Here is a 56,798-nt window from a genome sequence, read left to right on the forward strand (position 1 = left end):
TCTGCGCGCCCACCGACCGCCTCCGCACGCCCACCGCCCGCCCCGACGCACACCCACGAACCCCGCGCTGCCGCCCCCGCCCGACTGAATCCGCCGGGCGCGGATATCAGCTAGGTACAGGGCACGGGGCAGGCCGCCCCGCGCCCCGGACCTTCGGAGGAGAAGAGATGGCACTGGTGAATGCGGGCGTCGTGGTGCTCGACTGTGCCGAGCCCGAGATGCTCGCGGAGTTCTACAAGGAGCTGCTCGGCGCGCGGGAGACCGACGTGGCCGCCAACCGGATCGAGATCAGGGGAGCCGACGGCTTCCGCATGGCGTTCCGCCGGGACGTCAACGCCACCCCGCCGAGCTGGCCCCGCCCCGAGAACTCCCTCCAGGTCCATCTGGACTTCGTGGTGGACGACCTCGACGAGGCCGAGCGCGGCATCGTGGGGCTCGGTGGGCGCCCGGTGGAGGCGAAGGACACGCCCGGCCCCTACGAGGAGCGCGGCTTCTCCGACCCGGCCGGCCACTCCTTCACCCTGCGCCGCCATCCCTCGACCGCGCCCAAACAGGGCTGAGCCCCGCGGCGGACGGTCCGCTCGCGGGGCGTCGGCGGCGTGCCGGGGCGGTGGTCAGTCCCGGCCGCCCGAGCCCGCGGCCGGCCACACCCCGGTGGAACGCTCGATGACCTTGGCGCCCGAGCGGTCCACGGCACTGCGCACCACGGCGAAGATGGCACCCTGGATCGCGGCGGCCAGCAGGATCTCGCCCCAGCCGCGGTCCGGGTCCAGGGCGTCGGGCGCGTCGTCCTCGTGCCGGATCAGCTTCCACGTCTTCTGGAACGCCATCCCGGCCAGCGCGCCGCCCGCCCAGCCCAGCACGAAGCCGACCGGCTTGTAGGCCATCGGAAGCTTCTGCTTCTTCTTCTTTCCCACGAAACTCCTCCTTGGTGCGCCGAACGAATCGGTACGCCGAATGAATTGGTACGCCGAACGAGTCGGTAAGTCGATTGAGTCGGTACGTCGAACGAAGAGGAGCGGATCAGGGCCTGCCCCGCGCCGGTACCTCCTCGTCGGCGGGGACCGGCCCGGGCGGGGTGCCGTCACCGAACGGCCGGCCGCCCAGCTCCTCGCGGTGGTGCGGCGTGAGCCAGCCGGACAGGTCGGGGCCCAGCGGCACGATGCGGGTCGGATTCACGCCCGTATGCGCCTGGTAGTAGTGACGCTTGATGTGGTCGAAGTCCACGGTGTCACCGAAACCCGGCGTCTGGAACAGATCGCGGACGTAACCCCACAGCACCGGACTCTCCGTCAGCTTCCAGCGGTTGCACTTGAAGTGGCCGTGGTAGACGGCGTCGAACCGGACCAGCGTGGTGAACAGCCGGATGTCCGCCTCCGTGATGGTGTCGCCGACCAGATAGCGCTGCCGCTCCAGCCGGGGCGTCAGCAGCTCCAGCCGCCGGAACACGCCCGCGCACGCCTCCTCGTACTCCTCCTGGCCGGTGGCGAAGCCCGCCCGGTACACCCCGTTGTTGACGTCGTGGTAGACGCCCGCCATCACCTCGTCGATCTCGTCACGCAGCTTCTCGGGATACAGGTCGGGCGCCCCCGGCCGGTGCAGGGCCGTCCACTCGGTCGCCAGGTCCAGGGTGATCTGCTGGAAGTCGTTGGTGACCAGGGCGCCGCTCGGCACGTCCACGATCGCCGGCACGCTCACCCCGCCCGGATACCCGGTCTCCCGCCGGTCGTACGCCTCGCTGAGGTAGCGGATGCCGAGCACCGGGTCGCGGCCGTCCGGATCGAGGGTGAACCGCCAGCTGCGGTCGTCCTGGATCGGGTCGGCGATCGCCAGGGAAAGGGCCTGCTCCAGGCCGAGCAGCCGCCGGGAGACCAGCGCCCGGCTCGCCCACGGGCAGGCCCGGCTGACCACCAGCCGGTACCGCCCGGCCGCCACCGGCCAGCCGTCCCGGCCGTCGGCGGTGACGCGGTCCGCGAAATGGCTCCGGGACCGTTTGAACGCCTTCCTGCCGTACGCGCTGTTGCCGGCCTCTCCGGCGCCCTCGCTCATGGCCCTCTCCTCCCTGCCGCACGGATGCCCTGGTTGACGCGTTCCCAGTTTTCGGCCCCCGGCACGGGCCGGCCACCCACAAGTGGGTGTGATCCGGGCAGGCCGGGGGCATCCGGCGAAAGGTGAGCGGAACGACTACGCGGCAGACGACGCCCGGGACGGGCGAGGACAGCGGACCCAAGACACCGGACAGCGGACCCAAGACACCGGAGAACGGGGCGACCGACCGGCGTACCCGCGTCACCGTGCTGGTGGCGCTGGCCGCCAACCTGGTGATCGCCGTCGCCAAGGCGGCCGGCGGCTTCGTCGCCGGATCACCCGCGCTGTTGTCGGAGGCGGCGCACTCCGTGGCCGACAGCCTCAACGAGGTCTTCCTCCTCGCCGCGCTGCGCCGCAGCCGCCGCCCGGCCGACCGCCGGCACCCCTTCGGCTACGGCAAGGAGCGGTACTTCTGGTCGTTGCTCGCGGCCGTCGGCATCTTCGTCATGGGTGGCTGCTTCTCCTTCTACCAGGGCGTCGAGGCCCTCCGCACGGGCGCCGAGGAAGAACTGAGCGGCTACGTCGCCGGTCTGGTCGTGCTCGGTGTCGCCTTCCTCGCCGAGGGCGCCTCGCTGCTGCGGGCCCTGCACCAGGTGCGCCGGCAGGGCGGCGGCCTGAGCGACCCGGCCCTGCGCACGGTCGTCGCCGAGGACGGCACCGCGGTGCTCGGCGTGACCCTCGCCATGATCGGCATGGCGCTGCACATGGTCACCGGACAGGTGGTCTGGGAGGCGTCCGCCTCGCTCGCCATCGGCGCGCTGCTCGTCTACGTCGCCTACCGGCTCGGCCGCGAGGCCCGCGAACAGCTGATCGGCGAGGCCGCCGACCCGGAGGCCACCGGCCGGATCCGGGCCCTGCTGGAGGCCCAGCCCGAGATCGACAGCGTCGAGGCCCTGTTCACGATGAAGACCGGCCTCGACTCCACCCTGGTGGCCGCCCGCATCGACCTGGTGCCCGGCCTGGACAGCGAACGGGTCGAGGAGGTCGCCGTACGCATCAAGCGGTCCCTCGCCAACACCGTGCCCGAGGCGGGGCAGATCTTCCTGGACGTGACGGACCGGCGCGCGCGGGAGGCAGGCGAAAGCCCCGCCGCGACGGGGGAACGCGGCGGGACCTGACCTTCGGGTGCCCGGCGGCGGCCGGTTCATGCACGGCCGGAGAGAAAAATTCTCAGCGGACTCCCGGCCCGCTCTCAGGAACCGTCGGCCGGCTCCAGCACGAAGACCGGGATCTCCCGGTCCGTCTTCTTCTGGTAGTCGGCGTAGTCCGGGAACGCCGCGACGGCGCGCTCCCACCACTCGGCCTTCTCCGCGCCCGTGACCTCACGGGCCGTGAAGTCCCGCTTCACCGCCCCGTCCTGGAGTTCCACCCGCGGGTCGGCCTTGACGTTGAAGTACCACACCGGATGCTTCGGCGCTCCGCCCAGCGAGGCGACCACCGCGTAGCGGCCGTCGTGCTCGACGCGCATCAGCGGTGTCTTGCGCAGCTTCCCGCTCTTCGCGCCCCTGGTCGTCAGCAGGATCACCGGCAGACCGGTGTCCCGCAGGGTCGTGCCCTCGGTGCCGCCGGACCTTTCGTACAGCTCCACCTGCTCCCGCACCCACTGCGTCGGGCTGGGTTCGTACTCGCCCTCAAGAGGCATCTGCATCCGTCCCATCGTCGGTCGTACGGCTCACTGGCACCGAGGTCAACGCCACCCGGTACGTAATCCATTTCTATCGCCTCCCGACCGCGATCCCCGGCTGCTGCCCCGGTGCGCCGATCTGGCCGAACTTCGCGTCGCCGCCCGGCGGCGCGCGGCATCTAATGGACTGTCATGCCGGACACGACCGAACCCGTCGCCTTCCCTCAGGACCGGACCTGCCCCTACCAGCCGCCCGCCGGCTACGACCGGCTGCGCGCCACCCGGCCGCTGGCCCGCGTCACCCTCTACGACGGCCGCCCGGCCTGGCTGGTCACCGGGCACGCCACCGCCCGCCGGCTCCTGGCCGACCAGCGGCTGTCCACCGACCGCACCCGCCCCGGATTCCCCGCCACCTCACCACGGCTGGCCGCAACGGCCGGCCGCAAGGCCGCGCTGCTGGGCGTCGACGACCCCGAACACCGGGCCCAACGCCACCTGGTGCTCCCCGAGTTCACCCTGCGGCGGGCGACGGCCCTGCGCCCGCGCATCCAGGAGATCGTCGACGAGCACCTCGACGCGCTGACCGCCCAGGGCCCGCCCGCCGACCTGGTGACCACCTTCGCGCTCCCCGTGCCGTCGCGGGTGATCTGCGCGCTGCTCGGCGTCCCCTACGCCGACCACGCCTTCTTCCAGGAACAGTCCCGCCGGCTGCTGCGCGGCCCCACCGCCGCCGACGCCCTGGACGCCCGCGACCGCCTGGCGGCGTACCTCGGTGACCTGGTCGACCGCAAGCGCGCGGACCTCGGCACCGGCCTGCTGGACGACCTGGTCCACCGCCCCGGCCCGGACACCCCCGGCCGCGAGGAACTCGTCGCCCTGGCCGTCATCCTGCTGGTCGCGGGCCACGAGACGACCGCCAACATGATCTCCCTGGGCACCTACACCCTGCTGCGCCACCCCGAGCGCCTCTCCGAACTGCGGGCCGACCCCGCCCTGCTGCCCGCCGCCGTCGAGGAACTGACGCGGACCCTGGCGATCACCGACGGTCTGCTGCGGCTGGCCGTCGAGGACATCGAGACGGACGGGGAGACCATCCGGGCCGGCGACGGCGTCGTCTTCGCCCTCTCCGTCATCAACCGGGACCCGGCCCTGTGCCCGGAGCCGGACGCCCTCGACTGGCACCGCCCGACCCGCCTCCACCTCTCCTTCGGCTCCGGCATCCACCAGTGCCTCGGCCAGCACCTGGCCCGCGCCGAGATGGAGATCGCCCTCGGCACCCTCCTGCGCCGGCTGCCCGGCCTGCGCCTGGCCGTTCCGGCCGAGCGGATCCCCCACAAACCCGGCGACACGATCCAGGGAGTACTGGAACTCCCCGTGACCTGGTAGGAAGCTGACGGACCATGCGCATCGACATCGACAAAGACGTCTGCATCGGCGCCGGCCAGTGCGCCCTGACCGCCCCCGACGTGTTCACCCAGGACGACGACGGCTACGGCGCCGTCCTGCCCGGCCGCGAGGACGGCGGCGGCAGCCCTCTGGTCCGGGAGGCGGCCCGGGCCTGCCCGGTGGGCGCCGTCCTCGTGACGGATCATCCGGCGGGCTGACGCCCGGCGTGGCATCCGGCCGCCTCGCCCCGGGCGCCCCCGGACCGACCCGCGCGGCCGTGCCCCGGCCCCAGCCGCCCCGGAGGACCGGGCGGCACGCGAGGCGGCCGGAGACGGTCACCTCACCGGCCGCCCGCTGAGTAGGCTTCCCGGGTGACCGAACAGGACCGGAAACCCTTCCTCTACGTGGTCGTCTGCGCCGCCGGCGTCGCCGCGGACGTCGGCGAACTGATCGAAGCGGCGCAGGGGCGCGGCTGGGCGGTCGGGGTGATCGCCACCCCGACCGCCGCGACCGACGGCTTCTTCGATGTCGCGGCCGTCGAGACGCTGACCGGCCGCCCGGTACGGGCCCGCTCACGCCGCCCCGGCGAACCGCGCCCGTTCCCCGCGCCGGACGCCGTGATCGTCGCGCCCGCCACCTTCAACACCCTCAACAAATGGGCCGCCGGCATCGCCGACACCCTCGCCCTGGGCACCCTGTGCGAGGCGTACGGCCTCGGCGTGCCCATCGGCGTACTGCCCTGCGTGGGCGACGCGCTGGCCGCCCACCCGGCCTACCGGGAGAGTCTCGCCCGGCTGCGCGCGATGGGCGTCCGCTTCGGCACCCCGGACGCGGCCGGGTACCCCTGGGAGCGGGCGCTGGACCTCGTCGGGCGTCCGGGTCAGGACCGGTCGCAGCCCACCGTCGGCCCCACCAGCATGCCGCCGGTGAACACGTCCTGACCGCGCGGCATCCAGTACCCCAGCTTCGACACCACCGTCGAGCAGGCCGCCTTCAGGGCGACGCGGACCCGCACGGTGGCCGGCCGGCCCGGCTGGAGGTCGGTGAACGCGCAGTCCAGGGAGTGCATGAGCCGGTCGGTCGACGGGTGACGGCCCACCAGCGGATTGACGCAGCGGGCGTCGTCCGTGGCCAGCTCCACCCCCGACCCCTCCTCGCCGATGAGCCCGAAGCGGGCGCTGCCGTCCCCCGCGTCGCTGTCCCGGTGGACGGTGTAGGTGAGGGTGGTGACGGTGTCCGGCCGCAGCACGCGACGGTCGACCTCGACGCGGTGGGTGGGCGCGGGTTTGGGCGCGCTCAGCCGGAGCTTCGCGCGCACCGTGCCGCGCAGGTCCACGCCCCCGGGCTCCGAACGCGCGTGCACGGACGCGGTGATCTCGTACGTCCCCGGGCCCGGGTAGGTGGCGTCCGCGCCGGGCAGCGTCCCGGAGGCGACGGTCGCGCCGTCGCGCCGCGCGGTCCAGGTCCCGGAGGTCGCACAGGCGTACCGGACGGCCGCCCGGGAGCCGGTCGTACAGGTGGCGGGCGCCGAGACGGACAGGCCGCGGGCGCCGCCGCTCGCGCACAGGCTGACCGCGGCCCGCTGACCGCCCGCGCCGCGCAGGGTGCCGGCCGGGGCGCACAGCGTCGACGCCGTCCCCTCCGCCGGCTTCGGCACGGGACCCGGACGGCCCCAGGCGGACGGGACGAGGGCCAGGCACAGCACGGCGGCACCGGCCAGGACCGGGACACTTCTCGGACGGATCGGCACATCTTCCTCCGGAAACAGTGAGGGAAACGCTGACGGAAACGCTGACGGGAACGCTGACGGAAACAGCGGCGGACCGGAGGGCCGGGCAGCCGCCGTCTGCGCCGAGGATGCGCGAGCCCGCCCGTTCCCGGGCCGCTCCCACGCCGGACGGTCACCTCAAGGCCGTAGGCTCTTCCTGGAAGATCACTCGACCTGAAGATCACTCGTCCTGAAGGCGGGAGCGGCAACGGTGCAGTACGTGAAGCTCGGTTCGACGGGCCTGGACGTCTCGCGGATCTGTCTGGGCTGCATGACCTACGGCGTGCCCGAGCGGGGCCCGCACGAGTGGACCCTCGACGAGGACGCCGCGCGTCCCCTGATCCGGCAGGCGGTGGAGGCCGGGATCACCTTCTTCGACACGGCCAACGTCTACTCCGACGGCACCAGCGAGGAGATCGTCGGACGGGCCCTGGCCGACTTCGCCCGCCGGGACGAGATCGTGCTCGCCACGAAGGTGCACGGCCGGATGCGGCCCGGCCCCAACGGCGGCGGCCTGTCCCGCAAGGTGATCATGACCGAGATCGACCACAGCCTCCGGCGGCTGGGCACCGACTACGTGGACCTGTACCAGATCCACCGCTGGGACCCGCACACGCCCGTCGAGGAGACGATGGAGGCCCTGCACGACCTGGTCAAGGCGGGCAAGGTGCGGTACATCGGGGCCAGTTCGATGTACGCCTGGCAGTTCTCCAAGGCCCAGTACACCGCCGAGCGCAACGGCTGGACCAAGTTCGTCAGCATGCAGAACCACTACAACCTGATCTACCGCGAGGAGGAGCGGGAGATGCTGCCGCTCTGCGCTGACCAGGGCGTGGGCGTGCTGCCGTGGAGCCCGCTGGCCCGCGGGCGCCTCACCCGTGACTGGGGGACCGCCACCCGGCGCAGCGAGACCGACCGCTTCGGCGGCACCCTCTACCAGGAGGGCGACCGCGCCATCGTCGAGGCCGTCACCCGCATCGCCGGCGAGCGCGGCGTCCCGCGCGCCCAGGTGGCACTGGCCTGGCTGCTGCGCCAGGCCACGGTGACCGCGCCGATCGTCGGAGCGGCCAGGTCCGGCCACCTGGAGGACGCGGTGGCGGCGGTCGGACTGGAGCTGAGCGACAAGGAAGCCGAGGAACTGGAGCGGCCCTACGCGCCGCATCCGGTCGCCGGTCACTGAGCCGGGCGGCTCAGGGGCCCGTGCCGGGGGTCAGGGCGGTGAGCGAGACCTCGGACTCGTTGCCGCCCACCGGCACCTCGCCCGCCTTCCAGGTCACCTCCAGGGCGTCCCGCTCGTCCGGCGGGGTGACGAGCAGGGTCGCCGGGGCGGCGGTGCGCGCCCCGCTGATGTCCGGGCTGGCGAACGACAGCGCCGACCAGGCGCTCTTGCCCGGGGTGAGGGTGAGGGTCCGGGGCGAGGCGGGGTCGCGCACCGGGTCCGGCCCCAGCTGCTTGCCGGACGCGTCGACGAACGCGGCGCCCGGATAGCCGTACAGGGTGCAGGTGCGGGACGAGGTGTTGGTCAGGACCACGGGGAAGTTGCGCTGGCCTGCGCCCGGGTCGACGCGGCCGACGGAGGCCCGCAGCTCGGTGGTGCGGCAGCGGCCGTCGGTGCGGGCGGAGGCCGACGCGGACCCGGCCGTGTCGGTCGGGGCGGTGCTCGGTACGGCGCTGGACGCCGGGGCGCTGGGGGAGTCCGTGCCGGGTGCGGCCGTGGGTCCGGCCGTGTTCCCGTCCGTGGCCGTCCCCGCGGTCGTCGGGGAACGGTCCGGTGCCGTCGCGGTACCGCCGCTGTCGCCGCCGCAGGCGGTCAGGGCGCCGAGCAGCGCGACCGCGCCCGCGAGCAGCGCCGTCCGGCGCACCGGCCGGTATGTGTTCACCATCGCTGCCTCACCCTCCTGGGGATTCGTCACGACCGGACCGGGGTTCGTTCCCTACGTCCTGTCTGTCCGGATGTCCCGTCGCGAGGCCGCGGAAACCGGCGTTCATCCCTGGTCCAGCAGCGCCAGCTCCGCCCAGATCGTCTTGCCCTCGGCCGTGTGCCGGCTGCCCCAGCGCTGGGTGAGCTGGGCGACCAGCAGCAGACCGCGCCCGCCCTCGTCCCAGGTCTTGGCGCGGCGCAGGTGCGGGGCGGTGTGGCTGGTGTCGGACACCTCGCAGATCAGTGTGGTCGCGTCGTGGATCAGCCGCAGCCGGATCGGCGGGGCGCCGTAGCGGATGGCGTTGGTGACCAGTTCGCTCACCACCAGCTCGGTGGTGAAGGACGCCTCCGTCAGCGACCAGGTGGCCAGCTGGTCCAGGACCTGCTTGCGGACGGGCGCGACCAGCGCCGGGTCGGCGGGGATGTCCCAGGTCGCCACCCGGGACGGGGGCAGGCCCCGGGCGCGGGCCAGCAGCAGGGCCACGTCGTCGGCGGCGCCGCCCGGCGGCAGCAGGGTGCGCAGCACCCGGTCGCAGGTCTGGTCCAGGGCCGCGGACGAGGTGCCGGGCGGGGCTGCCGCCAGGGTCTCGCACAGCAGGGCGATACCGGTGTCGCCGTCCCGCTCCCGGCTCTCGATCAGCCCGTCGGTGTAGAACGCCAGTACCGAGCCCTCGCTGAGGTCCAGTTCGGCCGACTCGAACGGCAGCCCGCCCACGCCCAGCGGCGGCCCCGAGGGCAGTTCGACGTGGTGGGGCGGTCCGTCCGGCGGGACCAGGACGGGCGGCGGATGACCGGCCCGGGCCAGGGTGCAGCGCCGGGAGACCGGATCGTACACCGCGTACAGACAGGTGGCGCCGACCTCGCCGGTGCCGTCGCCGCCGGACTCGTCGGAGAGCCGGACGACCAGGTCGTCGAGGTGGGTGAGGAGTTCGTCGGGGGCCAGGTCGATGTCGGCGAGGGTGCGCACGGCGGTACGCAGCCGGCCCATGGTGGCCGACGCCTGGATGCCGTGGCCCACCACGTCCCCCACGACCATCGCGACCCGCATCCCGGACAGCGGGATGACGTCGAACCAGTCGCCGCCCACTCCGGCGCGGGCCGCCGGGAGGTAGCGGGAGGCGGCCTGCACCGCCGCCGTGGGCGGCAGCTGGCGGGGGAGCAGGCTGCGCTGGAGGGTCAGTGTGGTCTCCCGCTCCCGGGAGTAGCGGCGGGCGTTGTCGATGCAGACGGCGGCCCGCGCGGTGACCTCCTCGGCCAGCAGCACGTCCTCGTGGGTGAACGGCACCGGGCTCCGGAAGCGGGCGAAGACCGCGACCCCGAGGGTGGCGCCCCGGGCCTGGAGCGGGACGCACAGCATGGAGTGGACGCCGTCCTCCCGCACTCCCCGGAACGGGACCTCGTCCAGGCTGCGCCACCCCTCGCCGTCCCCGGAGGGCACCGTGGTCACGATCGCGCGTCCGGTGACCAGGCACTCGGCCTGCGGGGAACCGGCCGGGTAGTCGTCGAGCCGGCCCGGTTCGGCCACCGCCTCGGGACAGCCCGGGGTGATCGACGTGTGGGCGGCCCGGCGCAGGGCCACCGGCGGCAGGGGCCGGTCCGGGTGCTCGCCGCCGTGCTCCCCCGGGTCGAGCAGGTCGACGCTGACGAAGTCGGCGAGGACCGGGACGCAGACCTGGGCCAGTTCCTGGGCGGTACTGGTGACGTCGAGCGTGGTGCCGATGCGCACACTGGCCTCGTTGACCAGCTGGAGCCGCTCCCGGGCCCGGTGCTGCTCGGTGAAGTCGTGGACGCTCGCGCAGACGCCGCGGATCCGGCCGTCGGGGCCGGTCAGCCGCGCGACGCGGGCCAGCCACGCCTGGGGGTGCGTCTCGCCGGGGACCGGCTGGAACGTCTCCACCTCGTGCGGCTTCCCGGTGACGAGCACCCGCCGGAGGTTCTCCTCGTACTTGGCGTACTCCGGGTGGCTGTCGATGTCGGTGAGCCGCAGACCGAGCAGGTGCTCGGGCGGCACCATCGTCAGACGGGCCATGGCGTCGTTGACGCCGCACAGACGCAGCTGTTCGTCGAAGATCAGCATGGCGCAGGGCGACTGGGTCAGCGCCAGGTTGACCAGGGGGTCGTCCGCCGGGTCGGGGACGCTGTCCAGCGCCGCGACCGCCAGCCAGCCGGCCGGGCGGCCGTCGTCCGGGCCCCGGCGGCGGGCGAGCACCCGGGCGGACACCACGTGTCCGTCGCGGTGCCGCAGCTTCAGCACGCCGTGCCAGCGCGCGTCGCCGGGTTTCGGGAACTCGTCCTGGCTGCCGTCGGCCAGGAGGTCGGCGGCGGGCCGGCCCACGACCCCTTCCGGCGGGTGGCCGAGCAGTCTGCTCGCCCCCTCGTTCCAGTGCAGTACCACGCCGGTGTCGTCGATGACGGCCCGGGCCGTGGCGGCATCGTCGTACGGGTTGACCGGGCTCATCGTCGCCACTCCATCGCGCACACTCACAGTGAACGGTGTGTCACTTGGGGCACAGCGTAGTGGGTCACAGGGGTCGCGCGGACCCGAACGCGGTCTGTACGGCACTTGGTGGGCGCACGGGGTCTTCAACAGGCGCGACGGGGGTGGCGCGTGCGGTAGAAGTGCGCCTCCGCCCCCTTGACGGACTGCCGTGACGCATCGACAGAATCTGTTTGTTCGCGATCACTTGTGAGTACTTCTGGGCCCTGACGAGGGAGAGCCATGACAGTCACGCGCAGATCGGTCCTGATCGCCTCCGCGGCCACCCCGGCGGTCGGGGTGCTGCCGGTCGCCCCGGGGGCGTGGGCGGCGGATGAGAAGGAAGGTTTCCCCGGCCGTCGTACCGTCGCCCTGCGGGACGGCTGGCGCTTCACCCTCGCCGACCCCGTGGGCGCCGACGAACCCGATGCGGACGCCGCGGACCCCGGGTACGACGACTCCGCCTGGCGCGAGGTCGCCGTCCCGCACGACTGGAGCATCGAACAGGCGCCCACCACCGAGCACGGCACCACCAGCGGCACCGGCTTCCTGCCGGGCGGCCTCGGCTGGTACCGCCTGTCCTTCACGCTGCCGGCCGCGCTCGCGGGCAAGCGGATCGCGGTGGAGTTCGACGGCGTCTACATGGACGCCTACGTCTGGTGCAACGGCACCGAGGCGGGCCGCCACCCCTACGGCTACACGGGTTTCGCCCTCGACATCACCGACCTGGTGCACACCGACGGCCGGACCGAGAACGTGCTCGCGGTCCGGGTCCGCAACCGGCTGCCGAGCAGCCGCTGGTACTCCGGCAGCGGCATCTACCGTGAAGCCCGCCTGGTCGTCACCGAACCCGTGCACGTGGGGCGCTGGGGCACGTACGTCACGACCCCGGAGGTGACCGACGAGCGGGCCGTCGTCCGGGTGGCGACCACGGTGGTGAACGCCTCCGGCGCCTCGCGCGAGGTCGAGATCCGCTCGGCGGTCCGGGACCCCGACGGCCGCACCGTGGCCCGTGCCTCCTCCACGGTCACCGTCGGCGCCGACGACCGGAGCGAGACCCACGAACTGGCCGTCGCCCGGCCCCGCCGCTGGGACTTCGCCGCCCCCGACCGGTACACCCTGCGCACCGAACTGCGCGTCGGCGGCCGGACGGTGGACACCTACGACACCGTGTTCGGGATACGAACCTTCCGGATCGACCCCGAGGAGGGCTTCCACCTCAACGGCGTCCACGCCAAGCTCAAGGGCGTCGACCTCCACCACGACCTGGGCGCGCTCGGCGCCGCCGTCAGCGCCGACGCGGTCCGCAGGCAACTGGAGATCATGAAGTCGATGGGCGTCAACGCCCTGCGCACCTCGCACAACCCGCCCGACCCGGCGGTGATCCGGGTCTGCGAGGAACTCGGGATCGTCATGCTGGTCGAGGCGTTCGACTGCTGGCGCACCGGCAAGAACCGCTGGGACTACGGCCGGTTCTTCGACCAGTGGTGCGAGACGGACGCCGGCGAGATGGTCCTGGCGGCCCGCAACTCGCCCGCCGTCGTGATGTGGTCGATCGGCAACGAGGTCCCCGACTCCACCTCCACCGCCGGTCTCGCCATGGCCGACCGGATCATCGGCGCGATCAAGGCCGCCGACGACACCCGCCCCCTGGTCATCGGCTCCGACAAGTACCGCAGTATGCCCGCCAAGGGCTCGGCGGCCGACCTCATGCTGGCCAAGCTCGACGGACTCGGTCTCAACTACAACACCGCCAAGTCGGTCGACGCCCTGCACGCCGCCTATCCCCACCTGTTCCTGTTCGAGTCGGAGTCGTCCTCGGAGACCTCCACGCGCGGCACGTACCAGGAGCCCCAGCACCTCAACACCGGGGAGAACCACACCCCCGGCAGGCGGGCGACCTCCTCCTACGACAACAACCTCGCCTCCTGGACCATGAGCGGCGAGTACGGCCACAAGAAGGACCGGGACCGCAGGTGGTTCACCGGGCAGTTCCTGTGGTCGGGCATCGACTACATCGGGGAGCCGACGCCGTACGACGTCTTCCCGGTGAAGGCGTCCTTCTTCGGCGCCGTGGACACCGCGGGCTTCCCCAAGGACATGTACCACCTCTTCCGCAGCCAGTGGACCGAGGAGCCGATGGTCCACCTGCTGCCGATGACCTGGAACCACGCGGCGGGCGACACGGTCGAGGTGTGGGCCTACTCCAACGTGGACACCGTCGAGCTGTTCCTCGACGGGGCGTCGCTGGGCGTGCGGAAGTTCGACACCAAGAAGACCGTGGACGGGCGGAGCTACCTGGAGACCACCGAGGCCACCGGCGACGACAAGACCTTCACCGACGGCCCCTGGCCGGGCAGTTACACCAGCCCCAACGGCAGCGCGGGCAAGCTCCACCTGACCTGGAAGGTGCCCTACGCGCCGGGCGAGCTGAAGGCCGTCGCCCGGCGGGACGGGAAGACGGTCGCCACCGATGTGCTGCGCACGGCCGGTGAGCCGTACGCGATCCGGCTGACGCCCGACCGGAAGTCCCTCGCGGCGGACGGCCGTTCCCTGGTCTTCGTCACCGCCGACGTCGTCGACCGGCACGGCACGGTGGTGCCCGGCGCCGAGCACCTGATCACCTTCGACGTGACCGGCGGCTGTCTCGCCGGGCTGGACAACGGCCGCCAGGAGAGCGCCGAGCCCTACCAGGCGAGCACCCGCACCGCCTTCCACGGCAAGGCCCTCGCCATCGTCCGCTCCGGCACCCGGGCCGGGACGCTGAAGGTGACCGCCCGAGCGGAGGGGCTGCGCACGGGCACGGCCAGCGTGCGCGCCGAGCGGGCGGCGGACCGCGCCACCACGCCCGCGCCCGGGTTCCGGGCGGCGTATCCGGCGCCCGTGGAGACCCCGCACGCGGACGCGAGCTACTCCGGCCGTCCCGACACCCTTCCGGCCGCCATGCTCGACGGCGACCCGGCGACCGGCTGGTCCAACGGCTTCGTCAAGGCGGCCACCGCCCTGCTGCCCGCCTTCGACGGCGCCCGCGCCGAGGACTGGGTGAGCGTCGACTACGGACGCGCCCGCCGCTTCGACCGGATCGAGGTCTCCTTCACCACCGACGCCACGCACAGCCTGCCCGCCGCGATCGGGGCCGAGGTGTGGAACGGCCGGGCGTGGCGGGCCGTCGAGGGTGCCCGTACCGACTGGGCCACCGCCTCCGACCGGCCCACGGTCGTCACCTTCGACCCGGTCCGCGGCTCCCGGATCCGCCTCACTCTGACCAGCGGCCACCCCGGTGAGCCCCGGGGCGCGGTACGGATCAGCCGGCTGGCGGCGCCGGCCGCCTGACCGGTGCCGGGGAGGGCGCACGCCCAGGAGCGGCTCGCGCCCTGCCCGGCCCACGCGGACCGTCGATCTCGCCGGGGGGTTGTACGGCGTTCTGCGGATTGCCGCGGTGCCGGTGGTGAGCCTTGACTGACGGTGTGCCCGGTGGGGGCCGGGGGAGGCGCGCGGGGTGCACGAGGGGGTATGGCCGCCCTCTCGTACGGCTCCCGGCCCGGGCCCACGGCCGTCACCGGCCCGGGACACCGACTTCCGAGGGGGAACCGACTCATGCGCAGCAGATGGGGAACGGCCGTCGCGGCCCTGACCGTCGCCGCCGCCGCGTCCGTCGCGGTACTGCCGGCACCCGCGACGGCGCACACCGCGCCGTCGCACGGCAGGCACGGCCACCACCCGAAGACCCACAACGTCAGACTCACCCAGGGCGCGGACGCCGAGTCCGAAGCCCCGTCCCTGAGTGCCGACGGACGGTACGCCGTCTTCGTGTCGGAGGCGTCCAGCCTGGTCCGCGGGGACACCAACGGCGTCGCCGACGTCTTCCTGCGGGACCTGAGGACCGGCCGCACCCAGCGCGTCAGCACGGACGCCGAGGGCAGGCAGTCCGCGCACGGCGCCACCTACGGGGCCATCAGCGCCGGTGGCCGGCACGTCGTCTTCATCTCGGCCGCGCCCGACCTGATCCCGGGAGAGACGCACGACAAGCGGTCGGTCTACTGGCGTGACCTGCGCACCGGGAAGCTCAGGTACGCCGGCAACGAGATCACGGGCAACACGGCGCACGCGAGGGACGCCTCCGTCAGCGCGGACGGCCGGTACGTCGCCTACGAGTCGAGCGACGCGGTGCCCAAACCGGGCCGGGGCGTCGCCGTCCGCGACATGCGCACCGGAGAGCTGACGATCCATCCGTACCTCGGAGTCCTGTCGTACGGGCCCTCCCTCAGCGACGACGGACGGGTGCTGGTGTACACGAACGGCCAGTACTACCGCCCGTTCAACGACGTCAAGGTGGCCGACGCCCGCACCGGGGAGTACCGGTCGGCGTACCTCACACCCGAGGGCGTCCGCGGCAACGGGGACGTGCACGACGGCCGGATCAGCGGCGACGGCCGCTACGTCTCCTTCAGTTCGGCGGCCACCGACCTCGGCCCCGAGGACGCCAACGGCGCCGGGTACAACGTCTTCGTCCGCGACCTCCGCACCGGTTCGCTGCGGATCGTCGAGGCACCCGACCCGTCCCTGTGGACCCTGGACGGGAGGCTCAGCCGCGACGGCCGGTACCTGCTCTTCCGGGCCGCGACCAACTGGTCGGACGGCTCCTGGTACCTGCGGGACCTGCGCACCGGCCGCACCACGCCCGCCGTCACCGACGCCTCGGGCCGGCCGGCCGAGGCGCTCGTCGGCGACCAGCCGCTGGACTCCCGCGCGGGCACGGTCGCCTTCTCCTCGGAGGCCGGGCACATGGCCCGGGGCCCGCGGAGCGCGGGCGCGGACGCGTACGTACGCCGCATCCGCTGAGGGACCCGCTGAGCCGGTCCCGTCGAGACCACTGCGGCCGGGGATGTGACGGTCCGGACGGAACGCGTTCCGTCCGGACCGTTGACGCGGTGTCATGGCTCCAACAAACATGGTCGGCGTCCGTCTCTGGGAGCGCTCCCACGCCGTCGTGCGGGGAGTGTCGCCCGCACCTCCCCCCGAGGAGCCCAGACGTGAGAAGACGCAGCACCGTCCTCGTGCCCCTGGCCGCCCTGCTGGCGGCGGCCCTCACCGCGCTGCCCGCCGGCCCGGCGGGTGCCGAGGAGACCGAGCAGGTCAGGAACGGCACGTTCGACGACGGTACCGAGCCCTGGTGGACGACCGGCAACCTCACCGCCGCCGTGGACGACGGGCGGCTCTGCGCCGACGTCCCCGGCGGCACCGCCAACCGCTGGGACGCGATCATCGGCCAGAACGACATCCCGCTCGTGGCGGGGGAGACGTATCGTTTCTCCTTCCGTGCGAGCGGCACGCCCGGCGGGCACACGGTCCGGGCCCTGGTCGGCCTCGCGGTCGAGCCGTACGACGCCTACCACGAGGTCAGCCCGCAACCGAGCGTCTCCGGCGACAGCTACTCCTACACCTTCACCGCGCCCGCCGGCACCGCCCAGGGCCAGGTCGCCTTCCAGGTCGGCGGGAGCGCCGAGCCGTGGCGGTTCTGCGTGGACGACGTGTCCCTGCTCGGCGGGGTGCCCCCGGAGCCGTACGAACCCGACACCGGGCCGCGGGTCCGGGTCAACCAGGTCGCCTACCTGCCGGACGGGCCGAAGAACGCCACCCTCGTCACCGACGCGACCGGCGCGCTGCCCTGGCGGCTCAAGGACGCCGACGGTGCGGTGGTCGCCCGCGGCCGGACCGTGCCGCGCGGCACCGACGCCTCCTCCGGGCAGAACGTCCACTCCATCGACTTCGGCCGCTACGGCAAGCGCGGCACCGGCCTCACCCTGGTCGCCGACGGCGAGGCCAGCCGCCCCTTCGACATCGGCACGGCCGCCTACGAGCGGCTGCGCACCGACGCCGCGAAGTTCTACTACACCCAGCGCAGCGGCCTCGCGATACGCGACGACCTGCGCCCCGGCTACGCCCGCCCCGCCGGGCACATGGGCGTCGCGCCCAACCAGGGCGACACCGACGTGCCCTGTCAGCCGGGTGTCTGCGACTACCGGCTCGACGTCTCCGGCGGCTGGTACGACGCCGGCGACCACGGCAAGTACGTCGTCAACGGCGGCATCTCGGTGTGGGAACTGCTGAGCACCTACGAGCGGACGCTGCACACGCGGGGAGCCGAACGCTTCCGTGACGGCACCCTCGCCATTCCCGAGAGCGGCAACAAGGTGCCCGACCTCCTCGACGAGGTCCGCTGGGAGCTGGACTTCCTGCTGAAGATGCAGGTCCCCGAGGGGCAGCCGCTGGCGGGCATGGCCCACCACAAGGTCCACGACGAGCAGTGGACGGGCCTGCCCCTGCTGCCCAGCGACGACCCGCAGCAGCGCGAACTCCACCCGCCGACCACCGCGGCCACCCTCAACCTCGCCGCCACCGCCGCCCAGGCGGCCCGCCTGTACCAGCCGTACGACCGTGAGTTCGCCGCGCGGGCGCTGAAGGCCGCGCGCACGGCGTGGGCGGCGGCGCTCGCCCACCCCGAGGTGTACGCCGACGAGAACGACGGCGTAGGCGGCGGCGCCTACCCCGACCGGGACGTGCGGGACGAGTTCTACTGGGCGGCGGCCGAGCTGTACCTCACCACCGGCGAGAAGGACTTCCGGGACCACGTGCTCGCCTCGCCGGTCCACACCGCCGACATCTTCGGCCCGCTCGGCTTCGACTGGGCCCGTACCGCCGCCGCGGCCCGCCTGGACCTGGCGACCGTGCCGAGCCGGCTCCCCGGCCGGGACGCCGTCCGCCGCTCCGTCGTCCAGGGCGCCGACCGCTACCTGGCCACTCTGGACGCCCACCCCTACGGGATGCCGTACGCCCCCGAGAACAACGTCTACGACTGGGGCTCCAGCCACCAGGTCCTCAACAACGCGGTCGTGCTCGCCACGGCCCACGACCTGACCGGCGCCGCGAAGTACCGGGACGGCGCCCTGGAGAGCATGGACTACATCCTGGGCCGCAACGCGCTGAACATCTCCTACGTCACCGGCTACGGAGAGGCCAGCGCACACCACCAGCACAGCCGCTGGTACGCCCGCCAGCTCGACCCCGCGCTCCCCGACCCGCCGGCCGGCACCCTCTCCGGCGGTCCGAACTCCAGCATCCAGGACCCCCTGGCCCAGGCGAAACTCCAGGGCTGCGTCGGCCAGTTCTGCTACATCGACGACATCCAGTCCTGGTCGACCAACGAGACCACCATCAACTGGAACGCCGCGCTGGCCCGCATGGCGGCCTTCGTGGCCGACCAGGGCTGAACCCGCCTCCCGCCCCGGCGGTACCGCACGGGACCCGTTCTGACCTGGCAATATTGTCGAGTCAGTACCCGAGCGGTACCGTGGGGGCATGCCAGCCTTGAACGTGGAGTTCAGTGACCGCGAACTCGAGGACCTGCGTCAGATCGCCAAGGAGCGCGGTACGTCGATGAAGGCCCTGGTCCGAGAAGCCGCCGCCGCCGACATCGCGCGGCACCGGGCGCTCCAGGAAGGCGCGGAGGCGTTCCGCCGGTTCTTCCAGGGGCACGCCGAGGAGTTCGCCGCCGCCTTCCCCGACGACGAGCCGCCGCCCGCCCGGGGCGAGGGACGGGCCGCCTGACGCATGGCCTCCGTTCTCCACATCGACGTGCCCTGGCTGCTCCAGCGCCACGAGGAAGTACTGCCGGACCAGCCCGTCGTCAACGACTTCTCCGCCCTGGTCGCCGCCGTCGCCCGGCACCGGGTCGACCCGCCCCGCCTCGGCGTGGACTCCGACCCGGCCTGGCGGGCCGCCGCCCTGCTGCACACCCTCGCCGTGCTCAAGCCGCTGCCGTCGGCCAACGCCCGGTTCGCCTGCGCGACCGCCGTGGCCTACATGTTCGTCAGCGGTGCCGGCATCGACCCGCCCTACGGCGCGCTGGTCGACCTGGCCCGCGATCTGATGTCCGGCAAGGCCGACATCTACCGCGCGGCCGACCGGCTGCGCTCCTGGCAGATATGACGCCGGGGCCGACGCCGCGGCTCACATGAGGGCTGACTTTCCTTCAAGTGTGCAGGTTTCCCAAGTGCCTTGTTGACCTTCTGTGTTCGTGCCAGAGTGATGCCCCCGTGCGGGGGGTGACGGCCGGGTGACGCGCGCGCCCTGATGGACCGGGTCCGCTTCACCGTCGGTGCGCGCTCCCCGCTGTCGGCATTCGCCTGCGCGTGGGAAGGAAAACCCCTCAGTGCCCACCCCTCGTCCCCCTCGTCCGCTCCGGCCCCCGTCCGGCGGAGACCCGGGGGAGTCCGACGACGCCCTCGCCGCCAGACTGCGGGAGCGTCCGGAGAACCTGGCCGCCTCCGCCGCCGCGCTGCTCACCGCGCGGCACTGGCGGCCGGCGCACGACTACGCCGCCATCTGCCTCGCCACCCCGGCGGACGTCGCCGCCATGGTCACCGCCGCCGCCTTCCGCAAGGTCCTGGACCGGCTCGCCCAGGGCGACCCCGCCGCGGCCCTGCGCCCCCGGCTCCTGGTGGCCGTGCGCGACACGGTCCGGCAGTGGGCCGCCGACGACCGGCTACCCACGACCCTGCCGGAACTGCTCAAACCGGCGGGCGGACGCGGCATGCGCACCGCCAAGTCGCTGACCCCGGAGAACCGGACGCTGGCCGCGCGGGCCTTCGAGTCGCTCCCGGCGACCGCCCGCTGTCTGCTGTGGCACACGGAGGTCGAGGCCGAGCCCGTCAGCGTTCCGGCCGGCCTGCTGGGCCTCGACCACGACACGGCGTCGGCGGCGCTGGCGCAGGCGCGGGAGCACTTCCGCGAGGCGTGTGTGCGCGCCCACCAGCAGTTCGCGCCCACCCAGGACTGCCGGTTCCACAACCGCCTCCTCGACGTCCCGATCCGCCGGGGCACCGAACTGCTCCCGGACGTGCGCGAACACCTGGAACGGTGCCGGCACTGCCGGCACGCGGCCGAACAGCTCACCCTGGCCGAGACCGGACCGGCGACCCTCATCGCCGAGGCCGTACTCGGCTGGGGCGCCCGCCGCTACCTCGACTCCCGGCCCGGCCGCGCCGCCCCCGGCCCCCGCGCCGGGGACACCGCCCGGCACCGCGGCGCCCGCACCGGCCTGCTGGCCCGGATGCCCGTGCGCCGCCCGCGCTCGGCCGGGTCGTTGCTCCGCGGCGTCGGCGCCGCCTCGGCGGGCGTCCTGATGACCGCGCTGGTGATCAACTCCTGGAGCTACGACGGGAGCAGCGCGGGACCGGCCGCCTCCACCGGCGTCGCCGGCCACGAGCCCTCCGCCTCGGCGCCCGCGCCCACCGGGGCCGCCGGACCGCCCGCCGCACCGCTCGGCACCCGGCTGCGCAACGAGGCCGCCGGGCTGTGCCTGGACGTCCCCGGCGTGCCGGAGGCCGGCGCGGGCGCCCGGCTGACGCCCTGCTCGTCGCGGTGGACCCAGCAGTGGACGTACGAGGACGACGGGCTGCTGCGGTCGGTGGCCGACCCCGGGCTGTGCCTGGACTCGCGGGCGGACGCCGGCGTCGTCGTCCTGGGCACCTGCGCAGACGAGGGCACCGCGCGGGGCTACGACGTGCGCTACGCCCTGACCACGGACGACGAACTGGTGCTCCGCCGGGACCCGCAGCTGGCCCTCGCCGTCACCGCCGCCGAGCCGGGCGCCGACATCGTGGTCAAGCTGCGCGACAACTCCACCGGACAGCGCTGGCGCACCGACCCGGCCCCGACCTCTCCGACGCGCTCCGGGCCGGCGTCGGCCGCCGGGCAGGGGGACCCGGCGGCGCGTTCCGTCGGACTGGCCGGCCGCTGATCAGCCGGTCTCCCCGCCGTCCCGGTCGTAATCGCGTGACAGGCCGTGCCGACAGCAGGCCTCCCGGGAGCGGACCACACACCGCCCGAGGGGGCGGGTGAGCACACCGTGCGGGTCGCCGTTCCGGGGCCGGACGCGCCGGGAAACCGGCGCGGTGGCGCGGGCGGGGAGGCCGTCGTGCGCCTGGTCAGTCGCGCCGTCCCGCGCCGTCGGCCGGGGCGTCGCCGGGCTGTCGGCGGGCGCGGTGGCTGGTGTCGCACCACGGGAAGCGGCGGCTGCGGCGGCAGGTGCACAGGGCGACGCGGAAGCGGTCGGAGGAGACCGTCGTGCCGTCCTCCAGCTCGATCTCCACCGGGCCCTCCACCAGCAGGGGCCCCCGGCGCTGGACCGTGATCCGGCGGGGGGTGTCAGACGGGGAGTTCGGCACGGACGACCACCAGCTCTTCCTCGTTGTCGGTCCCGGACAGCAGACCCCGCCGCCGCAGCCAGGCCTCCCGGCCGCGCAGCACCGGGCCGAAGGCGATCCGGCGCCGCCGGGTCACCGCGGCCTTGAGGCCGGCGGCCCGCAGATGTCCGACGGTGCCGTCGGGGTCGCTGAACGCCGACTGCACCAGCAGCAGCACCCCGCCGGGCCGCAGTCGCGCGGGCGCCTGCCGGCAGATCCGGTCCAGGTGCAGCCGGCCGTCGTGGCCCGCCTCCCAGGCGCGGGCCGCGCCCCGTGGCCGCCGCGGCCCGGCGGGCGAGGGCACGTACGGCGGGTTGGCCAGGATCAGGTCGAAGGTCTCGCCCAGCACGGGGGTGAACAGGTTCCCGTGCCGCACCCGGACCGGCAGCCCGGCCCGCGCGGCGTTCAGCCGGGCCGTGCACACCGCCCGCCAGGACACGTCCACCGCGGTGACCCGGGCGCCCCGGCGGGCGGCGGCCAGGGCCAGCGCTCCGCTTCCGGTGCACACGTCGAGGACGTCCGCGCCGGCGGCGAGCGGCTCGTCGTTCAGGGCGTCGGACAGCAGCGCCGTGTCTTCTTGCGGGGCGTACACACCCGGCAGCACCAAGGGACTCACGCGTCCCGGGTACCCCACGGGTCAGGAAGTATGGGCCACGGCTTCCGTCAGCGGGGTGCGCAGGGACGAGCGGCCCGCCCGCCACTCGGTGAGCAGCCGGGCGGCGAGGAGGTCCTCGACGTGTCCGGTGGCGTCGATGCCGAAGACCACGTCGGGCGCGAGGTGCGGCTCCTGTTCCAGCAGACCGCCGATCACCTCGTGACGGACGACCTGCTCATGGACCGCGTCGGCCTCGACGTGCTCGTCGTAGAAGTGCTCGGCGGCCGGTCCGGCGCCGGTGCGGCGCATCGCCTCGGCCAGCCGCCGGGAGCCGGGCGAGGAGGTGATCTCGACGGCGGCGAAGTGGCCCACGAGGGCGCCGCGCAGGGACCGGTGCAGTCCGAACAGGGACATCATGTTCACGGTGGCCAGCGTCTCCGCGGACGCCGCGTCCAGATAGCGTCCGTACGTGGTGTCCAGGCCCAGGTCGGTCATCAGGTCGGCGAACAGCCGGGCGTGCACGCGGTCGGCGCGTCCGCCGCCGTACTCGTCGTACTCCACGGCCGCCATCCCCGCCTTGGCCCGTCCCCACAGCCGGGGCAGCACCCAGGCGTGCGGGTCGGCCTCCTTCAGGTGGTACAGGGAGCGCTGGGCGGCGTACTCGCGCAGGTGCCACAGCTCGCCCTTGTCGCGCAGGAAGTGGGTGACTCCCGTGCCGTCCACCGGTTCCACCAGCAGGTCGCCGATCGCGTCCTCGACGGTGTCGTGGACGCGAGTGCCGGCCCGCAGGGCGGCCAGGAACCGGCCCTCCAGCGCGGCGCGGAAGCGGAGCAGGGCGGGGTCCCACTCCTTCTCGGCGTCCACTCCGGCGAAGCCGCGGTAGTGCAACTCGTAGCACTGGTAGAGGGCGAGCTGGAGGTCGTCGCCCCAGGCCGGGACGGATTCCACGGTCTCGGTCCGGGGGAGGGGGCCGGTGCCCCGCAGGTGGTCCCGGACGGCCGCGGAGAGGGGGCCCCGAGGGGACGGCAGTGAAGGTTCTTCGCGGTCGGTGTGCATGGGGTGGCGGGTACCCGGGAGGGCGGCCGGCATCCCCGTCAGGGGCGCGGGGAACCGCGCGACAAGCCCTCACCGCACCCGCGGCCGCCCCACGAGGGTCAGGCCCCTCAGTCGCGCTCCGACTGCTCCTGCGCCCCCGTGTTGGGGGAGATCGCGTCCCCCGCCTCGCCGCGGTGCCGCCGCTCCCGCTGCGCCTCGGGGTCGCGCGTCTCCGCCTCCTCGATCTCGCGCATGACCTCTTCCAGGGCCGTCTCGGGCTTCTCGCCGCCGTTCTCGCCGTTCTGGGTCATGAAAGCTCCTTGCCTCGGCATTCGAAAGTGGGTGGTGGTCAGTGCAGGGCCGCCGCGATCCGCAGCGGCACCGGGCCGCCCGGACCGACGGACTCCTCGTTCTGCTCGTCCTGCTCGTTCTGCCGGATGATCTCCGCCCACCAGGAGGGGCCGTCCTCGATGTGGCGCAGCAGCACCCCCTCGCGGATCGCCCAGGGGCAGACGGTCACCGTGTCCAGGCCGGTCAGCTTCATCGCGGTGTGCCCGATCACCGCGCCGGCCAGGCTCTGCGCGGCGCGCGGCGCGGAGATGCCGGGCAGCCGGGCCCGTTCGGCGGCGGGCAGCGCGGCCAGCCGGTCGATCGCCGTCCTCAGGTCGCCGCAGTGCAACTCCCGCTCCACGAAAGGCCCCTGGCGGCCGGGCGCGGCACCGCACAGCCGCCCCAGCTGCTGGAAGGTCCGTGAGGTGGCCACGGCGGTGCGCGGCCCCTCCCAGCGGATCCGGGCCGCCGCGTCCCGCAGCTGGTGGCGCACCCGGCGGCGCAGCGCCCGGATCGCCTCCGGCGCCGGCGGGTCCTGCTCCCCGAAGAACTCGTGGGTCAGCCGATTCGCGCCCAGCGGCAGCGAGGCCACGAAGTCGGGCAGCCGGCCGCGGCCGAAGGCGACCTCCAGGGAGCCGCCGCCGATGTCGAGCAGCGCCAGCGGACCGGACCGCCAGCCCATCCAGCGCCGCGCGCCGAGGAAGGTCAGCTCGCCCTCCACCTCGCCCGGCAGGGTGCACAGGGCGACGCCCGTGCGGGCGCGCACGGCGCGCAGCACCTCCTGCCGGTTGGGCGCGGACCGCACCACCGCGGTCGCGAACGCCAGCGGCCCGGACGCGCCCCAGCGGGACGCGGTCCGGCTCGCGGCGGCGACCGCCTCTACCAGCCGTTCGACCGCCTCCCCGGGGATCGGCCCCCCTGGTCTGACCTGCTCCGACAACCGCAGCCGCCATTTGGCGGTGTGCACCGGCAGCGGTATCCCGCCCTCGGCGTCGGCCACCACCAGCCGGACCGTCTTCGACCCCACGTCCACCACGCTGATTCGCATGCTGCCGCAGGTACCCATTTACCGAGCGGATCAACGTTGTTCACCGAGAGTTGGCCGGTCGAGGCCCCTTTACGGCCGGTCAGGCCAACTGGCGCCGCACCAGTTCGCGCAGTCGGCCGCCGGTGTCCGCGAGCAGGGCGGCCGGCGGCCCTTGCTGGACGACCTTGCCGTCCTCCATGACGATCACGCGGTCGGCGTCCAGCACGGTGGACAGGCGGTGCGCGATGACGATCCGGGTGGCGTCGAGCGCCTTGGTGGACTCGATCACGGTGCGCTGCGTCGCGTTGTCGAGGGCGCTGGTCGCCTCGTCGAAGAAGAGCACCCGCGGCCGGCGGATCAGCGCCTGCGCGATCATCAGCCGCTGCCGCTGGCCGCCGGAGATCGATCCGGCGCCCGAGACGATGGTGTGCAGGCCCATCGGCATCCGCCGGATGTCGTCGGCGAGCCCGGCCATCTCGGCCGCCGCCATCGCCTCCTCGGGCGTGTACGGCTGGGTGCCGCAGATGACGTCCAGGATCGACCCGGTGAACGGCTGGGCGTGCTGGAGCACCACCCCGCACTGCCGCCGCACCGCCGACTGGTCGAGGGCGGCCAGGTCCTGACCGTCGTAGAGGACGCTGCCGGAGAGCGGGCGGTCGAAGCCGATGAGCAGTCTGAGCAGCGTGGACTTGCCGCAGCCGCTCGGGCCGACGATCGCCGTGAACTCGCCCGGCCGCACCTCGAAGGACACGTCGTCCAGCACCAGCGGACCGTCGTCGGTGTACCGGAACGACAGCCGCCGCGCCTCGATCGCCCCCGTCAGCGGCCCCGGCCGGGTGCTTCCCGTGCGCACCTCCGGGGTCGCCTCCAGCACCGGCTTGATCTCCTCGAACAAGGGCAGCGCGGCCACCGCCGACACGAACGCGCCGGTCAGCTGGGTGACCGAGGTCAGCAGCATGGTCACCGAGGTGTTGAAGGTCAGGAACTGGGCCGCCGACATCGAGCCGCGCGCCGGACCCGCCAGCAGCATGAACATCAGCAGCGTGCACAGCGGCAGGTAGACCGCGCCGAGCACCGCGTTGAGGTTCTTGATGTGCCCGGCCTTGCGCTGCAGTTCCCGGCTGCGCGCGAACTGCCCGGCCCACGCCGCGTAGGCGTAGTTCTCGGCCGCCGCCACCCGCAGCTTGGGCAGGCCGCGCAGGGTCTGGAACGCCTGGTTGTTCAGCTTGTTGCCGAGCACCACGAGCCGCCGCTGCCAGCGCACCTGCCACAGCCCCAGCCCCAGGAACACCGCGGCGACGACGACCAGCATGCCGACCGCCGCCAGCGCCATCGGCACGCTGTACCAGAGCAGCAGCGCCAGGTTCATCACCCCGACGGTCACCGACTGGGCCACCGTCGGGCCGACCCCGGCCAGCAGCCGGCGGATCTGGCTGATGCCCATGGCGGCACTGGCCAGTTCCCCGGTGGAGCGCTCGGTGAAGAACTTCGTCGGCAGCCGCAGCAGCCGGTCCCACACGGCGGGCTGGAGGGTGGCCTCGATCCGGCCCTCCAGGCGCAGGATGGTCAGGTTCTGCAGCAGCGTGAAGGCCGCCGCCACGACACCGCTGAGCATCACCGCCAGACAGACCTGCACGATCAGATCGGTCTGCGCCTTGGGCACGTACTCGCCGAGCACCTTGCCGGTGGCGACCGGCACCAGCGCCCCGATCGCCACCGTGACCAGGCCGGCCAGCAGGAGACGTGCCAGATCGCCGCGGGTGCCCTGGAGGCAGAACCGCAGCAGCCGCAGCGGACCGGTCCGGCGCTCCGGCAGCGGACGGTAGAACATCACCGCGCGCGGCTCGAACTCCCCGGCGTTCACCTTCTCCACCGGCGTCCGCCGGCCGGTCGCCGGATGCACGGCCACATACCCGCCGCGCCGCCACAGCAGCGCCACCGGCGCCCCGGACAGCGCCCGGTGCCCCACCAGCGGCCCGACGTCCTCCCGCCACCAGCGCCCCTCCAGGCGTACCGCCCGGGTCCGTACCCGCGAGGCCAGCGCGATCCGCTCCACCTCGTCGAGGCGGTCGCTCTCGGCGGCGCCGCGCGCGGGCTCGGCGAGCGCGATCCCGGCGGCCCGGGCGACCAGCTCGCAGGCCGCGTACGTGGCGTCGGCGTCGGCGGCCGTGGCGCGCGGGTGGTCCCGCTTGCCGAGGGAGGCGAGCAGGGTGCGGTCCGCCTGGGCGCGCACCGCCTCGCCGGCCTTGATGCCGGCGGCGGCGCGGGTCTCGTGGGTGCGTTCCAGCTGCTCGATCCAGCGGTCCAGGGTGGTCAGCAGCCGGTACTGCTGGTCGACCATGGACTGCCACAGCGCCGGGTCCATCAGCAGGTCGGCCGCCGCCTGGTCGCCGTAGACCGCGCCGTACTGGACGCTGCCCGGCGGGACCTGCATCCAGAGCACGTCGTCGTCGCCGACCGCCCCCGCCTGGTCGCCGGCCATCGGCGCCTGGAAGAGGACGGACAGCCCCCGGCCGACGCCGAGGGCGAGGGCGTACTCCAGCGGACTCGTCGTCGGCGGTACGTACTGGGGGTTGCCGTACTCGTCGTAGGACCAGGTCTGGGTGCTCGCCGGCTGGTACAGCTCGCGCAGTCCGACGCGGCGCACCACGCAGTCCCGCAGCGGGCGGGCGACCAGGGTGTGCCCGGGGCCCGCGACCGGGCCGAGCAGCAGCGCGCCCGCCTCCAGCCGGCCCAGGTGGTGCCAGGTGCCCTGCTGCCGCGCGTCCACCGCGAACAGGTCGACGGCGCCGGCCGCGACCAGCCACAGCACCTGCGGCCCTTCCAGATCCAGGCGGCTGAGCCCGGCGCAGTCGACCGGTGTGCCCAGCGTGCCCAGCGCGCCCAGGACGACGTCGCCCTCGGGGAGTCCGGGGTGTACGGAGGTCATCTCATCGCTCCCTGACCAGCGCCGCGTAGGCGCCGCCGCGCGCCACCAGTTCCTCGTGCCGCCCGCGTTCGACGACCGTGCCCTGCGTCAGGACGACGATCTCGTCGCTGTCGCGCACCGTGCTCAGCCGGTGCGCGATCACCACGCAGGCGCAGCCCCGCCGGCGCAGGTTGTCCATCACGACCTGCTCGGTCTCCGCGTCCAGCGCACTGGTCACCTCGTCCAGGACCAGGATGCTGGGGCGGCGCACCAGGGCCCGGGCGATCTCCAGGCGCTGGCGCTGCCCGCCGGAGAAGTTCCGGCCGTCCTGCTCGACCCGGCTGCGGATACCGCCCGGCCGGCGCATCACGACGTCGTACAGCGCCGCGTCCTTCAGCGCCTCCACCACCGCGTCGTCGGGCACGGACGGGTCCCACAGCGCCACGTTGTCCCGGACGGTGCCCTCGAAGAGGAACACCTCCTGGTCGACGAAGGAGACGGAGGCCGCCAGCGCCCCGCGCGGAATGTCCTCCAGGCGCTGCCCGTCGATGCGGATCACGCCGTCCCACGGGGCGTACAGCCCCGAGATCAGCCGGGACACCGTGGACTTGCCGCTGCCCGAGCCGCCGACCAGCGCCACCTGCTGCCCCGGGCCGACGGTCAGGTCGAAGCCGGCGAGCAGCGGCTTGTCGAGGGGGTTGTAGCCGAAGGAGACGTTCTCCAGCTCGATGTGACCGCGCAGGCGGCGCGTCGACTCGTCCGCGCCGGGCCGGCCGTAGAGCGGATCGGCGTCGAAGTTCTCCACGTCCTTCAGCCGGGCCACGTCGGCCGCGAAGTCCTGGATGCGGCCGGCGACGCCGTTGAGCCGGGTCAGCGGCGCGGTGAAGCGGGTGACCAGCGCCTGGAAGGCGACCAGCAGACCGACCGAGATGTGGCCCTCCACCGCGCGCAGACCGCCGATCCACAGGATCAGCGCGCTGTTGAAGGTCGCCAGGGCCGGCGCGACCACGCCCAGCCAGGCACTGGGCACCCCGAGGCGCTGCTGCTCCTCCAGCGTGGTGGCGTGCTGCCCGGCCCACTTGCGGAAGTAGCCGTCCTCGCCACCGGTCGCCTTCATCGTCTCGATGAGCTGCAGACCGGTGTACGCCGTGTTGGTCAGCCGTGCCGAGTCCGCGCGCAGCTTCGCCGTGCGGGTCGCCCGCAGTTTGACCACGACCCGCATCGCCACGATGTTCAGCAGCGCCACCCCGATGCCGACGAAGGTGAGCTGGGGGTCGTAGGTGTACAGCAGCAGCGCGTAGAGGACGACGACCACCGCGTCCACGCCGGCCGCCGCGAGGTCCCGGGAGAGGGTCTCGGCCACCGCGTCGTTGGACTGCAGCCGCTGCACCAGGTCGGCCGGGCTGCGCTGCGCGAAGAACGTCACCGGCAGCCGCAGCAGGTGCCGCAGGAAGCGGGCGCTGGAGAGGGTGGAGGAGATCAGCCGGCCGCGCAGCAGGTTCCCCTGCTGCAGCCAGGTCAGCACCAGGGTGAGCAGCACGCACGCCGCCATGGAGGCGAACAGCACGCCCAGCAGCGAGGTCTGCCCGCCGATCAGGAACATGTCGATGTAGGTACGGCTGAGCGCGGGTACCGCCGCGCCGACCAGCACCAGCAGCAGGCTCGCCAGCACCGCCGCCGGCAGGGTGCCGGCGGTGCCGCGCAGCCGGGCCGGCATCGCGCCGAGCACGCCGGGCTTGCGTCCGCCCGTGCTGAAGCCGGGGCCGGGCTCCATGGTCAGGACCACGCCGGTGAAGGAGCCGTCGAACTCCTCCAGGGTGACGAACCGGCGTCCCTTGCCGGGATCGTTGACGAAGACGCCCCGGCGGCCGAAGCGGCGGCCCATGCCGTCGTAGACGACGTAGTGGTTGAACTCCCAGAACAGCACCGCCGGGGCCGCGACCTCGGCGAGGGCGGCCAGGTCCATCTGCATGCCCTTGGCGGTCAGGCCGTAACCGCGCGCCGCCTTCAGGAGGTTGCTGGCGCGCGAGCCGTCGCGGGAGACGCCGCAGGCGATGCGCAGCTCCTCCAGCGGGACGTGCCGGCCGTAGTGACCGAGGACCATCGCGAGCGAGGCGGCGCCGCACTCCACGGCCTCCATCTGGAGCACCGTGGGCGTACGGACCGTCTTCGTCCGGCTCCTGGGCACCTTGCGTTCCGGCGGGGCGGCGCGGCGGCGGCCCCGGCGTTCGGTCGTGGCGCTCATGGCAGCAGCCAGTCGACGGGGTGCTGGTCGGCCAGCCGCACCGAACCGGTGGCCATGGTCATCGAGGACAGGCCGAACGGCGGCCCCTCGGCGGACGACCAGGCGTAACCGCTCTTCGTCGCCGCGGACGTGTCGAGGCTGACGGTGACGGCGACCGGCCTGCCGTCCTTGGTGAACTGCTCGCCGAGCTGGCTGTCGCCGAGGAAGGCGGCGATCTGCGACGCGGACTGGGCGGCCCGGTCCACGGACGTCACATGGCCGCGCAGCACGCCGTACTCCTGGGTCGGCACCGACTGCACGGTCAGGTCGACGGCGGCGTGCGCGGGGATGGCGGCGGCGCTCTCGGCGGGCACGTACACCGTGGCGTAGAGAGGGTCGTCGGCGTGCGCGACCTTCTCCACGGCGGCCACGTCGGCGCCGGTCCGGATGATCTGGCCGACAGTGGCGGCGAGCGCGCTGACCCGGCCCGCCTCGACGGCGCGCACGACGGTCTCGCCCTCGGCGGTACGGACCTTGAGGACGGGCGCGTCGGCGCCCAGCCGCTGCCCCTGCTTCGCCACGACGGCGGTGACCTGCCCGGCGACCGGGCTCTGGAGCAGATAACTGCCCTGGTTGTGCGTGAGGACGGCCGGCGCGTCGACCGTGGAGGCCACCGAGCCGGTCACGGCCCACACGGAGGCGGCCGCCATCGCGAGCACGGTGACGGACAGCACCAGCCAGCCCTGGGGACGGGCGAAGCGCACGGGGAGGTCGAGTTCCTCCGGTGACTGGAGCTTGGCGAGGGCCTGTTGGCGGAACTGCACGGGAGATGTCCAGGTGTCCGGTTTCCGGGTTTCCCGGGGGAGGGCTTCCGGGGGAGGGGACGCCGAAAAGTCCCGGAGCCGGGGATGCGGCTCCGGGACTCAGCGGCACGTGGGTGCGGTCAGAGACCGGCGACCAGGCCGGTGACCGGGGCGGTGTTCAGACCCGTGACACCCTCGACCGTGCCGACGACCGTGCCGACCACGCCGGAGACCGGGGCGATGCCGTCCACGGCACCGGTGACGGTGCCCAGGGCGTTCACGCTCAGGCCGCCGGAGACGTTGTCCAGCTCGGCGTCCGAGATCTCGACGGTCTCGACCTGGGGGGTGGAGTTCATGATGGAACTTCCCTTCGTATAGCCATTTCACAAGGGGGGAGCGGCCCCCTCTGGGGACAGATGACGGCCGCGACCACGGGCGCCGGGCGCTTGGGTCCGGAGCCCTGCGCGGCCCCCGTGGTGCGATGGATCAAAGCACGCCGCCCCTCTGCGCTTCCACTCAATCACCCGTCCCACCAGGCAACTTGCGTCACACACGGGGTCAACCGTGCAGGCGCCCGCACGCCTTCGCGGCCACTTCTTCACATGCGGCGCAGCATCGCCCCACGGGCCCCCCTTGTCCCGCCGCCGGCGAACCGGGCACTCCTCTCCAATGGCGTGCGCGGGGGCGCGCGTTTGTGCAGAACCGCCAAAGGCCGTGACCGGGGTGGGCATTCGATGTGCAGATTCCCTGGAGCGGTGGTTCCGTTCCACGGTCCCGACGGAACGTAATTGACCGATCGCTTTCGGTGGTGGTCGGCGGATTGTGAACGGCTCGCGCGGCCCTCCCGTACCTCCTGCCAGCCAGGCGCCCCGAACCCCGTCCCCAGGAGGTCGAGAAGGTTGAGTCACAAGCGAATGCCGAAGCGCAAGGCCGCGCTGGCCGCGGGCGGCGTCGTCGCGCTGGGAGCCGCCGCGATCCTGCTGCCGCAGGCGGGCGCCGCGCCGAGCGGCGGACCGGACACCGCGGCGGCGCCCCGCACCCTGAAGGCGGCGGACGCCTCCGGCCTCGCGTCGCGGCTCGCCGGAACGCTCGGCGACGCCTTCGCCGGCGCGTACTACGACGCCGGCGACCAGCGGCTCGTCGTCAACGTCGTCACGGGCGACGACAACGACGTGGTCGTGCGGGCGAAGAGCGCCGGCGCGGAGGTCCGCGAGGTCGACAACACCCTCGCCGAGCTGGCGGCCGGGGCCCGGACCCTGAAGTCCGAGGCGGCCGTCCCCGGCACCGCGTGGGCCGTCGACCCGCGCACCAACAAGATCCTGGTCACCGCCGACAGCACCGTCACCGGCGCCCGGTGGGACCAGGTCGAGTCCACCGTCCAGGAGCTGGGCACCGGCATGGCGACGCTCAGGAAGTCCGCCGGCACCTTCGAGACGTTCGCCTCGGGCGGCGACGCGATCTTCGGCGGGGGAGCGCGCTGCTCGCTCGGCTTCAACGTCACCGCCGCCGACGGGGCGCCCGCCTTCCTGACCGCCGGGCACTGCGGGGTCGCCGCCGAGCAGTGGTCCGACGCGCAGGACGGGGCGCCGGTCGCCACCGTCGAGGAGGCGGTCTTCCCCGGCGACGGCGACTTCGCGCTCGTCCGCTACGACGATCCGGGCACCGAGGCGCCGAGCGAGGTGAACGTCGGCGAGCAGACGGTCGCCATCAGCGAGGCCGCGGAGGCCACCGTCGGCGCGCAGGTCTTCCGGACGGGCAGCACGACCGGACTGGCCGACGGACAGGTGCTCGGGCTGGACGCCACGGTGAACTACCCGGAGGGCACGGTCACCGGGCTCATCCAGACCGACGTGTGCGCCGAACCCGGGGACAGCGGCGGCCCGCTGTTCACCCAGGACGGTCTGGCGGTCGGCCTCACCTCCGGCGGCAGCGGCGACTGCACGGTGGGCGGCGAGACGTTCTTCCAGCCGGTGACGACCGCGCTGGAGGCGGTGGGGGCGACGCTCGGGGACGGTGCGGGTGCCGGGGACGGCATCGGTACGGGGGAGGAGCCCGGCGACGCGGGCACCGGCGCCGGTGACGGCGCCGCCGCCGACGAGACCTCCGCGCCGCCCGCGACCCACTGACGTGCCGTACGCGCCGCGCCCCGACCGGCCCGTGGGGCGTCGGCGCGGTCCGCGCACAGGGGCTGCGCGGGCCCCGTACAAGCGCTGTAATGGCGGCGTGACCAGTGAGGGTGACGTGGAGCGCGGAGCGGGAACGGCGCGTGCCGCGCGGGCCCTCGCGGCGCTCGCCTCCGCCGCCGGTCCGGGCGACCGGCCGCGCCGCACCCTGGAACTGGCCCTCGTCTTCGCCGGCGCCTCCTTCGCCGGCCTCTACGCCCCCGGCGAGGACCCCGGCCTGCTGTGCCTGGCGGAGTCGGCCGGGGTGCCCCGGACGCTGTACGGGCTGCGCGACACGTACCCCGCGTCCGGCGGCTCCCCGGTCGCCGAGGCCCACCGCGGCGGGCGCCCGGTGTGGCTCGGCCCGGAGGAACCGGCCGGTCACGCCGCGGCCCGCCGCGCACCGTCGGGCGGCTTCCGGCTGGCGGCGCTGCCCGTGCCCGGGAACGGCGGCTGCCTCCTCGCGGTCACCGAGCGCCCGGCCGGTTTCGGCACCGGCGAGCGCGCGCACCTGGAGCTGATCGCCGGTGCCGTCGTCCGGCCCGCCCCGCCCCCGGCCGCCCCGGGTGACGCACTGCCACCGGACATGTTCTCCCTCGCCGTGGACACCGGCCGGGCCGAGGTCGGCGACGACATCCTGGACCTGTTCGGCCTCGACCCCCGGGAGTTCGACGGCCGGATCGAGACGCTGCTCCGGCTGACCGTGCCGGAGGACCTGCCCTCCCTGATGTCGGTGGTCGAGGCCGGCCACATGTCCCTCGGCGAGCGGGAACTGGAGTTCCGCGTGCTGCGCCCCGGCGGGGCACCGAGGTGGCTCAGACTGCGCGGACGCATGCGCCCCGGCGGCGAGGGCCGGCCCGCCCGCCTCGTCGGCACCGTCGCCGACGCCGCCACCCTCCGCTCCGACGTCACCGACGTCGCCCGCGTCCAGCGCCTGGCCGCCGCGCTGGCCACCGCGGGCACCGTCCGCGAGGTCGGCCGGGCCGTGGTCACCGCCCTGCGCGGACCGCTGCGCGCCGACCGCGTCGCCCTCGCCGGACTGGAGAACGACCGCCTCGTCGTCACCGTCCTCGACCCGCCCGACCCCGAGGCGTGGCCCGGGGTGTGGCGTACCGAATGGCGCTCCGAGTGGCCCGACGCCCCGCTGCGCGCCATGCCCACCCTCGCCGCGGCCCTGCGCGAGGGCCGCGCCCAGGTCTGGCCGGCCGGCACCGGCTCCCTGGAACCCGCCCTCGCCGACGTCGGCCCCGGCGGGCTCGCCGTACTGCCGCTGCCGGCCGGTGACCGCGCCGTCGGCGTCTGCCTCATCGGCTGGGACGGCCCGCACGACGTCGGCCCCGACGAACGCGCCCTGCTCACCGCCTGCGCCGGCCTCGCCGGCCAGGCCCTGACCCGGGCCCACGCCTTCGACGCCGAGCACGAACTCGTCGGCATGCTCCAGCGCCAGCTGCTGCCCCGCCGCCTGCCGAAGCTGCCCGGCGCGGTCGCCGTCGCCCGCTACCTGCCCAGCACCGCCGGCCTCGAACTGGGCGGCGACTGGTACGACGTGATCCCGCTGCCCGACCACCACGTGGCCCTCGTCATCGGCGACGTCCAGGGCCACAGCGCCGGCGCCGCCACCCTCATGGGCCAGATGCGCACCGCCCTGCGCGCCTACGCCGTCGAGGGCCACCCACCCGACGTGGTGGTCGCCCGCGCCAACCGGCTGCTGGCCGAGATGGAGACCGACCTCTTCGCCACCTGCGCCTACGTCGACCTCGACATGGAGGAGGGCGCCGCCTGGTGCGTACGGGCCGGTCACCTGCCCCCGGTACTGCGCCACCCGGACGGCCGGACCGAGATCGCCGAGGCGGAGGGCGGCCCGCCGCTCGGCGTGGTGGCCGGGGCCGACTTCCCGATGAGCCCGCTCGGCCTGAGCCCCGGCACCCTGCTCGCCCTGACCACCGACGGCCTGGTGGAGTCGGCCGACGCCGACCTCGACCAGGGCATGGACCGGCTGGCCCGCGGGCTCGCCGCGGCCGACCCCGGCCACCTCGACCTCGTCGCGGACACCCTGCTCGAAGGCGCCCGCCGCAGCGACGACGTGGCCCTGCTGCTGGTCCGCTACGACGGGATGGCGCTGCGCCCGCTGCGCGAGAGCTGGACGGTGTGGCGGGTCCCCGAGGCGGTCCGGCACGCCCGCCGTTTCACCCGGCGCACCCTGCGCGCCTGGGACGTACCGGACACCGGCGTCGACGCGGTCCTGCTGGTCGTCTCCGAACTGGTCACCAACGCCCTGGTGCACACCGACGGACCGGTCCGCCTCGACCTCACCCTGGTCGGCGGCCGGCTGCGCGTCGCGGTCGCCGACTCCTCGCCCCGCACCCCGGCCAGGCCCACCGGCGTCGGCTGGGAGGCCACCGGCGGGCGCGGCATCCTCCTCGTCGAGGCGGTGTCGGCGGCCTGGGGGACGCTGCCGGTCAGCGGCGGCAAACAGGTCTGGAGCGAACTCCCGGTCGGCCGGTGACGGCGCCCGCCATCGGGTTACCCGGCACCCGACCGCACGTACGCGCAATGAAGAAGAGGCAGCAGTCATGACCCAGTACGTCCGCGACATCATGACCGGCGACCCGGTGACCGTCGAACCGCAGACCTCGGTGACCGCGGTGGCCCGCATCATGCGCGACCAGAACCTCGGCGCCGTCCTGGTCACCGACGGCGACGACCTGCGCGGCCTGGTCACCGACCGTGACCTGGTGATCCGTACCCTCGCAGAGGGCGGCGACCCGGAACAGACCACGGTGGCCGGCGCGTGCAGTGACGACCTGGTGACCGTCCGCCCCGACGAGGAACTGGACCACGCGGTGGAGGTGATGCGCGAGCACGCCGTACGCCGCGTCCCGGTGGTCGACGAGGGACACCCCGTCGGCATCGTCTCGCTCGGCGACCTGGCCATGGAACGCGACCCGGAGTCGGCGCTGGGCGACATCAGCGTGGCCCGGCCCAACACCTGAGCGGGTTCGGCCGTCCCGGAGCCCGGGAACCCGGCCGGGGTCCCGGAGAGCAGAAGGAAGTGGATGTTCCGTGGTAACGGAGACCTGTGAGAAGCCCGCCGACCGGCACCCGGCCACCGGCTGGTCCGAGGCCCGCCGCCGGCGCGGCCCGGACACGGTGCGCACCTGGGTGCCCGCCGTCGAGGACCCCGGCGCCCCGCGGGCGACGCCGCCGGGCCGGGAACCGGAACCGCACATCGTCCGGGGCGAGGACTGACGCCCGGACCGACCCGCGCGGCGACGACGGCTGAACGACACGACGAGGGCGCGGCGACCTGACCCGGTCGCCGCGCCTTCGCCGGCACGGCTTCGCCATCACCAGGTCGATCAACTAACGTTCCGTTCACCCGGATCGACAGTAGGGTGAACCAGATGAAGGCACTGGTGCTGTCCGGCGGCGCGGGCACCCGGCTGAGGCCCATCACACACACCTCGGCCAAGCAACTCGTCCCGGTCGCCAACAAAGCTGTCCTGTTCTACGGACTGGAGTCCCTGGCCGAGGCCGGGATCACCGACGTCGGCATGATCGTCGGCGACACCGCCGCGGAGATCGAGGAAGCGGTCGGCGACGGATCGAGATTCGGCCTGAAGGTCACCTACATCCCGCAGGAACGACCGCTGGGGCTGGCCCACGCGGTGCTGATCGCCCGCGAGTACCTGGGCGACGACGACTTCGTCATGTACCTCGGGGACAACTTCATCGTGGGCGGGATCACCGGCCTCGTCGAGGAGTTCCGCACCCACCGGCCGGACGCCCAGATCCTCCTCACCCGGGTCGCCGACCCACGCTCCTTCGGGGTCGCCGAACTCGGCCCGGACGGCAGGGTGATCGGCCTGGAGGAGAAACCGGAGCGGCCCAAGAGCGACCTCGCCCTGGTCGGCGTGTACCTTTTCACCCCGGCCATCCACGAGGCGGTACGTGCCGTCGAGCCGTCCTGGCGCGGGGAGTTGGAGATCACCCACGCCCTCCAGCACCTCCTCGACACCCGTGCCGACGTACGCTGCACGGTCATCGAGGGCTACTGGAAGGACACCGGCAACGTCGGCGACATGCTGGAGGTCAACCGGATGGTCCTGGAAGGCATGGAGCGCCGCATCGACGGCGAGGTGGACGACGTGTCCGAGACCATCGGCCGGGTCGTGGTGGAGGAGGGGGCACGGATAGTGAACTCGCGCATCGTCGGCCCCGCCGTCATCGGCGCGGGCACCGTGGTCAGCGACTCCTACGTCGGCCCGTTCACCTCCGTCGCGGAGAACTGCCGGATCACCGACAGCGAGGTGGAGTTCTCCATCGTGCTGCGCGACTCCTCGATCCACGGGGTGGGCCGGATCGAGGCCTCGCTCATCGGCCGGCACGTGGAAGTGACACCGGCACCCAGTGTGCCCAGCGCCCACCGACTCGTCCTCGGAGACCACAGCAAGGTGCAGATCCACTCATGAACCTCCTCGTCACCGGCGCCGCCGGGTTCATCGGCTCCCGCTACGTCCGCAGACTCCTCGCCGACGAGGCGCCGGACGCGCCGCGCGTCACGGTGCTGGACAAGCTCACCTACGCGGGCACCCTCGACAACCTCGAACTCGGCCACCCGCGGCTGGAGTTCGTCCAGGGCGACATCCGCGACGCCGAACTGGTCGGCAAACTGGTCGCCGAGGCCGACCAGGTGGTGCACTTCGCCGCCGAGTCGCACGTCGACCGGTCCATCCTCGGCGCCGACGACTTCGTCCTCACCAACGTCGTCGGCACCCAGACGCTCCTCGACGCGGCCCTCAGGCACGGGCTGGAGACGTTCGTGCACGTCTCCACCGACGAGGTGTACGGCTCGATCGCCGAGGGGTCGGCGGCGGAGGAGTGGCCGCTGCGGCCCAGCTCCCCGTACTCCGCCTCCAAGGCCTCCTCCGACCTGATCGCCCTGGCCTACCACCACACCCACGGCCTGGACGTGCGGGTCACCCGCTGCTCCAACAACTACGGCCCGCACCAGTTCCCCGAGAAGGTCATCCCGCTGTTCGTCACCAACCTCCTCGACGGGAAGAAGGTGCCGCTCTACGGCGAGGGCCTCAACGTCCGCGACTGGCTGTACGTCGACGACCACTGCCGCGGCGTCGAACTGGTCCGCACCCGGGGCCGGGCCGGGGAGGTCTACAACATCGGCGGCGGCACCGAGCTGACCAACAGGGAACTGACCGGCCTGCTCCTGACCGCCTGCGGCGCCGACTGGGACCGGGTCGAGTACGTCGAGGACCGCAAGGGCCACGACCTGCGCTACTCGGTCGACTGGAGCAAGGCCCGCGACGAACTCGGCTACCGCCCCGAGCACGACTTCACCACCGGCCTCGCCGAGACCGTCGCCTGGTACCGCGACAACCGCGCCTGGTGGGAGCCGCTGAAGCAGCGCGCCGCCCGGGGGCCCGCGTGAGGTGGCTGGTCACCGGCGCGGGCGGCATGCTCGGCCGGGACGTCGTCGCCGAACTCACCCGGCGCGGCGCCGACGTGACCGGGCTGGACCGCACGGCCCTGGACATAACCGAACCGGCCGCCCTGGAGCAGGCGTTCACCGATCACCGTCCTGACCTGGTGGTCAACTGCGCCGCCTACACCGCCGTCGACGACGCCGAGACCGACGAGGCCCGCGCCCTGGAGATCAACGGCGAGGGCCCCCGTCTGCTCGCCCGGACCTGCGCCGCGTACGGCGCCCGCCTGGTCCACATCTCCACCGACTACGTCTTCGACGGCGCCGACCGCGACGCCCCCTACCCGGAGGACCATCCCCCCGCCCCGCGCACCGCCTACGGCCGCACCAAGCTGGCCGGCGAGCGGGCCGTGCTGGAGGAACTCCCCGAAGCGAGCGCCGTGGTGCGCACCGCCTGGCTCTACGGCGTCCACGGCCGCAGCTTCGTGCGCACCATGATCGAGCTGGAGGGCCGCCGGGACACCGTCGACGTCGTCGACGACCAGCGCGGGCAGCCCACCTGGAGCGCGGACGTCGCCGCTCGCGCGGCCGACCTCGGCCCGCTGGTCGGCCGCGGCGCGAGCGGCGTCTACCACGCCACGAGTTCCGGCGAGGCGACCTGGTACGACCTGGCCCGGGAGACCTTCTCCCTCCTCGGCGCCGACCCGGACCGGGTCCGCCCCACCGACAGCGCGGCCTTCACCCGGCCCGCGCCCCGCCCCGCATACAGCGCCCTCGCCCACGGCCGCTGGCAGGAGACCGGCCTGCCCGCGCCCCGCGACTGGCGTTCCGCCCTGCACGAGGCTCTTCCCCGAATCCGCAAGGAGTCCAGTTGAAACGCCACGAGTTCCTGCGGGAACTGCACAAGGTCAGCGCCAACCGCAACTACCTGGAGATCGGCGTCAACGACGGCCGCAGCCTGCGCCTGTCCCGGGTCCCCAGCATCGCGATCGACCCCGCGTTCAAGGTCGTCTCGGAGCTGAAGTGCGACGTCCACCTGGTGAAGGCCACCAGTGACGACTTCTTCGCCCGGAAGAACCCCCTCGCGCACCTCAAGAGCGGCCGCCACCCGCTGCGCAACATGCGCCGCGGCCGGTCCCTGACCGGTTACTGGCGGCGGACCACGCTCGACCTGTCGTTCATCGACGGGATGCACCTGTTCGAGTACGCGCTGCGCGACTTCATCAACGTGGAGAAGCACTCGGACTGGTCCAGCGTGATCGTCTTCGACGACATGCTGCCGCGCAGCGTGGACGAGGCGGCCCGGGACCGGCACACCGACGCCTGGACCGGTGACGTCTACAAGATCACCGAGGTGCTGACCCGGTACCGGCCCGACCTGGTGACCGTCCTGGTGGACACCCAGCCCACCGGCCAGCTCGTGGTGTTCGGCGCCGACCCGGACAACACCGTGCTCCAGGACAAGTACGACGAGATCATGGCCGAGTACCTCGTCGAGGACCCGCAGAAGGTCCCGGAGACGCTGCTGGAGCGGTCCGGGGCGGTACCGGCCGAGACCCTGCTCCAGGCGGGCTTCTGGAGCCGCCTGGTCAAGGCCCGCAACCTGGGCCTGGGCCGTTCCCGCGGCTGGGAGCCGCTGCGCCGCGCGGTGGAACAGGTCGGCGTCAGCCGCTAGGCGTATCGGTCACGGGGCCGCCGGGGGCCTCGGGCCCGGCTGCCGTTCTCCCGCCCGTCCCGCACCCGAGCGGGACGGGCGGGAGAACGGCAGCGACAACGCGGGCGCCCCGGACCGGGCCCCGCCCGGCCGCGAACCGCAGACCGGCACACGGAGGCTTCGGCCATCGCCGGGGGCCGGGCCGGGGGCATCGGGCACGCCGCGCGGGCCCGGCACGCGCGTCTTCAGCGCGCGTTCACCGGCTCCCCTCACCAGCCCCGTACACAGGCATCGCCGACCGCCCCGCCGACGCGCGGCACGGCGGCCGGCATCCCGGTTACCGGCCGCGCAGCCGCTCGTAGTACGCGGAGCAGTCCGCGAAACTCGGCAGCAGCCCCGCCCGCTCCGCCTCCGCCAGTGTCGGCGCCGCCGCGTCCTTCTCGGACAGCACCGGTGTGATGCCCTCCGGCCAGGCGATGCCCAGTTCGGGGTCGAGCGGGTGCACCCCGTGCTCCCGGCCGGGCGCGTATCCCGTCGAGCACAGGTACACCACCGTGGCGTCGTCGGTGAGTGCCATGAAGGCGTGCCCGAGCCCCTCGGCGAGGAACACCGCGTGCCGGGTGTCGTCGTCGAGGCGTACCGCCTCCCACTGCCCGAAGGCGGGGGAGCCGGTGCGGATGTCGACCACCACGTCCAGGACCGCGCCCCGCACACAGGTGACGTACTTCGCCTGGCCGGGCGGCACTTCGGAGAAGTGCACGCCCCGCAGCACGCCCCGGCGGGAGACCGAGCAGTTGGCCTGCGCCAGCGACAGGTCGTACCCGGTGGCCTCCCGGAACTCCGCGCCGCGGTACCACTCGTGGAAACTGCCCCGGTCGTCCGGGAACACCTTGGGTTCCAGTACCCAGGCGCCCGCTATCCCCAGTGCCCGCACGTCTCACGTCCTCGCTTTCCGGGCTTCCGCGATCCGGGAAGCCGTCTTCCGTACGGCGGCGCCCAGCATCCGCCGGGCCTTGCGCCACAGTCGCTCCCCGAGTCCGGGGCGGGGCGGCGGACCCACCCGCACCTCGCCGCCCTCGACCCGCAGGGGCCGCGGCAGGGCGTGGAAGCGGGGACGGTCGGCCTGCGGGGCGAGGCAGACGGCGGCCTTCCAGGTCCCTCCGGCCAGGACGGCGGCGGGCAGGACGGCCGCGAGCCGCGACCGCGCGGGGTCCGGGGTCGGCGACAGGGTGCCGGGCACGTCGACGGACCGGCCCGGCGTGGCCAGCCGCACCAGCACCTCCGTCTCGCCCGGCACGTACAGCGGCAGCCCCGCGCCGAGCCGGTCCCCGGACACCGAGAGGTCCGCGCGCGGCACGCCGAGCCGCTTGGCGGAGGCGCCGAGGTCCAGGGAGAGGTTGCGGTGCGGATCGGTCCAGTACGGCAGTACGGCGCGGGCGGCGACGACCCCGGCGGGCGGGGCGAGCCGTCCCTCGGGCCGGGGGACGGGCCCCAGCCGGCACTCCTTGGTCCAGCCGCCCAGCTTGACCCGGACCAGGGCGTCCCAGATCCCGGTGCCGGGCAGCGTGCCCGGGTCCACGGTGGCCGTCGCCCGCAGGGTGAGCCGCACCCGGCCGTCGTCCCCGGCGGGAACCGGCTCACGGGTGAACCGCACCGGCTGGAAGTGCTGGGCGGCGCTGGAGCGTTCGCGCAGCAGCAGATCGGCGGTGGCGGCCTCGAAGCGGACCGCGGTCTGCTCCTCGACCCAGGCGATCGCCTCGGCGACGTCCTTCGGCGCACCGTCCAGGGGCGTGCTCGCGGCGCCGGCGGGGAAGGTCATCGGCTGTCCGGCGCACGTGTACTCGGTCCGGAAGCCGATCTCCAGAGTGCCGTCCCGCCAGGTCACGGTCTCGGGCGCGGAGCTGAGCGCGACGGACGCCTCCCACTCGGCGAACGCCACCAGGTCGTCGAACCGGTCGGCGGCGGTCAGCGCCGCGACGACCCGCTGGGTCGGCTGGAGCCCGGCCGCCACCCCGGGGCCGAAGCGTTCGACGACGACCTTGTGGATCTCCGTGAACAGTTCCCGGCGGTAGTCCTCGGGCGCGGCCAGCAGCCGCTTGCCGCGCAGCCGTTCGACCATCTCGTTGCGCAGCCAGCGTCGGAACAGCCGGTCCCGCAGGGCCCCGGGCTCGGTGTACTTCTCGACGATGTCGAGGGCCTCGCGGAGGTTGCCGAAGTAGCCGACCGGGTCGAAGCGCTGGAAGCCCGCGTTGGCGGCGTCGTCCCGCTTGACGTGGTAGTAGCAGACGTAGTCGCTGAGGACGGAGACGTTCTCGGCGCGCAGGTACGCCTCCGTCACGAAGACGTGGTCCTCCAGGCGCCGCCGGCCCTCCGGGAACCTCAGCCCGATCCGGTCCAGGAACTCCCGGCGCACCATCTTGTGCGGCGTGAGGCTGTCGATCAGCGGCGTGTCGGCCAGGGTGGCCCGGGGATGGTTGCGGCGGAACAGCTCCACGGGCACCGGACGGCCCTTGCCTGCCATCTTGCCGACGACGACGTCGGCACCGTGGGCGACGCCGTAGTCGTACATCCGCTCCAGGGTCTCGTCGCCCAGGTAGTCGTCGTTGTCGACGAACATGACGTACTCGCCCCGGGCGGCGTCGATGCCGACGTTGCGGGGCTTGCCCGACCAGCCGGAGTTCTCCTGGTGGATCACGCGCATCCGGGGGTCCTCGGCGGCGAGCGCGTCGAGCCGGGCCGGGGTGGCGTCGGTGGAGCCGTCGTCGACGAAGATCACCTCGTACGCTTCCGGAGGCAGCGACTGCCGCTGCAACGAGGCGATGCAGTCCTCGATGTATGTCCCCGGGTTGTAGACGGGAACGATGACGCTGACCTTGACCGGCATCAGGTTGGGGCCCCCTGGGTCTCTTGCCGTTCACGTGCTGGTGTGGCGAAGGTGGCCCGATGCTAACGCGGTCCGCTGTGTCCGCCGTCTCCGGCCCGTGGAAGAGACCGTGTCGTGAGGCGACTTCGGCCGTGCGTCAGCCGTGCGCCCTGTCCAGCAGGGCGAGGACGTCGGCCGTCGTGCCCGTCTCGCCGAGCCTCGGGAAGATCCGCTCCACGCTGTTGCGGTGCGTCTGCTCGTCCATGTCGCTCATCGCGTCGGTGACCAGGGTGACGTGGTAACCGTGCTCGTGCGCGGCGCGGGCGGTGGACTCCACGCCGATGCTGGTGGCGATGCCGGTCAGCACGATCTGGGTGACGCCCCGGCGGCGCAGCTGCACATCGAGGTCGGTGCCGTGGAAGGCGCCCCAGTTGTGCTTGGTGACGGTGATGTCGCCGGGGTGCCCGGCCAGTTCCCCGGCGATGACGTCCCAGCCCTCGGGCCGGGTGCCCCCGGAGCCGGCCTCGGTGCGGCCCGGTACGGCGTCCGTCCCGTCGGCCGCGAAGGAGACCCGGACCAGCACCACGGGCAGGTTCCGGGCACGGAAGGCCTCGGCCAGCTCGACGCTCCGGGCGAGGACTTCGGCGCCGCTGTGCGGGACGACGGGCGCGGCGAGGATGCCGGCCTGGAGGTCGATGACGACGAGGGCGGTACGGGGGTCGAGGGCGGTGAGGGTCATGGGTGCGGGCCTTTCGGTGGTGCGGTGTACGGAGGTCGGATGCCGGTCACGGCCGGGTGAGCCGCTCCAGTACGGCGAGCGCGTCGAGAACGGTCTGCCGTTCCTCCTCGCTGCACCGGTCCTGGAAGGCGTGGGTCAGCCACTCGCCCCGTAGCTCCCGGTCGCCGTCGACGCGGGCCCGGCCCGCGTCGGTGAGGGTGACGAGCTGCCGGCGGCCGTCTTCGGGGTCGGGGGTGCGGCGGATCAGTCCGTGCCGCTCGAGTGCGGCGAGCGTCGCCGCCATGGACTGCGGGCGGACCCCCTCGGCGGAGGAGAGCGCGCTGGCGGTGGCGGCACCGTGCTTGCCGACGAGGGTGAGGGCCGACACCTGCGACGGGGTGAGGTCCTCGTCCCGGGCCACCTCCCGGATCCGGCGGCGCAGCCGGCTGAACACCACGCGCAGGTCGTGCGCGGCACGGGCGGCGGAGTCGGAGACGCCCTCGGCGGGCACGGCGGCTTGCCTGTTCATGCTCCCGGCGTTCATGCTCCGACCCTAAAATCGACAGGCCAGACTGTCCAGTCGAGGCTGCACAGTTTTACCTGTTCATGTCCGTACGGCCCGTCCGGCCGACGGGGATCTACGCTGGGCCGGTGCGCCTGCTGATCATGTCCGACACCCATCTGCCGAAGCGCGCCCGGGAGCTGCCCGCCCCGCTGCTGGCCGAGCTGCCGCGCGCCGACGTCGTGTTCCACGCGGGGGACTGGGTCGACACGGCCACCCTCGACCTCCTGGCGGACCGCTCCCGCCGGCTCGTGGCCGTGTACGGCAACAACGACGGGCCCGAGCTGCGCGCCCGGCTGCCGGAGGTGGCCCGCGCCGACCTCGGCGGCCTGCGCTTCGGCGTCGTCCACGAGACCGGCCCCGCCCAGGGACGGGAGGCACGCTGCGCGGCCCGCTTCCCCGACCTGGACGTCCTGGTGTTCGGCCACAGCCACATCCCGTGGGACACCACCGCCGACACCGGCCTGCGGCTGCTCAACCCGGGCTCCCCGACCGACCGCCGCCGCCAGCCGTACTGCACGTACCTGACCGCGACGGTCACCGACGGCCGGCTCGACGCCGTCGAACTCCACCGGCTGCCGCCGCGCACGCCGTCGCGGCGGCGCTGAACCCCCCGGCGTACCGCACCTCGTCGACGGCGCTCCCGCAGGTGGCCACCCGCGTAGGCGTCTCCCGGTCAGCCGCCGGCGGTCAGGAACTGGGTCGCCGCCAGCTCCGCGTACAGCGGGTCGGTGCCCACCAGCTCCCGGTGGGTGCCGACCGCGCGGACCCGGCCCGCGTCCATCACCACGATCCGGTCGGCCATCGTCACCGTGGACAGCCGGTGGGCCACGACCAGCACCGTCGTCGTGCGGGCCACGTCGGCGACGGTGTCGCGCAGCGCCGCCTCGTTCACCGCGTCCAGCTGCGAGGTGGCCTCGTCGAGCAGCAGCAGCCGGGGGCGGCGCAGCAGGGCCCGGGCGATCGCGACGCGCTGGCGCTCACCGCCGGACAGCTTGGTGCCCCGGTGCCCGACCAGCGTTCCGAGGCCGTCGGGCAGCCGGGCGACCAGCCCGTCCAGGCGGGTCGTCTTCACCACCCGGGCGACCTCGTCGTCGTCCACCTCGGGGTTGCCCAGCAGCAGGTTGTCCCGCAGGGAACCCGACAGCACCGGCGCGTCCTGCTCGACATACCCGATCGCGGCGCGCAGCGCGGGCAGCTCCCAGTCGGCCAGGTCCCGGCCGTCCACGGTGACCGTGCCGGACTCGGGGTCGTAGAACCGCTCGATCAGGGAGAAGACGGTGGTCTTGCCCGCGCCGGACGGGCCGACGAACGCCGTCATGCCCTGGGCGGGCACGGAGAACGTCACGCCGTGGTGGATGTAGGGCAGGTCGTCGGCGTAGCGGAAGCGGACGTCGTGGAAGGCGACGGCGGCCGGCCGCGTGCCGGGGGAGGGCAGCGGGGCGGCGTGCGCCGGCGGCTCGGCGGGCAGGCGCAGCGCCTCCTGGATGCGGAGCACGGCCGCAGCGCCCGTCTGGTACTGGGTGACCGCGCCGATGACCTGCTGGAGCGGGGAGATCAGGAAGAAGACGTACAGCAGGAACGCGACCAGGGTGCCGATGTCGACCGCGCCGGTGGCCACCCGCGCGCCGCCCACCGCGAGCACCGTGATGAAGGCGATCTGGAGGGCGAGTCCCGCCGTGTTGCCCGCCGCCGCCGACCACTTGGCGGCGCGGACGCTCTGCCGCCAGGACTCCTCGGCCGCCTCGTGCAGGGCGCGCTCCTCGCGGTGCTCGGCACCCGACGCCTTGACCGTGCGCAGGGCGCCGAGGACCCGCTCCAGCGCGGCGCCCATCAGCCCCACCGCCTGCTGGGCCTGTCTGCTCGCCCGGTTGATGCGCGGCGCGATCAGTCCGATCACCACGCCCGCGCCCGCGATCACCGCCAGGGTCACGCCGAGCAGCACGGCATCGACCAGCCCCATCATCACGATCGTCGCGAGGAGGGTGAGCCCGCCGGTGGCGAGACCCACCAGGGACTCGGAGGTGACCGTGCGCAGCAGGGTCGTGTCCGAGGTGATCCGGGCCATCAGGTCGCCCGGTTCGGTGCGGTCCACGGCCGTGATCCGCAGCCGCAGCAGGTACGAGGACAGGGCGCGCCGCGCGCCGAGCACCACCGACTCGGCGGTGCGCCGCAGCACGTACGAACCCAGCGCGCCCACCACCGCGTTGACGATCACCAGGGCCGACATCGCGAGCAGCGCGCCGGTGATGGCCCGCTCGTGCGACAGGTCGTCGATCAGCCCGCGGGCGACCAGCGGGAGCAGCAGTCCCGTGGCCCCGGTGAGCAGCGACAGCACGGCGCCGCCGAGCAGGGCCCACCGGTGCGGCCGTATGTAGTCCAGGAGCAGCCGCCAGGGAGGCGGTCCGGTCTCCTCGGTGATGGCGCTCACGGTGCTCCTTCGGCGGGTCGGCGCGACGACTCAGGTTACGTCGGCGGTCGGCACCGTCCGCTTGCGGCTAGGGTCGGCAGGGATACAACCGTGGCCGAGAACAAGGAGCCAGCACCATGGCGCAGGAAGTACGCGGCGTGATCGCACCGGGCAAGGACGAGCCCGTGCGGATCGAGACGATCGTCGTGCCCGATCCCGGCCCCGGCGAGGCCGTGGTCCAGATCCAGGCCTGCGGCGTGTGCCACACCGACCTGCACTACAAGCAGGGCGGCATCAGCGACGACTACCCCTTCCTGCTCGGCCACGAGGCCGCGGGTATCGTCGAGTCGGTGGGCGCGGGCGTCACCGACGTCGCCCCCGGTGACTTCGTGATCCTCAACTGGCGTGCCGTGTGCGGGAAGTGCCGCGCCTGTCTGCGCGGCCGGCCCTGGTACTGCTTCGACACCCACAACGCCGAGCAGAAGATGACCCTCGCCTCCACCGGCCAGGAACTCTCCCCGGCGCTCGGCATCGGCGCCTTCGCCGAGAAGACGCTGGTCGCCGCCGGACAGTGCACCAAGGTCGACCCGGCCGTCGCCCCGGAGGTCGCCGGGCTGCTCGGCTGCGGCGTGATGGCCGGCATCGGCGCCGCGATCAACACCGGGAACGTGGGCCGCGGCGACACCGTCGCCGTCATCGGCTGCGGCGGCGTCGGGGACGCGGCGATCGCCGGTTCGTACCTGGCGGGCGCCGCCAAGGTGATCGCCGTGGACATCGACGACCGCAAGCTGGAGACCGCCCGCACCATGGGCGCCACCCACACCGTCAACTCCCGCGCCACCGACCCCGTCGAGGCGATCCGCGAGCTGACCGGCGGCTTCGGCGCCGACGTCGTCATCGAGGCGGTCGGCCGCCCGGAGACGTACCGGCAGGCGTTCTACGCCCGTGACCTGGCCGGCACGGTCGTCCTGGTCGGCGTCCCGACCCCCGAGATGAAGCTGGAACTGCCGCTCCTGGACGTCTTCGGCCGCGGCGGCGCCCTCAAGTCGTCCTGGTACGGCGACTGCCTGCCCTCCCGCGACTTCCCCATGCTGATCGACCTGCACGTCCAGGGCCGCCTGGACCTGGCCAAGTTCGTCACCGAGACGATCCGGCTGGACGAGGTGGAGCAGGCGTTCGAGCGGATGCACGCCGGTGACGTGCTGCGTTCGGTGGTGGTCCTCTGATGGCCGCCCGCATCGAACGCGTCGTCACCTCCGGGCAGTTCAGCCTGGACGGCGGCACCTGGGACGTCGACAACAACGTCTGGCTCGTCGGTGACGACCACGAGGTCGTCGTCATCGACGCCGCGCACGACGCCGACGCGATCCTGGACGCCGTCGGGGACCGCCGGCTGACCGCCGTCGTGTGCACCCACGCCCACAACGACCACGTGGGCGCCGCCCCCGCGCTCGCCGAGCGCACCGGTGCGGTGATCTGGCTGCACCGCGACGACCTGCCGCTGTGGCGGCAGACCCATCCCGACCGCGATCCCGACGCCTGGCTGGCCGACGGCCAGGTGATCGAGGCGGCCGGCACCGACCTGACCGTGCTGCACACGCCGGGACACGCGCCCGGCGCCGTGTGCCTGTACGACCCCGGGCTCGGAGCCGTTTTCACCGGGGACACCCTCTTCCAGGGCGGTCCCGGCGCCACCGGCCGTTCCTTCTCGCACTTCCCGACGATCATCGACTCGATCCGCGACCGGCTGCTGACGCTGCCGCCCGAGACGAAGGTCCTCACCGGCCACGGCGACCCCACCACCATCGGCGCGGAAGCCCCCCACCTGGACGACTGGATCAAGCGCGGGCACTGAGAAAGCCCGCCCGCAAAGGCGACAGAAGGTGTCCGGCTTTCCGGGAATCCTCGATACCGGTAACGCACGAGGACTTCTCCACGCAACGGAAGGCCGGACATGTCACAGCCGCTCAAGGGCAAGGTCGCACTCGTCGCCGGGGCGACCCGGGGCGCCGGACGGGGCATCGCCGTCGAACTCGGCGCGGCCGGCGCCACCGTCTACGTCACCGGGCGCAGCACCCGCGCCCGGCGCTCCGAGTACGACCGTCCCGAGACCATCGAGGACACCGCCGACCTGGTCACCGAGGCCGGCGGCCGGGGCGTCGCCGTCCCCGTCGACCACCTGGAACCGGACCAGGTCGAGGCACTCGTCGACCGGATCGACCGCGAACAGGGCCGCCTGGACGTCCTGGTCAACGACATCTGGGGCGGCGAGCACCTCTTCGACTGGGACGTCCCGGTCTGGGAGCACGACCTCGAACGCGGCCTGCGGCTGCTGCGGCTCGCGGTCGAGACCCACGCCGTCACCAGCCACCACGCCCTGCCCCTGCTGCTGCGCCGCCCCGGCGGCCTGGCCGTCGAGGTCACCGACGGCACCGCCGACTACAACCGCGACCACTACCGGGTCTCCTTCTTCTACGACCTCGCCAAGACGTCCGTGCTGCGCATGGCCTTCGCCCTGGGGCACGAACTCGGCCCCCGCGGCGCCACCGCCGTGGCGCTCACCCCCGGCTGGCTCCGCTCGGAGATCATGCTCGACCACTTCGGCGTACGGGAGGAGAACTGGCGCGACGCCCTGACGGCCACGCCCCACTTCGCCATCTCGGAGACACCCCGCTACGCCGGCCGGGCCGTCGCCGCGCTCGCCGCCGACCCGGACGTGGCACGCCACAACGGCCGCTCCCTGTCCAGCGGCGGCCTGGCCCGGGAGTACGGCTTCACCGACCTCGACGGCAGCCGCCCCGACGCCTGGCGCTATCTCGTCGAGGTCCAGGACCCGGGCAAGCCGGCCGACGTCACCGGGTACCGCTGACGTCGGCCGAACGGTGTGAACTCCCGCACACGCCGCGGCATATGACGTGACCAGAGACACGGTCCGGTATGTCCGTTTAGGTCGCGATTACTCACGGTGCCTTCACGTCGCGAGCCGTATGCTTCACACCATGTCCACCACTGTTGATCCTTCCTCCGAGCGATCGGCTGCCGAGGTCAACGAGGAGATCCGGGCCCTGTGGCACCGGTCGGGCGGAACCCTGAGCGGCGAGCAGCGCGAGGAGTACCAGCGACTCGTCCTGGAGTGGGCCGCCGCGGTCCCGCATCCGGTGAAGGCGGCCTGACCACCGGTCTCCCGGCCACCCCTCGGCAGCGGCGCGTCGCGGCTTCCGTCCGGGGCACCCCCACCGGATGGGAGCCCTCCTCGCACTGGCCTCGGCCGTCTGCTACGGCCTCGTCGACTTCGCGGGCGGCATGCTCTCCCGCCGGGTCCACCACCTCACCGTCTCCCTCCTCGGCCGGCTCGGCGGGCTGCTGCTCGCCTGCGCCGCGGCGCTCCTGTTCACCGCGCCGGAGCCGCACCACGCCGACCTGCTGTGGGGCGCGCTGTCCGGCCTCGGCAGCGGCGTCGCCATGCTCTTCCTCAACCGGGGCCTGAGCCGCGGCGCGATGAGTGTCGTCGTGCCGGTGAGCGCCGTCACCGGCGTCGCGCTGTCCGTGCTGTGCGGGGTGCTCGTCCTCGGCGACCGGCCCGGCGCCGTCGCCTGGGCGGGCATCGCCGTCACGGTGCCCGCGCTGTGGCTGGTCTCCGGCGCAGGAAGCACCGGCCGCGGTCCCGCCGTGACGGACGGGCTGCCGGCCAGCGCCGGCGTCGCCGTCCAGTACCTCGCCCTGGGGCAGGCCGGTCCCGGCAGCGGGCTGTGGCCGGTGGCCGCCGGCCGCGCCGCCGCCGTCCTCCTGCTCCTGCCGGCCGCCGCCCGGCACCCGCGGCGCCTGCGGACACCGCCGCGCCGGGCCGCCGAGGCGCTGCTGATCGGCGCCGGCGCCGCCCTCGGCCTGATCCTGTACCTGCTCGCCGTCCAGCGGCAGCTCCTGGCCGTCGCCGTCGTCCTCGCCTCGCTCTACCCGGCCCTCCCGGTCCTCCTCGGCCTCGCCCTGCTGCACGAGCGGCTCACCCCGCGCCGGACGGCCGGCCTGCTCGGCGCCGCGGCGGCCACCGTGCTGCTCACCCTGGGCTGAGCCGGGCTCAGCCCCAGGTCGCCGAGTAGTGCCGCCGGTACGCCTTGCGGTCGTGCTCGGTGCGGATCCAGCGGGCCGCGACCCACATGAGCAGGCTCCCGGCGACGACCAGCAGACCGGGGCCGACGTTCTGCCGGTCGGTGAGGCGGGCCAGCAGCGTCGAGGCCTGCGTGCCCGGCACCGGCGCCGCCCCTCCCGGCGCTGCGGCACCCGGCGCCGCCGCCGACGGCGCGGCGGAGGCGCCCTGCCCCGGCCCGGCCGGCCCGGCGGTGATCAGCCGCACACCGAGCGACCGGAGCGCCTCCGCCACCGGCTGGAAGAACGTCGTACCGCCCTTCGCGCAGTCCCCGTTCCCGCCCGAGGTGATGCCGAGGGCGACCCCTTCCGAGAACAGCGGGCCGCCGCTGTCCCCGGACTCCGCGCACACGTCGGTCTCGATCAGACCGGTGACCGTGCCCTCCGGATAGTTCACCGTCGCGTCCACCGCCGTCACCCGGCCGTCCCGCAGCCCGCTGGTACTGCCGCTGCGGAACACCCGCTGCCCCACGGCCGCCTCCCCGGTGCCGGTGATCCGCACGCCCTTGCCGTCGCCCACCGCCACCACCTCGGCGTCGTCGCCCGCGTCCCCGTCCGCGTACCGCACCAGCGAGAAGTCGTCACCGGGAAAGCTCCCGGCGACCGTCGCCCCGACCTCGCGGCCGTCGGCGAACCACACCGATCCCGTCGGGCCGCAGTGCCCCGCGGTCAGGACGAAGTCGTCGTCCCCGTCCGTCACGTTGAACCCGGCCGAACAGCGCCCCGCCGCGGACAGGATGGGCTGCGCCCCGCTCACCCGCGGGGTGAAGGAGCCCTCGGTGCGCTCCGTGCGGACGAAGCCGCCGATGTCCTCGGCGGCGTCCGTCACCGTCGACCAGTCCTCGGACGAGACGGTGCTGTCACCCCGTACCACCACCTCGTTCGACCGGTAGTCCACGGTCCACGCGGTCCCCGACACCCGGGGCAGCGAACGCAGCGTCGCCGTCGCCGACTTCAGCTCGCGCATGCTGTGGGTCACGAGCTTCGCCGTGGCACCCGCGCGGCGGACCTCGGCCGCCGTCCCCGCGTCGGTGACCGCGACCACCGGCCGCCCGTCGGCCCCGATCCAGTGCCCCGCCGTACGGGAGGCCCCGAGCCGCGAGACGAGTCCGGCGGCCGTCACCTCCTCGGTTTCCGGGGCGGCGGGTTCGTCCGCGACGGCCGTGGTCACCATCGTGCCCCCGAGGAGCAGTCCACCGACGGCCGCCAGCCGCACCGCCCGCCGGACGATGCGTCGTCGTACATGGCTCATACGTGCTCTCCCGTGGCCGGACCGCCGCCGTCGCCCCTCCATACGTCCCTGCGGCCGGTCGCGTTCAGCCCTATCTTGTGGGCCATGACCGGTGAACCGAACCCCCTGCGCGCGCTCACCCTCGACCATCTGAGGCGACGTACGAGCATGAAGTGGCGTACCTACCCCGAGGACGTACTGCCGCTGTGGGTGGCCGAGATGGACGTGCCGCTCGCCGCGCCGGTCGTGCGCGCCGTCGCCGAGGCGATGGAACTCGGCGACACCGGCTACCCCGCCGGCACCGCCTACGCCGAGGCACTGGCCCACTTCGCGAGCGAGCGGTGGAAGTGGGACGGGCTCGCCGTGGCGCGGACCGCCGTCGTGCCCGACGTCATGCTGGGCGCCGTCGAACTGCTCAAGCTGGTCACCGGGCCGGGCGACCCGGTGATCGTCGACCCGCCCGTGTACCCGCCGTTCTACCAGTTCGTCACCCACCTGGACCGCCGGGTGACCGAGGCCCCGCTCGGCCCGGACCTGCGGCTGGACCTCGCCGGGCTGGAGGACGTCTTCCGGCGGTGCGTCGCGGACGGCGGACGGGCCGCCTACCTGCTGTGCAACCCCCACAACCCCACCGGCACCGTGCACACCGCCGAGGAACTGACCGCCGTGGCGGCGCTCGCCGAGCGGTACGGCGTCCGGGTCGTCGCCGACGAGATCCATGCCCCGGTGGTCTCCCCGGAGGCGCGGTTCGTGCCGTACCTGAGCGTGCCCGGCGCCGAACGCGGTCTGTCGCTGATGTCGGCGTCCAAGGGCTGGAACCTGGCGGGCCTCAAGGCCGCCCTCGCCGTGGCCGGCCCCGGGGCGGCGGACGACCTGGCCCGGATGCCGGAAGAGGTCGGGCACGGCGCGAGCCACGTCGGGGTCCTCGCCCACACCGCGGCCCTGCGCGACGGCACCGCCTGGCTGGACGCGCTGCTCACCGGACTCGACGACAACCGGCGGCTGTTGACGGACCTGCTGGCCGAGCGGCTGCCCGGCGTCGTGCACCGCGCGGGGGAGGCCACCTTCCTCGCCTGGCTGGACTGCCGCGCCCTCGGCCTCGGCGACGATCCGGCCGAGGTGTTCCTGCGGCGCGGCCGGGTGGCCGTCAACTCCGGCCTCCCGTTCGGCACCGGCGGCGCCGGGCACGTACGGCTCAACCTGGCGACGTCACCGGAGGTGCTCGACGAGGCCGTGCGGCGGATGGCGTCCGCCCTGTCCTGAACGGGGGCGGCACCCTCGTGGGCGGTGACGACAGGCCCTAGACTGCCCGGCCATGGACGAGGCGTCACTGGCCCGGCTCGGCGCGGGCCGCTATCTGCTGTTCACCAGCTACCGGAAGAACGGCACCCCGGTCGCCACCCCGGTGTGGGTGGTGCGCGACGGGGACGCGCTCGGCGTCTGGACGGTCGCGGACTCGTGGAAGGTGAAGCGGGTCCGCAACCGCCCCGAGGTCCTGGTCGGCCCCTGCGACGTGCGCGGCAACCCGACCGGCGACCTGACCCCCGCCACCGCGCGGATCTGCGACGCGGCGACCACCGCCCGCTACCGGAAGCTGATCGCCCGCAAGTACGGACTCACCGGCCGGCTCGTCCTCCTCGGCAGCCGGCTGCGGCGGGGCCTCGACGGCACCGTGGGCATCCGCGTCACCCTCACGCCCGGGGCCGGGACCGGCACCTGACGCGCCGTCAGGTCCACGCCCGGTAGGGCTCGTCGACGAGCTGGAAGACCGGCTCGCCGCGCACCGGGTCCTTGGCCGTGGACAGCCGCACCCGGTCCCCGCTGTGGATGCCGAGGGGCGGGCCCATGACCCGGCCGCGCAGCACGAAGCCCTCCGCCATCTCTATCAGCGACACATTGCGCGTCGCGGGGGTGTTGCGGTGCACCACCGTGGAGTGGCGCACCGTCCCGGTGCCCTCGCTGCGCTCCGTACGCAGATCGCTGCCCCGGCACACCGGACACAGCACCCGGTGGTACATGGCGGTCCCGCACCAGGTGCAGCGCTGGAAGACAAGGGCGTCCGTGACCGGGACGGAGGCTTCGAGCACCCCTGCCGGGGCGCCGGCGGTCTGCTGGGCGACGCTTCCTGAGTGGTGGTACACGCTGGTCAACTCCCTGCGCTCGGCCGGAAAGCCGCGTGCGCGGTCCCCCGGGCACACGGGTGCGCGGTCCGCTGGTGCCACCGTGCACGACAGCAGAGTATGGCACTGAGTGTCAGCCGTAAAGGCACTCCGTACCATCTGAAGAGTCGGCCCCCCGGCCGCGCGGGCCGCGCGCGGTCTCCAGCTCCTGGACCACCCGCCACAGGGGCGCGTCCCGCCGGGCCACGACGACCATCACGTCCCCGGGCCCCTCGGCGACGGCGGTCGGCACGGGCTTCACTGCCGACGGGCCGTCACCGAACGCCGACTGCACGTACCCCAGCGCGCGGTCCACCGTGCCGGCCGCGTCGCCCGCACCGTCCGAACGCAGCCAGGCGCGCAGCGCGTTGTTGTGCGCCGCGACCACCGCGGCGGCGATCACATCGGCCCGCAGCGTCCCGTCCGGACGGTCGGCGAACCGGCCGCGCAGATAGGCGGCGAGGGCGCGCTCGTAGCGCCACACCACGGACAGCTCGTACGCGCGCAGTCCGGGGACCCGCTTGGTCAGCCGGTAGCGCTGCACCGAGAAGGACGGGTTCTCGGCGTACATGCGCAACGCCAGCCGGGCGGCGTCGCAGACCCGGCGCACCGGTTCCGCGTCCGCGGGGGAGGCGGCGAGGAAGGCGGTCAGGTCGGCCAGGCACCGCTCGTGGTCCGGGAAGACCACGTCCTCCTTGGAGGGGAAGTAGCGGAAGAACGACCGCCGTCCGACCCCGGCCAGCGCCACGATGTCGTCGACGGTGGTCTGTTCGTAGCCCCGCTCCAGGAACAGCCGGAAGGCCGCCGCGACCAGGGCCTCGCGCATCGGCGGCCGGCCGTCGCGGCGCGGTGCCGCACTGCTGGCGTTCATGGACGCCGAACGTAGCACCTGACCGGGCCGGATGGCACTCAGTGCAGTGCTGGACGGAACTGAGTGCTTGATTCAGCGGGCCCGCGGCGGGAAGCGGTGTGAGCATGGTGGACATGGACGCGTTCCTCGGGCGGCTCGACCCCGACATGTGCGTGGTGACGGCCGCGGCGGGCGGCGAGCGGGCCGGCTGTCTGGTCGGCTTCGCCTCGCAGTGCTCGCTGCGCCCCGTGCGGTTCGCGGTGTGGCTGTCCGAGCTCAACCGGACCTACGAGGTCGCCCGCTCGGCGGAGTTCCTCGCGGTCCATCTGCTCGCCCGCGACCAGCGCGCCCTGGCGGAGCTGTTCGGCGGCCGGACCGGTCACCGGACGGACAAGTTCCGTGATGTCCGGTGGCGTGCCGGGTACGGCGGAGCAGTGGTCCTGGAGGACGTCGAGGCGTGGTTCGTCGGGCGGACCGTGGGCCGGGCCGACGGGGGTGACCACGTCGGGTTCGTCCTCGATCCGGTCGAGTGCGGCGGGCGCGCGGACGGGGAGGGGCCGCTGCTGCGGCAGCGGGACGCGGGAGCGATCCGTCCCGGTCACCCGGTGGACTGACCGCCCGCATTCCGGGCTCTCCCGAGCCGGTCACGCGGTTTCGTCCGGCACCCGGATGTCCAGGACGCAGACGTCGTCCCGGCGCTCCTCCCCTCCCAGCAGCGTGGCCAGCAGCGGCTCCAGGGAGTCCGGCGTGTCCTCGGCGCAGGCCGCGGCGGCCTGCGCGAGCCGTTCCAGACCCCGGTCGATGTTCTCCGGTGGCCTCTCGATCAGGCCGTCCGTGTACAGCACGAGCCGGTCGCCCGGCCGCAGCACGCACTCTCCCTCCCCGAAGACCGGGGACGGCGTCGCGCCGAGCAGTATGCCGCGCGGGCGGTCGAGATAGCGCGCCGTGCCGTCGCGCACCAGCAGCGGCGGCAGATGCCCCGCCTGCGCCCACAGCAGCCGGTGCCGGGCGCGCTCGTAGCGGGCCAGGACCATGCTCGCGGTGCCGTGGCTGTCCCGGGAGTGCAGCAGCAGCGTGTTGAGCCGGGTGAGCGCACCGGTCAGCGACGACCCGGTGATGACCATGCCCTTGGCGGTGAACCGGAGCTGGGCCATCGTGGCGACCGCGTCCACGCCGTGCCCGGCGACGTCGCCGACCACCAGCAGGGCGTCGCCGTCGGGCAGCTCGATGGCGCTGAACCAGTCGCCGCCGACGTGCACCCCCGACTGCGCGGGCAGGTAGGAGACCTCGACGCGCAGCCCGGCCAGCCGGAGCCGGCCCTTGGGCAGGGGCAGCAGCGCGTGCTGGAGCTGCGCGACCAGGGAACGCTCGGCCCGCAGCACGTCGTGCTGGGTCAGCATGGCCTGCTCGCTCTCGACCAGGGCCAGTTCCACCCGGCGCCGGGCGGTCAGGTCCTGCACGAACCCGTGCACCTCGACGGGGGTGCCGTCGGCGTCCCGCGCCGCCTCGGCGACGACGCGCAGGTGCCGGACGCCGGCCGGGGTCCTGGTGCGGAACGGGACGTCGCACGGCTGCCCCTCGTCGACCAGGGCCCGCACGGCCCGGGCCAGCGCCGGCCGGTCCTCCGGCAGGGCCAGCGCGGGCAGTTCGGTCAGGCGGACCGGCCCGAGCCCGTGGTCGCGCCCGAAGATGGCGAAGACCTGGGCGGACCAGCCGGCCTCGTGGGTGACCAGGTTCCAGTTGACCCAGCCGAGGTCGCCCAGCCGTTGCAGGTCCGCCAGCCGCTGTTCCTGCCGGTCGGAGGAGCCGTGCCGCAGCCAGGTCAGCACCAGCCCGCCGCCCAGCGGCGTCACCCGTACGGAGTACGTGGCCAGCTCGGTGGTGCCGGCCACCACGTTCTGGTGCGCGAACGGCTCGCCCTCGTACGGCGTGCCGGTGGCCAGCGTGGTCAGGCAGGCCGGCCACAGCGGCTCGCCCGCCAGGGCAGGGAAGCACTCCAGGAACCGTCGCCCGACCAGTTCCGGGCCGGTGCGGCCGGCGGCCCGGCCGGCCGGTTCGGTAGCGGCGTCGATGCGGTAGTCCTGGACCTCTCCGGTGGGCGACCGCACCGGGGTGAGCAGCATCGCCCCGACCGGCAGCGCGTCGAACACCCGCTGTACGGCATCGGCGTC

Annotated in this window: 53 protein-coding genes (1 of these 53 running past the window's edge); 29 read left to right on the forward strand and 24 right to left on the reverse strand. The window is 73.7% G+C overall.

Going from position 1 to position 56,798, the window contains the following annotated elements:
* Positions 1-167 precede the first annotated feature (167 nt).
* The gene (locus J7I94_RS11370; protein ID WP_215166907.1) at positions 168-560 is read left to right on the forward strand and encodes a VOC family protein; all 393 of its coding nucleotides are present in this window, start codon (positions 168-170) and stop codon (positions 558-560) included.
* A gap of 54 nt (positions 561-614) precedes the next feature.
* Here the strand turns inward: J7I94_RS11370 and J7I94_RS11375 are convergent, their stop codons facing one another.
* Complete coding sequence (locus J7I94_RS11375) at positions 615-887, reverse strand: DUF4235 domain-containing protein (RefSeq protein WP_215167037.1); 273 nt, start codon at positions 885-887, stop codon at positions 615-617.
* Positions 888-1,023: 136 nt separating this feature from the next.
* A complete protein-coding gene (locus J7I94_RS11380) occupies positions 1,024-2,049 on the reverse strand; it encodes a glutathione S-transferase family protein (protein WP_215166908.1) in 1,026 nt (341 codons plus the stop codon).
* A gap of 245 nt (positions 2,050-2,294) precedes the next feature.
* On the opposite strand from J7I94_RS11380, the gene J7I94_RS11385 reads away from it, so the two are divergent.
* Positions 2,295-3,206 carry a cation diffusion facilitator family transporter gene (locus J7I94_RS11385; protein WP_215167038.1) on the forward strand — a complete coding sequence of 304 codons (912 nt, stop codon included), beginning with the start codon at positions 2,295-2,297 and terminating at the stop codon, positions 3,204-3,206.
* A gap of 74 nt (positions 3,207-3,280) precedes the next feature.
* Here J7I94_RS11385 and J7I94_RS11390 read toward each other — a convergent pair whose 3' ends face one another.
* On the reverse strand, positions 3,281-3,730 hold the full coding sequence (locus tag J7I94_RS11390) for a nitroreductase family deazaflavin-dependent oxidoreductase (protein ID WP_215167039.1): 450 nt from the start codon (positions 3,728-3,730) through the stop codon (positions 3,281-3,283).
* Positions 3,731-3,904: 174 nt separating this feature from the next.
* Between J7I94_RS11390 and J7I94_RS11395 the strand changes: the two genes are divergently transcribed.
* From J7I94_RS11395 to J7I94_RS11405, 3 genes are all read left to right on the forward strand, one after another.
* Positions 3,905-5,098, forward strand: a complete 1,194-nt coding sequence (locus tag J7I94_RS11395; RefSeq protein ID WP_215166909.1) for a cytochrome P450 — start codon at positions 3,905-3,907, stop codon at positions 5,096-5,098.
* Positions 5,099-5,112: 14 nt separating this feature from the next.
* Positions 5,113-5,316 (forward strand): ferredoxin, encoded by a 204-nt coding sequence (locus tag J7I94_RS11400; protein WP_215166910.1) that lies wholly within the window; start codon positions 5,113-5,115, stop codon positions 5,314-5,316.
* A gap of 153 nt (positions 5,317-5,469) precedes the next feature.
* Positions 5,470-6,039 carry a flavoprotein gene (locus J7I94_RS11405; protein ID WP_215166911.1) on the forward strand — a complete coding sequence of 190 codons (570 nt, stop codon included), beginning with the start codon at positions 5,470-5,472 and terminating at the stop codon, positions 6,037-6,039.
* Here the strand turns inward: J7I94_RS11405 and J7I94_RS11410 are convergent.
* Entirely contained in the window at positions 5,979-6,848 is an 870-nt protein-coding gene (locus J7I94_RS11410; RefSeq protein ID WP_308114545.1) for a hypothetical protein, read from the reverse strand. The genes J7I94_RS11405 and J7I94_RS11410 overlap by 61 nt on opposite strands.
* Positions 6,849-7,077: 229 nt before the next feature.
* On the opposite strand from J7I94_RS11410, the gene J7I94_RS11415 reads away from it, so the two are divergent.
* Entirely contained in the window at positions 7,078-8,046 is a 969-nt protein-coding gene (locus J7I94_RS11415) for an aldo/keto reductase (protein ID WP_215166912.1), read from the forward strand.
* Positions 8,047-8,056: 10 nt separating this feature from the next.
* Here the strand turns inward: J7I94_RS11415 and J7I94_RS11420 are convergent, their stop codons facing one another.
* Entirely contained in the window at positions 8,057-8,749 is a 693-nt protein-coding gene (locus tag J7I94_RS11420) for a DUF4232 domain-containing protein (RefSeq protein ID WP_215166913.1), read from the reverse strand.
* 102 nt (positions 8,750-8,851) lie between these two features.
* Entirely contained in the window at positions 8,852-11,245 is a 2,394-nt protein-coding gene (locus J7I94_RS11425; protein WP_215166914.1) for a SpoIIE family protein phosphatase, read from the reverse strand.
* 261 nt (positions 11,246-11,506) lie between these two features.
* Here J7I94_RS11425 and J7I94_RS11430 point away from each other — a divergent pair, with 261 nt between their 5' ends.
* The 6 genes from J7I94_RS11430 (at position 11,507) to J7I94_RS11455 (ending at position 21,065) form a co-directional block, all read left to right on the forward strand.
* Positions 11,507-14,596, forward strand: a complete 3,090-nt coding sequence (locus tag J7I94_RS11430) for a glycoside hydrolase family 2 TIM barrel-domain containing protein (protein WP_215166915.1) — start codon at positions 11,507-11,509, stop codon at positions 14,594-14,596.
* 264 nt (positions 14,597-14,860) lie between these two features.
* Positions 14,861-16,105, forward strand: a complete 1,245-nt coding sequence (locus J7I94_RS11435; protein ID WP_215166916.1) for a PD40 domain-containing protein — start codon at positions 14,861-14,863, stop codon at positions 16,103-16,105.
* Between the two features lie 191 nt (positions 16,106-16,296).
* On the forward strand, positions 16,297-18,534 hold the full coding sequence (locus J7I94_RS11440; protein WP_215166917.1) for a glycoside hydrolase family 9 protein: 2,238 nt from the start codon (positions 16,297-16,299) through the stop codon (positions 18,532-18,534).
* Between the two features lie 88 nt (positions 18,535-18,622).
* Entirely contained in the window at positions 18,623-18,871 is a 249-nt protein-coding gene (locus tag J7I94_RS11445; RefSeq protein WP_215166918.1) for a hypothetical protein, read from the forward strand.
* Between the two features lie 3 nt (positions 18,872-18,874).
* Positions 18,875-19,252 carry a toxin Doc gene (locus tag J7I94_RS11450; protein ID WP_215166919.1) on the forward strand — a complete coding sequence of 126 codons (378 nt, stop codon included), beginning with the start codon at positions 18,875-18,877 and terminating at the stop codon, positions 19,250-19,252.
* 223 nt (positions 19,253-19,475) lie between these two features.
* Positions 19,476-21,065: an RICIN domain-containing protein gene (locus J7I94_RS11455; RefSeq protein WP_215166920.1), complete on the forward strand. Its 1,590-nt coding sequence runs from the start codon at positions 19,476-19,478 to the stop codon at positions 21,063-21,065.
* A gap of 187 nt (positions 21,066-21,252) precedes the next feature.
* Here J7I94_RS11455 and J7I94_RS11460 read toward each other — a convergent pair whose 3' ends face one another.
* From J7I94_RS11460 to J7I94_RS11500, 9 genes are all read right to left on the reverse strand, one after another.
* Positions 21,253-21,492: a CDGSH iron-sulfur domain-containing protein gene (locus J7I94_RS11460; protein ID WP_215166921.1), complete on the reverse strand. Its 240-nt coding sequence runs from the start codon at positions 21,490-21,492 to the stop codon at positions 21,253-21,255.
* Complete coding sequence (locus J7I94_RS11465; RefSeq protein WP_308114546.1) at positions 21,473-22,126, reverse strand: HemK2/MTQ2 family protein methyltransferase; 654 nt, start codon at positions 22,124-22,126, stop codon at positions 21,473-21,475. The genes J7I94_RS11460 and J7I94_RS11465 overlap by 20 nt, the downstream gene beginning before the upstream one ends.
* Positions 22,127-22,147: 21 nt before the next feature.
* Complete coding sequence (locus J7I94_RS11470) at positions 22,148-23,161, reverse strand: iron-containing redox enzyme family protein (protein ID WP_215166922.1); 1,014 nt, start codon at positions 23,159-23,161, stop codon at positions 22,148-22,150.
* A 107-nt stretch (positions 23,162-23,268) separates the two neighbouring features.
* Positions 23,269-23,451: a hypothetical protein gene (locus J7I94_RS11475; RefSeq protein ID WP_215166923.1), complete on the reverse strand. Its 183-nt coding sequence runs from the start codon at positions 23,449-23,451 to the stop codon at positions 23,269-23,271.
* A gap of 38 nt (positions 23,452-23,489) precedes the next feature.
* On the reverse strand, positions 23,490-24,518 hold the full coding sequence (locus J7I94_RS11480) for a Ppx/GppA family phosphatase (protein ID WP_215166924.1): 1,029 nt from the start codon (positions 24,516-24,518) through the stop codon (positions 23,490-23,492).
* Between the two features lie 79 nt (positions 24,519-24,597).
* Entirely contained in the window at positions 24,598-27,426 is a 2,829-nt protein-coding gene (locus tag J7I94_RS11485; RefSeq protein WP_215166925.1) for an NHLP bacteriocin export ABC transporter permease/ATPase subunit, read from the reverse strand.
* A gap of 1 nt (position 27,427) precedes the next feature.
* Positions 27,428-29,650, reverse strand: a complete 2,223-nt coding sequence (locus J7I94_RS11490; protein WP_215166926.1) for an NHLP family bacteriocin export ABC transporter peptidase/permease/ATPase subunit — start codon at positions 29,648-29,650, stop codon at positions 27,428-27,430.
* Positions 29,647-30,453: an HlyD family efflux transporter periplasmic adaptor subunit gene (locus J7I94_RS11495; RefSeq protein WP_215166927.1), complete on the reverse strand. Its 807-nt coding sequence runs from the start codon at positions 30,451-30,453 to the stop codon at positions 29,647-29,649. The genes J7I94_RS11490 and J7I94_RS11495 overlap by 4 nt, the downstream gene beginning before the upstream one ends.
* A gap of 119 nt (positions 30,454-30,572) precedes the next feature.
* Complete coding sequence (locus J7I94_RS11500; protein WP_215166928.1) at positions 30,573-30,788, reverse strand: type A2 lantipeptide; 216 nt, start codon at positions 30,786-30,788, stop codon at positions 30,573-30,575.
* Between the two features lie 543 nt (positions 30,789-31,331).
* On the opposite strand from J7I94_RS11500, the gene J7I94_RS11505 reads away from it, so the two are divergent.
* From J7I94_RS11505 to J7I94_RS11540, 8 genes are all read left to right on the forward strand, one after another.
* Positions 31,332-32,558, forward strand: coding sequence for a S1 family peptidase (locus J7I94_RS11505; RefSeq protein ID WP_215166929.1), 1,227 nt, complete (start codon positions 31,332-31,334; stop codon positions 32,556-32,558).
* Positions 32,559-32,655: 97 nt separating this feature from the next.
* The gene (locus J7I94_RS11510; protein ID WP_215166930.1) at positions 32,656-35,100 is read left to right on the forward strand and encodes a SpoIIE family protein phosphatase; all 2,445 of its coding nucleotides are present in this window, start codon (positions 32,656-32,658) and stop codon (positions 35,098-35,100) included.
* 67 nt (positions 35,101-35,167) lie between these two features.
* Positions 35,168-35,587, forward strand: a complete 420-nt coding sequence (locus J7I94_RS11515; RefSeq protein WP_215166931.1) for a CBS domain-containing protein — start codon at positions 35,168-35,170, stop codon at positions 35,585-35,587.
* Positions 35,588-35,657: 70 nt separating this feature from the next.
* The gene (locus J7I94_RS11520; RefSeq protein ID WP_215166932.1) at positions 35,658-35,843 is read left to right on the forward strand and encodes a hypothetical protein; all 186 of its coding nucleotides are present in this window, start codon (positions 35,658-35,660) and stop codon (positions 35,841-35,843) included.
* Between the two features lie 155 nt (positions 35,844-35,998).
* Positions 35,999-37,066 (forward strand): glucose-1-phosphate thymidylyltransferase, encoded by a 1,068-nt coding sequence (locus J7I94_RS11525; RefSeq protein ID WP_215166933.1) that lies wholly within the window; start codon positions 35,999-36,001, stop codon positions 37,064-37,066.
* A complete protein-coding gene (rfbB, locus tag J7I94_RS11530) occupies positions 37,063-38,043 on the forward strand; it encodes a dTDP-glucose 4,6-dehydratase (protein WP_215166934.1) in 981 nt (326 codons plus the stop codon). The genes J7I94_RS11525 and rfbB overlap by 4 nt, the downstream gene beginning before the upstream one ends.
* Positions 38,040-38,912 carry a dTDP-4-dehydrorhamnose reductase gene (gene rfbD, locus J7I94_RS11535; protein WP_215166935.1) on the forward strand — a complete coding sequence of 291 codons (873 nt, stop codon included), beginning with the start codon at positions 38,040-38,042 and terminating at the stop codon, positions 38,910-38,912. Before rfbB ends, rfbD begins: the two co-directional genes overlap by 4 nt.
* Complete coding sequence (locus J7I94_RS11540) at positions 38,909-39,712, forward strand: class I SAM-dependent methyltransferase (RefSeq protein ID WP_215166936.1); 804 nt, start codon at positions 38,909-38,911, stop codon at positions 39,710-39,712. Before rfbD ends, J7I94_RS11540 begins: the two co-directional genes overlap by 4 nt.
* A 316-nt stretch (positions 39,713-40,028) precedes the next feature.
* On the opposite strand, the gene rfbC is transcribed toward J7I94_RS11540, so the two are convergent.
* From rfbC to J7I94_RS11560, 4 genes are all read right to left on the reverse strand, one after another.
* Complete coding sequence (gene rfbC / locus J7I94_RS11545; RefSeq protein ID WP_215166937.1) at positions 40,029-40,625, reverse strand: dTDP-4-dehydrorhamnose 3,5-epimerase; 597 nt, start codon at positions 40,623-40,625, stop codon at positions 40,029-40,031.
* Positions 40,626-40,628: 3 nt separating this feature from the next.
* A complete protein-coding gene (locus J7I94_RS11550; RefSeq protein WP_215166938.1) occupies positions 40,629-42,575 on the reverse strand; it encodes a glycosyltransferase family 2 protein in 1,947 nt (648 codons plus the stop codon).
* A gap of 136 nt (positions 42,576-42,711) precedes the next feature.
* Positions 42,712-43,293: a hydrolase gene (locus J7I94_RS11555; RefSeq protein WP_215166939.1), complete on the reverse strand. Its 582-nt coding sequence runs from the start codon at positions 43,291-43,293 to the stop codon at positions 42,712-42,714.
* Positions 43,294-43,339: 46 nt separating this feature from the next.
* A complete protein-coding gene (locus J7I94_RS11560; protein WP_251074994.1) occupies positions 43,340-43,816 on the reverse strand; it encodes a MarR family winged helix-turn-helix transcriptional regulator in 477 nt (158 codons plus the stop codon).
* A gap of 107 nt (positions 43,817-43,923) precedes the next feature.
* Between J7I94_RS11560 and J7I94_RS11565 the strand changes: the two genes are divergently transcribed.
* Positions 43,924-44,442: a metallophosphoesterase gene (locus tag J7I94_RS11565; RefSeq protein WP_215166940.1), complete on the forward strand. Its 519-nt coding sequence runs from the start codon at positions 43,924-43,926 to the stop codon at positions 44,440-44,442.
* A gap of 68 nt (positions 44,443-44,510) precedes the next feature.
* Here J7I94_RS11565 and J7I94_RS11570 read toward each other — a convergent pair whose 3' ends face one another.
* Entirely contained in the window at positions 44,511-46,265 is a 1,755-nt protein-coding gene (locus tag J7I94_RS11570; RefSeq protein ID WP_215166941.1) for an ABC transporter ATP-binding protein, read from the reverse strand.
* Between the two features lie 116 nt (positions 46,266-46,381).
* Here J7I94_RS11570 and J7I94_RS11575 point away from each other — a divergent pair, with 116 nt between their 5' ends.
* The 5 genes from J7I94_RS11575 (at position 46,382) to J7I94_RS11595 (ending at position 50,312) form a co-directional block, all read left to right on the forward strand.
* Positions 46,382-47,470, forward strand: a complete 1,089-nt coding sequence (locus J7I94_RS11575; protein ID WP_215166942.1) for an S-(hydroxymethyl)mycothiol dehydrogenase — start codon at positions 46,382-46,384, stop codon at positions 47,468-47,470.
* Entirely contained in the window at positions 47,470-48,099 is a 630-nt protein-coding gene (locus J7I94_RS11580) for an MBL fold metallo-hydrolase (protein WP_215166943.1), read from the forward strand. The genes J7I94_RS11575 and J7I94_RS11580 overlap by 1 nt, the downstream gene beginning before the upstream one ends.
* Positions 48,100-48,198: 99 nt before the next feature.
* Positions 48,199-49,113: an SDR family oxidoreductase gene (locus J7I94_RS11585; RefSeq protein WP_215166944.1), complete on the forward strand. Its 915-nt coding sequence runs from the start codon at positions 48,199-48,201 to the stop codon at positions 49,111-49,113.
* A 118-nt stretch (positions 49,114-49,231) separates the two neighbouring features.
* The gene (locus tag J7I94_RS11590) at positions 49,232-49,417 is read left to right on the forward strand and encodes a hypothetical protein (RefSeq protein ID WP_215166945.1); all 186 of its coding nucleotides are present in this window, start codon (positions 49,232-49,234) and stop codon (positions 49,415-49,417) included.
* A gap of 67 nt (positions 49,418-49,484) precedes the next feature.
* Positions 49,485-50,312 (forward strand): EamA family transporter, encoded by an 828-nt coding sequence (locus J7I94_RS11595; protein ID WP_215166946.1) that lies wholly within the window; start codon positions 49,485-49,487, stop codon positions 50,310-50,312.
* Positions 50,313-50,319: 7 nt separating this feature from the next.
* On the opposite strand, the gene J7I94_RS11600 is transcribed toward J7I94_RS11595, so the two are convergent.
* Positions 50,320-51,639, reverse strand: a complete 1,320-nt coding sequence (locus J7I94_RS11600; protein WP_215166947.1) for a S1 family peptidase — start codon at positions 51,637-51,639, stop codon at positions 50,320-50,322.
* An 84-nt stretch (positions 51,640-51,723) separates the two neighbouring features.
* On the opposite strand from J7I94_RS11600, the gene J7I94_RS11605 reads away from it, so the two are divergent.
* Both J7I94_RS11605 and J7I94_RS11610 read left to right on the forward strand, forming a co-directional pair.
* The gene (locus J7I94_RS11605; RefSeq protein ID WP_215166948.1) at positions 51,724-52,881 is read left to right on the forward strand and encodes a MalY/PatB family protein; all 1,158 of its coding nucleotides are present in this window, start codon (positions 51,724-51,726) and stop codon (positions 52,879-52,881) included.
* A 52-nt stretch (positions 52,882-52,933) separates the two neighbouring features.
* A complete protein-coding gene (locus J7I94_RS11610) occupies positions 52,934-53,338 on the forward strand; it encodes a PPOX class F420-dependent oxidoreductase (RefSeq protein ID WP_215166949.1) in 405 nt (134 codons plus the stop codon).
* Between the two features lie 7 nt (positions 53,339-53,345).
* Here the strand turns inward: J7I94_RS11610 and J7I94_RS11615 are convergent, their stop codons facing one another.
* Both J7I94_RS11615 and J7I94_RS11620 read right to left on the reverse strand, forming a co-directional pair.
* A complete protein-coding gene (locus tag J7I94_RS11615; protein ID WP_215166950.1) occupies positions 53,346-53,759 on the reverse strand; it encodes a Zn-ribbon domain-containing OB-fold protein in 414 nt (137 codons plus the stop codon).
* A 112-nt stretch (positions 53,760-53,871) separates the two neighbouring features.
* On the reverse strand, positions 53,872-54,648 hold the full coding sequence (locus J7I94_RS11620; RefSeq protein ID WP_215166951.1) for a TetR family transcriptional regulator: 777 nt from the start codon (positions 54,646-54,648) through the stop codon (positions 53,872-53,874).
* A 104-nt stretch (positions 54,649-54,752) separates the two neighbouring features.
* On the opposite strand from J7I94_RS11620, the gene J7I94_RS11625 reads away from it, so the two are divergent.
* Complete coding sequence (locus J7I94_RS11625) at positions 54,753-55,241, forward strand: flavin reductase family protein (protein WP_215167043.1); 489 nt, start codon at positions 54,753-54,755, stop codon at positions 55,239-55,241.
* Between the two features lie 30 nt (positions 55,242-55,271).
* On the opposite strand, the gene J7I94_RS11630 is transcribed toward J7I94_RS11625, so the two are convergent.
* A protein-coding gene (locus tag J7I94_RS11630; RefSeq protein WP_215166952.1) for a SpoIIE family protein phosphatase crosses the window boundary here: on the reverse strand, positions 55,272-56,798 show its 3' portion. Its footprint extends 903 nt past the window's final position; the window shows 1,527 of its 2,430 coding nt (coding positions 904-2,430); its start codon lies off the right edge, out of view; the stop codon is at positions 55,272-55,274.

It is taken from the genome of Streptomyces sp. ISL-12, from assembly GCF_018614415.1.
Classification (GTDB): domain Bacteria; phylum Actinomycetota; class Actinomycetes; order Streptomycetales; family Streptomycetaceae; genus Streptomyces.

What these genes read in the sequence shown, in the direction of transcription:
- J7I94_RS11515 (WP_215166931.1), top strand. Translation starts at nt 35,168, where the DNA reads ATGACCCAGTACGTCCGCGACATCATGACCGGCGACCCGGTGACCGTC.
- J7I94_RS11450 (WP_215166919.1), top strand. Translation starts at nt 18,875, where the DNA reads ATGGCCTCCGTTCTCCACATCGACGTGCCCTGGCTGCTCCAGCGCCAC.
- J7I94_RS11400 (WP_215166910.1), top strand. Translation starts at nt 5,113, where the DNA reads ATGCGCATCGACATCGACAAAGACGTCTGCATCGGCGCCGGCCAGTGC.
- J7I94_RS11610 (WP_215166949.1), top strand. Translation starts at nt 52,934, where the DNA reads ATGGACGAGGCGTCACTGGCCCGGCTCGGCGCGGGCCGCTATCTGCTG.
- J7I94_RS11620 (WP_215166951.1), bottom strand. Translation starts at nt 54,648, where the DNA reads ATGAACGCCAGCAGTGCGGCACCGCGCCGCGACGGCCGGCCGCCGATG.
- J7I94_RS11590 (WP_215166945.1), top strand. Translation starts at nt 49,232, where the DNA reads ATGCTTCACACCATGTCCACCACTGTTGATCCTTCCTCCGAGCGATCG.
- J7I94_RS11550 (WP_215166938.1), bottom strand. Translation starts at nt 42,575, where the DNA reads ATGCCGGTCAAGGTCAGCGTCATCGTTCCCGTCTACAACCCGGGGACA.
- J7I94_RS11390 (WP_215167039.1), bottom strand. Translation starts at nt 3,730, where the DNA reads ATGCCTCTTGAGGGCGAGTACGAACCCAGCCCGACGCAGTGGGTGCGG.
- J7I94_RS11625 (WP_215167043.1), top strand. Translation starts at nt 54,753, where the DNA reads ATGGTGGACATGGACGCGTTCCTCGGGCGGCTCGACCCCGACATGTGC.
- J7I94_RS11585 (WP_215166944.1), top strand. Translation starts at nt 48,199, where the DNA reads ATGTCACAGCCGCTCAAGGGCAAGGTCGCACTCGTCGCCGGGGCGACC.
- J7I94_RS11555 (WP_215166939.1), bottom strand. Translation starts at nt 43,293, where the DNA reads ATGACCCTCACCGCCCTCGACCCCCGTACCGCCCTCGTCGTCATCGAC.
- J7I94_RS11470 (WP_215166922.1), bottom strand. Translation starts at nt 23,161, where the DNA reads ATGCACACCGACCGCGAAGAACCTTCACTGCCGTCCCCTCGGGGCCCC.
- J7I94_RS11475 (WP_215166923.1), bottom strand. Translation starts at nt 23,451, where the DNA reads ATGACCCAGAACGGCGAGAACGGCGGCGAGAAGCCCGAGACGGCCCTG.
- J7I94_RS11580 (WP_215166943.1), top strand. Translation starts at nt 47,470, where the DNA reads ATGGCCGCCCGCATCGAACGCGTCGTCACCTCCGGGCAGTTCAGCCTG.
- J7I94_RS11595 (WP_215166946.1), top strand. Translation starts at nt 49,485, where the DNA reads ATGGGAGCCCTCCTCGCACTGGCCTCGGCCGTCTGCTACGGCCTCGTC.
- J7I94_RS11490 (WP_215166926.1), bottom strand. Translation starts at nt 29,650, where the DNA reads ATGAGCGCCACGACCGAACGCCGGGGCCGCCGCCGCGCCGCCCCGCCG.
- J7I94_RS11420 (WP_215166913.1), bottom strand. Translation starts at nt 8,749, where the DNA reads ATGGTGAACACATACCGGCCGGTGCGCCGGACGGCGCTGCTCGCGGGC.
- J7I94_RS11600 (WP_215166947.1), bottom strand. Translation starts at nt 51,639, where the DNA reads ATGAGCCATGTACGACGACGCATCGTCCGGCGGGCGGTGCGGCTGGCG.
- J7I94_RS11485 (WP_215166925.1), bottom strand. Translation starts at nt 27,426, where the DNA reads ATGACCTCCGTACACCCCGGACTCCCCGAGGGCGACGTCGTCCTGGGC.
- J7I94_RS11605 (WP_215166948.1), top strand. Translation starts at nt 51,724, where the DNA reads ATGACCGGTGAACCGAACCCCCTGCGCGCGCTCACCCTCGACCATCTG.
- J7I94_RS11380 (WP_215166908.1), bottom strand. Translation starts at nt 2,049, where the DNA reads ATGAGCGAGGGCGCCGGAGAGGCCGGCAACAGCGCGTACGGCAGGAAG.
- J7I94_RS11395 (WP_215166909.1), top strand. Translation starts at nt 3,905, where the DNA reads ATGCCGGACACGACCGAACCCGTCGCCTTCCCTCAGGACCGGACCTGC.
- J7I94_RS11575 (WP_215166942.1), top strand. Translation starts at nt 46,382, where the DNA reads ATGGCGCAGGAAGTACGCGGCGTGATCGCACCGGGCAAGGACGAGCCC.
- J7I94_RS11525 (WP_215166933.1), top strand. Translation starts at nt 35,999, where the DNA reads ATGAAGGCACTGGTGCTGTCCGGCGGCGCGGGCACCCGGCTGAGGCCC.
- J7I94_RS11480 (WP_215166924.1), bottom strand. Translation starts at nt 24,518, where the DNA reads ATGCGAATCAGCGTGGTGGACGTGGGGTCGAAGACGGTCCGGCTGGTG.
- J7I94_RS11560 (WP_251074994.1), bottom strand. Translation starts at nt 43,816, where the DNA reads ATGAACGCCGGGAGCATGAACAGGCAAGCCGCCGTGCCCGCCGAGGGC.
- J7I94_RS11425 (WP_215166914.1), bottom strand. Translation starts at nt 11,245, where the DNA reads ATGAGCCCGGTCAACCCGTACGACGATGCCGCCACGGCCCGGGCCGTC.
- J7I94_RS11375 (WP_215167037.1), bottom strand. Translation starts at nt 887, where the DNA reads ATGGCCTACAAGCCGGTCGGCTTCGTGCTGGGCTGGGCGGGCGGCGCG.
- J7I94_RS11430 (WP_215166915.1), top strand. Translation starts at nt 11,507, where the DNA reads ATGACAGTCACGCGCAGATCGGTCCTGATCGCCTCCGCGGCCACCCCG.
- rfbB (WP_215166934.1), top strand. Translation starts at nt 37,063, where the DNA reads ATGAACCTCCTCGTCACCGGCGCCGCCGGGTTCATCGGCTCCCGCTAC.
- J7I94_RS11435 (WP_215166916.1), top strand. Translation starts at nt 14,861, where the DNA reads ATGCGCAGCAGATGGGGAACGGCCGTCGCGGCCCTGACCGTCGCCGCC.
- J7I94_RS11445 (WP_215166918.1), top strand. Translation starts at nt 18,623, where the DNA reads ATGCCAGCCTTGAACGTGGAGTTCAGTGACCGCGAACTCGAGGACCTG.
- J7I94_RS11370 (WP_215166907.1), top strand. Translation starts at nt 168, where the DNA reads ATGGCACTGGTGAATGCGGGCGTCGTGGTGCTCGACTGTGCCGAGCCC.
- J7I94_RS11500 (WP_215166928.1), bottom strand. Translation starts at nt 30,788, where the DNA reads ATGAACTCCACCCCCCAGGTCGAGACCGTCGAGATCTCGGACGCCGAG.